Genomic DNA, 57,200 nt, shown 5'->3' with positions numbered 1-57,200 from the left:
CCTGATGTATAAATAATACAAGCTACATCTTTTCTTGAAATTTCTAATTTTAAAAAATCGATCTCTTCACAGTCATTCCTCAAAAAAATGTCTTTAACGCATATAGTATCAGATTGACTGTCAATTTGATCAAAGGTGATAACCTTTTTTATAAATGGCTTTATAGAAATTATATTTTTAATTTTATTATATTGAACTTGATCTGAGACAATTATTACTGATGGATTGCAATCATCAATTAAATATTCATAATCTCTTTCGGTATAAGTGGTATAGGCTGGCACGGTAATTCCACCTGCTAACATTATCGCTAAATCAGATATCATCCATTCAGGTCTATTTTCTGAAATTAATAAACATCTATCTTTTTTTTGAATTAAAGATTTAAGCTCATTGCTTAATTTTATAATATTCAAATAAGTATCTCTCCAAGAAAATTTATCGTTTGGATTTTTTAAGGATTTTAGAAAAATTTGATCTGCTTTTTCTTTTGTATACTGATTATAAAATAATTCTAAAAGATTATTATAGTTTTTTATATTCATAAACTTTGGTGGGCGAAGAGAGAATCGAACTCTCACTTCTTGCGAAACACGATTTTGAGTCGTGCGCGTCTACCAGTTCCGCCATTCGCCCATTAAATTAAATTATAATTAAATAGTATAAGAACTAAAATTATATTAAAACTAAAAAATGTTCCAAAGTCTTTATAAATATTGTTTAAATTTAGCTGCTCACAAAAGTTCAAATTTGTACTTAGGAATTGTTTCCTTCACTGAAAGTTCATTTTTTCCTATACCTCCAGATGTAATGATTATTCCTATGGTGATTGCTAAAAAAAAAGAATATTTTAAAATATTTTTAATCGCATCTATATTTTCAGTTTTAGGCGGAGTTTTTGGATATTTACTAGGTTATTTGTTTTATGATTTAGCTATTCATGTAATTGAATTTTATGGTTATGAAAATAAAGTAGAAAATTTGAAGACAAGTTTGTCTCAAGGATCAGGTTTTTTTGCCTGGCTAAGTATTCTTTTTCTAGCAGGATTTACTCCTCTTCCCTATAAAGCATTCACTATTGCTAGCGGTGTTGTTGGTTTTAGTTTACCTGTATTTATTGTTGTAAGTTTAATCTCGAGAAGTCTTAGATTTTTTATTGTTGCTTATTTATCTTATAAATTTGGTGACTTATTTACTGAATTCATGGAGAAGCATGGTTCAAAATGGTTCACTATAATTGGAATTTTAATAGTTATAGTATTAGGAATTATATTTTTAATTTTTAAATTTAATGCTTAATAATAAATCATTGTTTCTTAACCTAATTTTATTAGTCAGTTTCGTTGCTTTAATGTCAGCGTTCTTTATTGAATATATTTTGGGTCATCAACCATGCAATCTTTGTATCTTAGAGAGAATTCCATATGTAATTGCAATAGTAATTATACTCTTGAATTATAAATTTTATCAGTTTGAAAAAATATTTTTGGTTTTATTGGTAATAGTTTTTTTAGCAGCTACTATCTTATCAGTTTATCATTTTGGTATTGAACAAGGATTTATCGAAGAGTCTTTAGTTTGTGACCTAAAAAATGGCTCTGAGGCAACTTCCAAAGAAGAAATTTTAAAACAATTGCAAGAACAAAAAGTGAGCTGCAAAGATGTAACATTTAAAATTTTTGGATTATCACTTACAACGTATAATATTGTAATTTCTATTCTAATTACAATCAATGCATTAAAAATTTATTTAAACTATGCCAAAAGTAAGTAAAAAAAAAATTGAAGAATTTATAAGGGTAGATCATGCTGGTGAGCGTGGAGCAGTTAAAATATATGAAGGTCAATTATTAGCTTTAAATACATTTGTCAAAGATGAAAATTTGAAAAAAATCATAGAAGATATGAAAATTCATGAAAAAGAACATAGTGAATTTTTTGAAAATGAAATTAAAAAAAGAAACATTGCTCCTACAAAACTTTTACCACTGTGGGATTTACTAGGTGTTGGTTTAGGATTTGGTTCTACTTTATTAGGGAAAAAGGCAGCCATGCTATGCACAGCATCTGTAGAGGAAGTAATTGATGAACACTACTTAAATCAAATTAATCAATTAGATGAAGATGAAAAATTTCTCAAAAACAAAATTACAAAATTTAGAGAAGATGAGCTTAACCATAAAGATATCGCTTATGAAAAGGGAGCAACTAAAAAGGGACCTTATAGTATTTTAGATAAAATAATTAAAACTGGTTCTAAAATTGCAATTAATATTTCTGAAAAAATTTAAGTTTCTAATTCAACATCCCAATATAAATAATCCATCCAACTTTTGTGTAAAAAGTTAGGAGGAAAGTTCTTACCATTTTTATGTAAATCTTCTGTTGAAGGTCTGAATGGATATTGATTTAATTTCATTCCTGAATGTTTTAATAATTTTCCACCTTTTTTTACATTACAAGCTGAACAAGCTGTAACAACATTGTCCCAATTTGTTTCTCCACCTTTAGATCTTGGAAGCAAATGATCAAAAGTAAGTTCCTCATTACTTCCACAATATTGACAAGAGAATTTATCTCTTAAAAAAACGTTAAATCTAGTAAAACTTGGTTTCGTTTGAGGAACAATATAGTCTTTTAAAGCTATAACACTTGGTAGCTTCATATTAAATGAAGGGCTTCTGATAGTTCTATCGTAATGACTTACAATTATAACTCTATCAAGAAAAACTGATTTCACAGTGTCTTGCCATGACCATAATGATAGTGGGTAATAGCTTAGGGGTCTGTAATCAGCATTAAGAACTAATGCAGGACATTTTTCTAATGATACATCTTGTTCAATAAAGTTGTTCACATTAAAACATTAACTTAGTTTAGCATCATAATCAATATGATCAGATGTTAAATTTTTTTTAAAATATAATTTAATGCTGTACTTGATGCCTCGATAGGAATGTGATGGTCGCAATTTTTTATTAATAACGTTTCAACAGGAATATTATTTCGAATTAAAAAATCTTTAGCTTCAAGTAAATGTGTTGATGGAACAATTTGGTCGACATCACCATGTATTAGTAATGTATCTGTGCTATTTTTGATTCTATCTTTCAAATTAATTTGATCTATTATTTTCCCTGAAAATCCTACGACACATAGAAATTTTTCATTTGAGGTAAGACCAACATTCAAAGACATCATGCAGCCCTGGCTAAAGCCTGATAAACAAATTTGTTGATTTGATAAGTTGTATTCAATTTTAACTTCCTCAATAAATTTTTTAATAACATTTTCAGCTTTAATTGACTCTTCAAGAATATAAGATTGATCTTCTTTGGTTAAATCAAACCATTGATATCCTGATGGATTAATTGCACACTTTTCATGTCCATTAGGACAAATAAAAATAGTGTTTGGCAGATGTCTTTTCCAATTTAAAGTTAACATACTTATGTCTTTTCCATCTCCACCATACCCATGAAGTAAAATTATCGCATTCTTAATTTCTGTTCCTTCTTCTGGTTTGATGATGATTGAATTAAGGCAAAATGTCATAGATGATTTATTATGTTTTTTATTTTTAAAAACACACTACAATAATAATATGTTTACTGGAATATTAGTTAAAATTTTATCTATAGCTCTTTTAATAGCTGTTGGAATAGTTTTGGTTTTGGGTATTGGAACTTTATTTAAAGGTGGAGAAACAAGTAAAAAATATTCAAATAAACTAATGCAGCTTAGAGTACTGCTGCAATTTGTGGCCATACTTGTTTTGGTAGCTTTCGCATATTTTTTTAAAAACTAATTATATTTCTCAATCCACTTTAAAAAATCTTTGTCATTAAAATCTATGTCACCAAGAACCCTAGCAAATTCCTTGCCTTCTTTATTTATAAATATTGATGTTGGAACTCCTCTTAGAGAAAAAGTTTTAGCTAAAGTTACTTCTGGATCAAAAAAAGGTTCCAAATTTTTTAAGTTTAATTTTACAAAAAATTCTTCAACTTTATTCAGTTTTTCTTTCCCAATATTAATAGGAAAAACTTTTAAATTATTAAGTGATGAATTTGCTTGCATATTGTCTAATGAAGGCATCTCTTCTTTGCACGGGGGACACCAAGTAGCCCAAAAATTTAAAACTAACAATTTTCCTTTGAAATCATTAATTTTAATTTTTTCATTTTTCTTATTTAAAAAAAATACATTTTCATACGTTTTTGGAACTTTATGAATAACAATATTTTTAATGTTCGGTAAATCACTGGCTTCTACAGTTGTAATTAAAAAAATAAATAATGCTAAAATTCTCATATTAATTAGGTATAACTAAATATCATGGCAAAAAATAAAAACAACCAAGCAATATGGAACACGCGAATACAAAAAGAGGCATCAAACCTATTTCAAAAAGTTGGTAATTCTATTGATATAGATAAGAGACTTTACAAAGAAGATATACAAGGATCCATTGCACACGTTGAAATGCTTTTTAGACAAAAGATAATTTCCTTTAAAATAAAAAATAAAATTATTTATGGTCTAAATAAAATTTATAAAGAAATAACTTACAAAAAATTTGAATTTAATAAAAAATATGAAGACATTCATATGAATATAGAGAAAAGATTATTTCAAATAATTGGTGATGAAGCTGGATACATTCATACAGCTAGATCAAGAAATGATCAGGTAATAACTGATTTTAAAATTTGGATTAAAACTGCAACAAAAGATATTAATAATAATATAGATAAAGTAATCAAAAGCACAATTAATCTGGCTGAAAAAAATATAGAGACTATCATGCCAGGTTTTACTCATCTTAAAAATGCTCAAGCTATATCATTTGGCCATTATTTAATGGCTTATGTGGAAATGTTTACTAGAGATAAAAAAAGATTTTTAAACAATTTAAATAGTTTAGATGAAAGTCCATTAGGTGTAGCAGCTCTATCAGGCACTTCGTTTAATATAGATAGAAATTTTACATCTAAAAAACTTGGATTTAAAAGACCAACTAATAATTCAATAGATACAGTTTCGGATAGAGACTTTGTGCTAGATTTTCTTTACGCTATTTCAGTATGTTCAATGCATATTTCTAGAATTGCAGAGGAATTAATTATATGGAATTCAGATGGATTTAACTTAATCAACTTATCAGATAAAGTTGTTACAGGCTCTTCGATTATGCCTCAAAAAAAGAATCCTGATCTCTTAGAATATCTAAGAGGAAAAACTGGTACTTCTTACGGAAATTTTTTTTCTATGTTAACGATACTAAAAGGCTTGCCACTATCCTACTTTAAAGATTTACAGGATGATAAGGAATTGGTTTTTAATTCCAATGATACTTTAATAAATTGCTTAAAAATATTTGATGAAGTTTTAAAAAATTGCAGTGCAAATAAAAAGAAAATGCTTGAACTTGCAAATAAGGGTCATATTACAGCAACAGATCTAGCTGATTATTTAGTTAGAGAACACAATATGTCATTTAGAAAGGCATATCAAAAAACAGCTGCTATTGTTAACATGGCTGAAAAAAGAAAGAAAAATTTAAACGAATTAAGTTTAAATGAACTTAAAAAAATTGAGCCAAAATTGACAGAAAAGGTTTTAGAAATTTTCGATTTAAAAAACTCTATAAATTCAAAAAAATCATTTGGGGGAACTTCTTTTGAAAATATAAAAAAAATGATAACTAAATATAAGAAATTAAAATGATAAAAAAAATCACATTTACGTTAGTTATGTTGCTGCTGTTATTTTCATGTGGCAAGAAAGGTGACCCTGTATACCAAGAAGACAAAAAACAAGTTTATTTAAATCTATTCTCTAAAAATAGAGTGTAATGAAATACATAAATAAAAAATTATCTATTGATAAAGTTAACTTTTTAAAAATTGCAAAAAGATATGGTACACCAACATATTGCTATTCTTACTCAAGGTTAAAAGAAAATATTTTAAATTTTAAAAAAAATTTTAAATCAATATCACCATTGATATGTTTCGCAGTTAAATCAAATACCAATGTAAATTTAATAAATGAGATATCAAAATTTGGTTTTGGAGCTGATGTAGTATCTGTTGGTGAAATGATGATGGCTCTTAAAGCAGGTATTAGTCCAAAAAAAATTGTCTTTTCAGGAGTTGGCAAAACTACAAATGAAATAAGTTACGCAATAGATAAAAAAATTTTACTAATAAACGCAGAGTCTAAAAGTGAAGTAGTAGAAATAAATAGAGTGGCTAGACAAAAAAATAAAATTGTAAAAATTGGTTTAAGATTAAATCCTAATACTGATGCAAAAACATTAAGCCAAATTTCGACTGGTAAAAAAGAGAATAAGTTTGGTGTAAATGAAAAAACATTTTATGAAATAATTGAATATTGCAAAAGTTCACAAAATATAGATCTTAATTGCCTAAGTGTTCATATTGGAAGCCAAATTTTAGATCATAAGCCTTATGAAAAGATGCTTAAAGTAGTCGATAATATTTTAAAGAAAACATCTCATACATTTGAATACATCGATTTAGGTGGTGGTATGGGAATTTCTTATGCAGATAAAAATAAAAAACTTAATTATAAAAAATATAATTTAGCTATTAAAAAATTTTTAAAAAATAAAAAATGTAAAATTATATTTGAACCAGGAAGATCTATAATAGGAAATTCTGGAACATTGATTACAAAAGTAATTTATATAAAAGACAGTGAAAGTAAAAAATTCATTATATTAGATGCAGCAATGAATGATTTAATGAGACCAGCATTATATGGTGCAATTCACAAAACTTTACCTGTTATTAAATCTGGAAAAGTTTCCAAAAAAACTTATGAATTTGTAGGACCTATATGTGAAACTACAGACAAGTTTGTAACTATTAAAAACTTTCAGGAACTTCAAGAAAAAGACTATGTTGCAATATGTGATGTTGGTGCCTACGGAATGTCACTAAGTTCGAATTATAACTTAAGAACAAAACCATTAGAAATATTAATTAAAAACAACAAAATAAAAATAATTAGAAAAAGACAAAAGCATAAAGATTTAATTTAGCTTTTGAGACAATGATAAGAAACATTTTATTTTCAATAATTTTTTTTACTGGAATTATTTTTATTTCTATAATTTTTTTACCTTCTTTTTTCCTACCAAGAAAAATAGTTTTAATTGGTGGCAAATTAATGGGCTATTGGACTGGTGTTTGCTTAAGGTTTATCCTTTCAGTAAAAATCCTTATCAAAGGTGAAGAAAATATAATCAAAGAGGATAAATTTTTTATTGCTGCATCTCATCAATCAATGTTTGAAACTTTTTATTTGCAAACTATTTTTAATTCACCAGTTTTTATTTTAAAAAAAGAGCTTCTCCAAATTCCAATATTTGGTTGGTATTTAAAAAAAATAGGATCAATTTCAATAAATAGAAATAAAACAACTAAAGATAATTTGGGTTTTTTTAATGATATTTCAAACACAATATCACAATCAAATCGTCCATTAATTATTTTTCCTCAAGGTACCAGGGTATTACCTGATGATAGAACTCCATTTAAAAAAGGAGCCTCAAGGATATATGAAGAATTAAAAATAAATTGTTTACCAGTAGCCATAAACTCTGGTTACGTATGGCCAAAAAAAGGTGGAAAAAATAGTAATAGAACAATTACTATATCAATATTAAAACCTATTTCAGCTGGGCTAGAAAAAAATGAATTTTTAAAAACTCTAGAAAAAAATATCTATCAAGAATTAGATTTAATAAATTAACCCTTCATTGGCATCACAACATAAATACTGTCGAAATCGCCTGGATCTTTTATTAAAGCTGGTGAACCAGTATCATTAAAGAAGATTTCGACTCTATCACCATCTAATTGTGAAGCTACATCAATCAAATATCTGGAATTAAAACTTATTTCTAAGTCGTGATCAAATTTAACATTTAATGTTTCTTTTCCGTCTCCGCTATTAGTATTATTTACCGAAAGGTTAAGAGTATCATTTGATAAATTAAATTTTACACCATCTTTTTTATCCAGAGATACAGAGGCCACTCTATCAACTGAGTTTAAGAAAAGTTTTAAATCAATTTCTAATTTTTTTTGATTATTTTTAGGTATTACCTGAATGTAATTTGGGAATTTTCCATCGATAAGTTTTGAAATTAAAATACTATTATTCAGTTCAAACTTAATTTTTGACTTTAGATTTGATACTTTTACATCACCATCATAACTATCTAACAGTGAACAAAGTTGAAAAATTGTTTTTTTGGGAAGTATAATAGGGTCAAATTCAATTTTTTCATCTAGCCTGATTTTTGAAATCGACATTCTATGACTGTCAGTAGCAACAGCTGTTAAATAATTTTTATCTTCAACTTCGGTTTGGTGAAAATAAATACCACTTAAATAATGTCGAGTTTCATCATTTGAAACAGAAAACTTACATTTGTTTAGAAGTTTCAATAAATGTTTTGATTTTATAATAAATTCATTTTCATTAAAATTTTCATCAGTCAATGGAAACTCGGTAGCACTAATACAATTCAAATTAAAAATAGATTTTTCCGATTCTACTTGTAATTTACTTACATCGGTAAGAGTAAGATTAATTTTTTTTCCTGATGTTAATTTTCTGATTATGTCATACATAATTGACGAGGTTGTTGTTGTTTTTCCTTCTTCAAGAATTTCAACATTATTTAGCTGGTGTATAAAAATTAAATCAAGATCTGTAGCAGTAATTGTTAATTTAGAATTACTAGCATCTAATAAAATATTAGATAAAATTGGTAACGTGCTTCTCTTTTCAATTACACCCTGACAATAATTTAGTGCTTGCTGAAGGTCTTGTTGGTTGACGTTAAATTTCATTTTCTTTGTTATTGTATAATATCTGATTTTTAAGTTTATTGATATTATCTACCATTTCTGGATCTTTTTCTTTAATTTTCTCAATTGTTTTAACAGAATGGATAATTGTTGTGTGATCTCTATTCGAGAATTCTCTACCTATTTCTGGTAATGATTTTGAAGTTAAAATTTTAGTTAAGTAAATTGCTGTCTGTCGAGGTCTTACAAGATATCTTGATCTTCTTGAAGAAAGCATTTCATTTTTGCTTATCTTAAAAAACTTACACACAATAGTCTGTATTAAGTCAATTGTTACTTTGTTTTCTGAGATATTTAAAAGATCTTTTAATACCACTTTAGTTTCAGGTAAATTTGGAACTTTGTTATAAATTCTTGAAAAGGATACTATTCGATTAACTGCTCCAACTAATTCTCTAACACTTCCTGAGATCTCATTACTGATAAAATCTTGTATATCTTTTGATACTTGAAGCTGATCTGCATATAAATTGTTTAATTCTTCTGTTTTTTTTTGAACTATTTTTTTTCGTAATTCTAAATCAGGTTTTTGAATGTCAACAACCAATCCACCTGAAAATCTAGATTTAATTCTCTCTTGAATACGCATTAATTTATTAGGTGCTCTATCAGCAGATACTATAATTTGCGATCCTTTATCTAACAAAGCATTGAATGTATGAAAAAATTCTTCCTGCATTGCTTCTTTGCCGCTAATAAACTGGATGTCATCTATTAATAAAATATCAGTGTTTCTAAAATATTCTTTAAACTTAACCATATCATTTGATTTAATTGATTTTACAAACTGATACATGAAACGTTCAGCTGAAATGAACATCACTTTATTTTTTTTCTTCATCTCAAAACCAATAGAATTTAATAAGTGAGTTTTCCCCATTCCTACACCACCATAAATATAGAGTGGATTATAATGAGAGATAGTTTCTGTAACCTTTATAGAAGCTTCATATGCAAGTTTATTGCTTGATCCAGTTATAAAGTTATCAAATCGTTTGTTTGGATCTATTCGGTTGTACTGAAGGTACGAGTCTTTTATAAATGAAACATTTTCATTTTGGGTATTTTCAATATTTGTTGTTTCTTTTAAATCCTTATCAACTTTTTGATCAATAATTTTAAATTCAATTCTAATTATATCTTTTTTATACAATTTAATTATTTTCAGAATTTGGTCTAAATACCTTGAAGTAATCCAGTCTCTAATAAATCTAGTTGGAACAGATAAAAGTAAATAATTATTATGCTCCTCAAGAAATGATATTTTTTTTAACCAACTTTCATAAATTTCCAAACCTAATTTATTCTTCATTTCAGATTGAATTTGTTGCCAATCGATCTCTTCTGAAGCAAAATTATTAATATTTTTATTTGTAAAAGATTTATTCATAACTTAAGGGAAGATCTCAGTTAGAACGATTTAAAAAATTTTGCAACAAGTATTAAATTTAAAATTAAAAAAAAATTAAATCTGCAATTGTAGAATTTATTGTCACAATCATTTTTTTTTATGGACACAAATTTTTAAATTAGTTTTAAAATTTTCTTAAAAATAAAATTTTTGATTGAATCAAATACAGATTGAATCAAACATTGATTGTATTGTGTAAGATCAAAGATTTACTAAATCTAAATATAGTAATTTGAAAATATTTAGATCTTATATAATGTGTGTGTGAAATTTATCTTCGAAACAACTTAAGGTTTTTAAATTGCTGCAATCTTTTTAGTTATTCTTGAAACGTTTCTTGATGCATTTTGTTTTTTAATTACACCAGTCTTTGCAATTTTCATCAACTCAGAGTTTAATTTAGGTAAGAATTTTAACGCTTCATCTTTCTTTTTGGTATCAATTAAAGCGTTCATTTTCTTTAATGCATTTCTAAATCTACTTTTTCTAGCTTTATTAACTGCTGTTTGTTTAGAAATACGTCTTATACGTTTGATAGCTGATTTTGTATTTGCCATGCGCAGGGGTATAGCTTGAGAACTGAAAACGGTCAACTAAATATTTGGCTAATTTTGGCAGGAATTACAAAAAAAAGTAGATCTATTTGATACAATTTTTTTCTTTATAGTATCGGTACATCCTATAGTTTTACATCTTAATCCTTCTTGCTGATATACTTTAAACTCTTTTTGATAGTTTCCAGAAGATCCCAACGTATCCTTAAAATCTCTAATACTTGAACCACCTTTTTTAATTGCTCTTAATAAAATTTTTTTTGAATAGTAAATAATTTTTTTACAATCTTCTCTAGTTAACAAACTTGCTTTTTTAAATGGATAAATCTTACTTAGAAATAAAATTTCACTTGCATAAATATTCCCAATTCCAGAAACAAATTTTTGATCTAATAAAAATGTTTTAATATTTTTATTCTTTCCTTTGAAGTAATTAAAAACATAATTCATATTAAAATTTAAATTGAATGGTTCTGGTCCCAAATTTTTAAATCTACTTTCTAATTTTTCACTATTTTCTACTAACTCAAAAAAACCAAATCTTCTTGGGTCATTATAAATTACTTTCAAAGAATTAAATATTAATTCAATATGATTATGTTTTTTTGGTAATATAGGAGAATGATAAAAACTAGCATTAGTAAATTTTAATTTTTTTTTACTATCAATGATGTGTATGGTTCCAGACATACCCAAATGTATCAAACAAAACTCTCCACTTTTAAAATTCAATATTAAATACTTGGAAAATCTATCTACTTTAATAATTTTTTTATTCATTAAAAAAGAACTAAAATTTTTTGGAAGTGGAAACCTAAGATTTTTATTTCTAATAATTACTTTTTTAATACTTTTTTGTTTAATTTTTTTGTCTAAAGATTGTCTAACAATTTCTACTTCTGGTAATTCTGGCATTTCTCACTATATTCAATATATATTTTTTTATGCAACAATATCTTCAAAATAAAAAAGGCCTTGTGGAAGGTGTTTTTGATCAAGTTTATAGTAAATACGACTTGATGAATGATTTCATGTCACTGGGCATTCATAGATTTTGGAAAAAAAGTCTAATCAATATAATGAAACCATCTCCAAATAGAAAGTTAATAGATGTTGCTTGTGGAACTGGAGATATCGGTAAATTATTTTTGAATAGTACAAATCAAATGTCAGAAGTCACTTGTGTAGATCCAAATAAAGGTATGATTAGTCAAGGCAAACAAAAATTATCTAATTATAAAAATATAAAATGGATCAATGCAGCTGCTGAGAAGCTTCCACTTCAAGACAACGAATTTGATTATTACACAATAAGTTTTGGTCTTAGAAATACAAAGAATTTAGATAAAGCTCTATCCGAAGCTTATAGGGTATTAAAACCAGGTGGAAGATTTTTATGTTTAGAATTTTCAAAAATTCAAAACTCTAACCTAGATTTTGTTTATAAAAACTATTCAAAAATAATTCCTCATATTGGTCAATTTATTGTTGGCGATAAAAAACCATATGAATATCTAGTAAAAAGTATTGAAGAATTTATTAATCAGGAAGAATTAATTGACTTAATGAAAAAGCATAATTTTACGAAATGTAATTATAGGAACTTTTCAGGTGGTATAGTTTCTATCCATAGTGGTTGGAAAATATAATGCTAAGAAAATTAATTACTTTATTTAAATTAGGAAGAAAAATTGCAAAATCTGATATTTTAGATATTGCCTCTAAATTTAAAAAACCGCCGGTCGCAATCACAATTTTATTTCAGCTATTAGCAATATCTTTTGAAAAAAAAGAATTGAGTAATCATGCCCAAGATGATGGTGAAAGACTTTCAAAATCATTAGAGTCGATGGGTACAACTTTTATAAAATTAGGTCAATTTTTAGCTACTAGACCTGATATTATAGGAGAAGAACTTTCTACAAAGCTGGAAAAATTACAAGATCGTGTACCACCATTTTCTATTAATCAAGCAAAAGAAATAATTAAAAATGATTTAGGCAATGATGCTTACAATTCTATTATTGATTTAAGTGAGCCAGTTGCTGCTGCATCAATAGCACAAGTTCATAAAGCTAAAATAAATGACAATGGTACAATTAAAGATGTAGCAATAAAAATTATAAGACCAGACATAAAAAAAATATTTAATGAAGAAATTGATGCGATGATGCTATTTGCATTTATCATTGAGTCATTTTTAAAAAAAACTAAAAGATTAAAACTTGTGGAAGTTGTTTTTTTGTTGAAAGAAATAACTAACCTAGAAATGGATTTAAGGTTTGAGGCAGCAGCCGCAAATGAATATGCAGAAAATACAAAAAATGATGCTGGATTTAAGGTTCCTGAAATATATTGGAACTTTACTAGTGAGAATGTAATGACATTAGATTGGATAGATGGAGTATCTATTCGTGAAACAGAAGAGCTGAAAAAAAGAAATTTAAATACTAATAAAATTGCTGAGGATATTATCCAACATTTTTTAAGACATGCAGTAAGGGATGGTTTTTTTCATGCTGATATGCACCAAGGAAATATATTTATTGATGAGAATGGTCTAATAGCTCCAATAGATTTTGGCATAATGGGTAGATTAGACAAAATGAGTAAACGTTTTTTAGCTGAAATTTTATTTGGATTTATACAAAGAGATTATAAAAAAGTTGCTGAGGTTCACTTGGTAGCAGGATTAGTCCCTAAAAATGTGCCAATAGATGATCTTGCACAAGCATTAAGGTCAATAGGAGAGCCAATATTTGGTCAAGAGGTTAAAGATATTTCAGGTGGAAAATTATTAAAACAGCTTTTTGATGTTACAGAAAAATTCAATATGCAAACTCAACCTCAATTGTTGATGTTACAAAAAACAATGGTTGTAGTTGAGGGTGTTGCAAGAAAATTAAATCCTAACACTAATATTTGGACAACCTCTAAACCAGTTCTTGAAAGTTGGTTAAGAGAAACAAAAGATCCCATAAATAATTTTAACGAAACACTTAAAAATAGTACTGAAGTAATTAAAAGATTACCTGAGTTACCTGAAATCATGGACAAAGCAAATCAAGCTCTAACATTTTTAGCTAGCGGACAAATTCCACAAAACTCCAATTCTTATACAGCTTTAAAGGATAAAAAATCTGAAATGATAGCATTTAGAAACCAATCTATTATTGGTTTATTACTTCTTGTAATTTTTGGTCTTATAGTATTTTAATTCTGCAAATGAAAAATCTTAATAACAAAAAAATTCTTTTTATTATTTGTGGTGGTATTTCAGCTTATAAAAGTCTTGAAACGATTAGATTATTAAAAAAAAATGGAGCAGAAATAAAAACTATACTTACTTCTAGTGCTAAAGAATTTGTAACTCCATTATCAGTAGCATCATTATCTCAAGGTAAAGTTTATAGTGATTTGTTTAGCTTAGAAAACGAAACTGAAATGGATCACATTTCACTTTCTAGATGGGCAGACGTAGTTATCGTTGCACCAACTACAGCAAATACAATTTCAAAATTAGCACAAGGTACTACAGATGATTTGGCTTCTACTGTAATACTTGCTTCAAATAAACAAATTTATTTAGCACCAGCGATGAATGTTAGAATGTGGGAACATAAATCTACAAAAACTAATTTAAAAAAATTAAAAGATTTTGGTTATAAGTTTATTGGTCCAGAAATAGGAGATATGGCATGCGGGGAATACGGAGAAGGTAAGATGTCAGAACCATTAAAAATTGCGGATGAGTTAAACCAATTTTTTTTAAACCAAAGTCAAAATAAAAAATTTAAAGCTTTAGTTACTGCGGGTCCAACAAATGAGTATATCGACCCTGTGCGTTTTATAACAAATAAATCAAGTGGCAAACAAGGATATGAACTAGCTAAATGTCTATCGAAAAAAGGTTTTGATACAACACTGATTTCAGGACCAACTAATCTAGAAGTAGAAAAAGATATTAAACTCATTGAAGTTGAAACAGCAGATGAAATGTTTGCTGCTACACAAGAGAATTTACCTGTAGATGTAGCAATTTTTTCAGCAGCAGTATCAGACTTTAAAGTAAAAAATAAATCTCAAACAAAAATAAAAAAAGAAGAAGCATTAAATTTAAATTTAGAAAAAAATATTGATATTTTAAATTACATATCAAATCATAATTCTATGAGGCCTGAAATTGTGATTGGTTTTGCAGCAGAAACAAACGAAGTTTTAAAAAATGCAGAAGAAAAATTAAATAAAAAGAATTGTGATTGGATAATTGCTAATGATGTTTCTAAAAAAAATATTGGATTTAACTCTGATTATAATGAAGTTGTAATCCACTACAAAAATAAATCTTTAAAAAGTGAAGTCCTACCATACAAAAGAAAATCTGAAATTTCTGAAGAAATAGTTGATAGAATAATTGATCAATTAAATTAATGGCAAAAATCCTTGTTAAAAAATTAGATCCTTCAATAGAGCTACCTGCCTACAAAACAGAAGGGGCTTCGGGAATGGATCTTATGGCATTTATAAAAGAACCTATTATACTTAAATCCCAAAATTCTTGTTTAGTTCCAACTGGAATTGCCGTTGCTTTTTCAAATGAATTTGAAATTCAAATACGACCTAGATCAGGTTTAGCAGCAAAAAATAGTATTAGTGTTTTAAATACACCAGGAACAATAGATAGTGATTACAGGGGTGAGATAAAAGTAATACTTTACAATCACGGAAAAGAAGATTTTTTAATAAACAATAAAGACAGAATAGCTCAAATAGTTCTTGCACCAGTGATAAAAATGAATTTTGAAGAAACAGATGAGCTTCCAGAAACAATTAGAGGCGAAGGCGGATTTGGCTCAACAGGAAAATGAGCAAAAAATTAAACAAAAAACAAATCGAACGTTTTTCAAGACAGATCATATTAAAAAATATTGGTATTTTAGGTCAAAATAAAATTACAAATGCAAAAGTATTAATAATAGGCATGGGTGGTCTTGGGTGCCCAGTAGCAGAATTCTTGACTAGGTCAGGGGTTGGTTCATTAGGAATTGTGGATCATGATCGAATAAGCCTTTCAAATATTCATAGGCAGAGTTTATTCAATCAGAAAGATTTAAATCAACTAAAAGTCAAAATAGCTAAAAAAAAATTAAATAACATTAATTCTTTAACAAATATAAAAATTTTTAATTACAAATTAAATAAATCTAATTTTCAAAAAATTATTAAAGATTACGATTATATTGTTGATGGAACTGATAATTTTGAAAGTAAATTTCTAATTAATGATTTAAGTTTAAAGTATAAAAAGTTTTTGGTAACTGGTGCTATAAGTAAATTTGATGGTCATATCTTTACATTTAATTTTAAAAATAAAAAAGATCCATGCCTTCGATGTTTTTATCAAGAGGAAAAAATATCAGATGAAATACTCAATTGTGAATATGAAGGAATCCTGGGAACTGTAGCGGGAATAGTTGGCACAATGCAAGCTAATGAAATTTTAAAAAATATTTTAAATATAGGCCGAAGTTTAAATAATTATATTTTAATTATAGATTTATTAAATTTAAATTTTAGAAAAGCAAAAATTAAAAAAAGAAAAAACTGTCTATGCAATTAATTATAAGAATAATTTTAATTTTTATCTTATCAATTTCAATAAGTTCAGCTGATGAAATATTTGTTTCTTTAAAAAAAAATAAAGTAAACGTTAGGTACGGTCCAAGTTTTGATTCAGATGTAAAATATGTTTACAAAAAAATTAACCTTCCTTTAAAACAAATAGATAAAAAAGAAAACTTTAGAAGAATTATAGACCTTAAAAATAATGGTGGGTGGATACATATATCTCAATTAAAAAAAAATAATTCTGCAATAGCAACAAAAGATAAAATTTTATTTAAAAACCCTACATCTTTTGCAAAACCAATAGCTCTTATTAAGGAAGGTAGGTTATTAATATTAGAAAAGTGTGAACAAGAATGGTGTCAGATAACATCTGGAAAATTTCAAGGTTGGGTTAAAACAGATAATATCTGGGGATTTAATTAACTAAAATCAGCAGCAAGTGACTTTTTGTTCTCTAAAGACAGCTTGGTAGTATGGGAATATTCTTTATGGTCTATTCCTATTTCAACTTCAATTTCTTCAGATTTAAATTTAGCTATTTGGTCATCAGAAAAATTAAAATGAATAAATTGAACTGAAGAAGCTTTTCCTTCAGCTGATGTTCTATCAACATCTTCCTCTGGTATAGCTTTTATTTTTTCTCCATTAATTTTCATAAACACTGTTTCTTCTATTCCACCCACTTTTCCTAGGAAAGCTGCACGTGATATAGGATTGTCTATTTCAAACATCAAAGTAGCTGTTAATTCTTTACCATTTGGTATTAGAGGATTGTATGCTGACAACTCATCTTTAAGTTGTTCATCTCCACCTTTTTCAATATATAACATTTCTTGAACTTGAGCTAACATTGTCTCGTAACTTTCAAAATAAAAAGTTGCATAAGGACCTAATGCAATTCTTCTATTTTTTTTAAAATCAACAATATTTTTTCTCAGTTCTCTTCTATTTTTTGTGTAGACATCCAATGGCATGATGTCTTCTTTTTGTATCTCTCTTTTTTCTCTTGGCATAATCATAATTTATAACTTTTAGCCATCAATTCGATAGGATGTAGTGCCTCATCATTGGAGATGTTAGTATCCACTTCAAGCTGCTTCAAGTGCTTACCTGCTAAAGGACAATCAGAAGCCATGTACTTGTTATTTTTTGTTTTAATTTGTCTTGCAGTTGGTCTTCCTACTTTATTGGCCAGATCATGTGTTTCTTTCATCACACCAAAAGTTCCACCATGCCCAGCACATTTCTCTACAACATCAATTTTAACATTCGGGATAAGTTTAAGCATATCTCTGGCTTTGATACCCATGTTTTGTGCTCTTGCGTGACACGCATGGTGCACTGTCACTCCACCATCTATTTCTTGTAAACCATCTGCTAATCCCTCATTGTTTGCAATATCAACAACATACTCATCAATATCCATAACGTTTGCAGATAATTTTTTTATTTTATCATCATTAGGTAAAAGCAATGGCCATTCAAATTTTAACATTAAACCACAACTAGCGGTTAATGTAACAACTTTGTAACCTTTGTTAATCCATTCAACTAAATCTTTAGAAACTTTTTTAGCCTGTTCCACAACTTTAGGAAGATCAGCTTGCTCTAAGAATGGCATTCCACAACATCCAGGATAGGCTTCTTGAACTTCTACACCATTTTTCTTTAGAACTTTTAAAGCTGCAACACCCGTATTTTTTTTATTAAAGTTAACAAAACATGTAGAATAAATTACAACTTTTCTATCATTAGTTTTTGTCTCGTAGTTTATTTTGTCATTATTTTTCTTAAAAAAGTTAGAAAAAGTTTCTGAATTGTATTTTGGAAGTTGAACCCTTTTATCGATACCAGCAACTACCTCTAATATTTTTCTGAACAAATTATTTTTTATATCTGATGCCCAATTAATTATTTTAGAAAATAAAACCCCAATTTTTGCGTTTCTATCTATTTGGGCTAATTGCATTGGAACACTTGGTAATTTACCTAATTTTTTCTGTGCCGTTCTGTACCTCAACATTAAATGAGGGAAATCAAGATCAAAATCATGAGGAGGTACATAAGGACATTTGGTCATAAAACACATATCACAAAGAGTACAGGCATCAACAACCGGTGCAAATTGCTCACTTTTTAAACTTTCTACGTCTTCATTTTCAGACTCATCAATCATATCGAACAATTTTGGAAAGGAATCACAAAGATTAAAACATCTTCGACATCCATGGCAAATATCAAACACTCTTCGCATTTCTGCATCTAATTTTTCAGTATTTAAAAAATCTGGATGCTCAAAATCAATAGGGTGACGAATTGGGGCGTCTAGACTTCCTTCTTTGCTCATACGAATATATTAGAAATTATAATTAATGATAAAGAAACTAATACCACTGGTTCATTAAACCAATCTTTTATTAATTGTAAAAGTTGCTCTTTCATTTTTTTTGATTTTAGAAATTTTGTTAAATTTAGTGGGCGGTAAACGCCCACTAATGAATATTATTTAGGCAATTGACTCTAAAGTTTTTTGAAATTTACCAGCATGAGATTTTTCAGCTTTTGCTAAAGTCTCAAACCAATCTGCAATTTCCTCAAAACCTTCTTCTCTTGCAGTTTTAGCCATACCTGGGTACATGTCAGTATATTCATGCGTTTCTCCCTCAATTGCTGAAGCTAAATTTGCTTTAGTTTCACCAATTGGTTTCCCAGTAGCTGGATCTCCAACTTGTTCAAGGTATTCTAAGTGACCATGTGCGTGACCAGTTTCACCTTCTGCTGTTGATCTAAATACTGTAGCTACATCATTATAACCTTCGATGTCAGCTTTTTGTGCAAAATAAAGATATCTTCTATTTGCTTGACTCTCACCAGCGAATGCTGCTTTTAAGTTCTCTTCTGTTTTACTTCCTTTTAAAGACATTTTTTTCTCCTTAATTTAACTTTATAGACCATATAGTGTCTAAAACTTTAATGTCAATAGTTTAGAATTATTATAATCTAGATATTATACAATTGATTTAATTGAATTATTTTTGAGTTTGATTATCACTCGCAACTTTAACCAAAACTTCAACTGAATTTATTTTTTTTCCTGTAATATTTTTTTTAATATTTACTGGGTCTATATCATTTTCACCACAATCTATTAGCTGATGAGTATCTTCATCATAAAAATGATGATGAACAGAAGTGTTTGTATCAAAATAACTTTTATCGCTGTTAATCGAAATTTCTTTTAAATAACCTTTTTTCTGAAATGCATGAACAGTGTTGTAAACTGTTGCTAAAGAAATTTTTTCATTCATCTCCTCGGAAATCATTTTTACGAGATCATTGATTGTAAAATGAAAAGTTTTTTCTCTATTAAATAGAACTTCACACATTTTAACCCTTTGTTTAGTGGGTCTAAGTCCTAAATCTCTTAATTTTTCAACAAAATTACAGTTTTTTACCATTGTATTTTATAATTATTCTAATGTATGAATAAAAATATACAGTTTTATTATATTATATTGGCATTAAATCAAGTAATAAGGTTTCTCAAAAAATATGAAAAAAAATTCCTACTCATATGACGATCTAATAAGTTGTGGAAATGGTGATCTTTTTGGACCAGGTAATGCAAAATTACCACTTCCTCCAATGTTGATGTTTGATAGAATAACTGAAATTAACGAGAATAATGGAGCTTTCAATAAAGGCTCTTTAAAGGCTGAATTAGATATAAAAAACGATCTATGGTTTTTTGATTGTCATTTTAAAGAGGATCCAGTCATGCCTGGGTGTCTAGGTTTAGATGCTATGTGGCAACTAGTTGGATTTTTTCTGGGCTGGTTAGGAAATCCTGGCAAAGGTAGAGCTTTAGGAGTTGGTACTGTAAAATTTACTGGTGAAGTTTTACAAAATGTTAAAAATGTAAGGTACGAAATAGATATGAAAAAAATTATGTCGCCAGGTGGAACAACTGTTGGTCTTGCCAATGGAATTGTACTTGCTGATAACAAAAAAATATATTCAGCAGAAAGTTTGAAAGTGGGGTTATTTAAATAATGAGAAGAGTAGTAATTACAGGATTAGGAATTGTCTCTTGTTTGGGAAACAACCAAGAGGAAGTTCATCAATCATTAATTAATTCAAAATCAGGAATTTCTTATGCTGAGGAATATAAAGAACATAATCTTAAAAGTCATGTTCATGGCAAACCAAATATAAAATTAGAAGATCATATCGATCGAAAAACAATTAGATTTATGGGTTCAGGTTCAGCTTATAATTATATTGCAATGAAAGAAGCTATTGAGGATTCTGGATTAGAAGAAAATGAAGTTAGCAATTTTAAAACTGGAATCGTTATGGGTTCTGGTGGTCCATCAATTGAAAATGTTATTTTGGCTGCGGATAAAACGAGGGCAAAAACTCCAAAATTAATGGGACCGTTCATTGTTCCAAGAACAATGGCAAGTACAGCTTCTGCAACACTTGCTGTTCCATTTAAAATTAAAGGAACCAACTACACAATGAGTTCTGCATGCGCAACAAGCGGCCACTGTATTGGTAACTCAATGGAATTAATTCAAATGGGAAAACAAGATGTTGTTTTTGCAGGTGGAAGTGAAGAAGTTCATTGGGCTATGACGGCAATGTTTGATGCGATGACTGCTTTATCATCAAAATATAATGATGCTCCCGAAACAGCATCAAGAGCATATGACAAAACCAGAGATGGTTTTGTAATTGCAGGTGGTGCAGGTGTGTTAGTGCTAGAGGAATATGAACACGCTAAAGCAAGAGGTGCTAAAATATACGCAGAATTAACTGGTTATGGTGCAACTTCAGATGGATACGATATGGTAGCTCCATCAGGAGAAGGTGCTGTCAGATGTATGCAAATGGCAATGTCTACTGCTAAAAATAAAATTGATTATATCAATACTCATGGAACTTCCACTCCAGTTGGAGATATCACGGAACTAAATGCAGTTAAAAATACTTTTGGAGACAATATCCCAAAGATTAGTTCGACAAAATCTTTATCGGGACATCCACTTGGTGCGGCTTCAGTTCATGAAGCAATTTACTGTTTGATAATGATGAAGAATAATTTCATAGCTGGCTCTGCAAACATAAGTGAGATGGATGAAGAAACTAAGAAATTTCCCATAGTTTCAAAAACTGAAACGGGAGCAACTTTAAATACAGTAATGTCAAATAGCTTTGGTTTTGGTGGAACTAATGCAGCTTTAATTTTTGAAAAGGTTTAATTTATGAGTTTAATGAAAGGCAAAAAGGGATTAATCATGGGTGTTGCAAATGAAAGATCTATTGCCTGGGGTATATCTCAAAAACTTGCTGAAGCAGGGGCAGAACTAGCATTTACATATTTAGGCGATGCTTTGAAAAAAAGAGTAGTTCCTTTAGCAGAAAAATTAAATTCAAACGTTACATTTAGTTGTGATGTTGAAAAAAAAGAAGAGGTTGTAAAATTATTTGAAGATATTAAATCCCAATGGGGTGAAATTGATTTTGTAGTTCATGCAGTTGCTTTCTCTGATAAATCAGAGTTATCAGGTGAATATTTAAATACGACTAGAGAAAACTTTTTAAGAAGTATGTTGATTTCATGTTTCTCATTCACTGAAGTTGCAAAAGAAACATCTAAAGTAATGAAAGAAGGTGGAAGTTTAATCACCTTAAGCTATGAAGCAAACAAGGCTATTCCAAATTACAATGTAATGGGTGTATGTAAAGCTGCTTTAGAATCTAGTGTTAAATATTTAGCAAGAGATTTGGGTGCTAAAGGTATAAGAGTTAATGCAATTAGTGCAGGACCTATTAAAACATTAGCAGCCTCTGCTATTGGAGACGCTAAATTCTTATATAAATGGAATGAAGACCATTCATTCCTTAAAAGAAACGTAGATATCCATGATGTTGGAAATTCAGCATTATATCTATTAAGTGAACTTGCAAATGGTGTTACTGGTGAAATTCACTATGTAGATGCTGGATATAACAAAGTAGGGATGCCAGATCCTAAGAATATCTCATGAAATAAAATTGCCTAAAGCTCCATCAAAAAATCAAATCGAAACACTCTTAAAACAATATCAAGCAAATAATTATGTAAAAGCTGAGGAATATGCTTTATATCTTACTAAAAAATTTCCAAACCATGATTTTGCCTGGAAGATTCTTTCTATTGTTCTTAAAAAAGTAGGAAAAATATCTGAGTCATTAACTGCAAGTGAAAAATTAGTAGAGATAACACCTCAAGATGCTTTAGCACACTATAATTTAGGTAATACATATAGAGAGCTAAAAAAATTTTCTAAAGCAGAAGAAAGTTACAAGAAAGCTATATCTTTTAAACCAGACTTATTTCAGGCTTATTACAATTTAGGCATTGTTTCAAAAAATAATTATAAATTAGAAGAAGCTGAGAGGTATTATAGAAAAGCAATACATTTAAAGCCAAATTTTGCAGAAGCATACAATAATCTTGGAACAGTCTTAGATAACTTGAACAAATTAAATGAAGCTGAAATATATTACAAAAAAGCTATAGCTTTGAATCCTGATTTTGAAGAAGCGTATAATAATTTAGGAACTAATCTTGAACAACAGGGAAAATTAAATGACGCACAAACTATGTATGAAAAAGCAATATTAATTAATCCTGGTTTAACTAATGCTCATAGACAACTTTCATTAATAAAAAAATTTGATAGCTATGATCAACACTTTCAACAAATACAAAAAATTTATTTAGATAAAAATATTTTAGGTGAACAGCGTTGTCATATTAATTTTGCTTTAGCTAAAATTTATGAAGATTTAGAAAATTTTGAAAAAGCATTTCAGCATTTCACAGAGGGTAACAAAATTAAAAAAAAACTACTTAAATATAATATTAAAAATGATATAGAATTATTTAATCAAATTAAATTATATTTTAAAAAAAATTCACAAAACACCCCAAAAAATTTTGAAAATAAAAATGCGTTGACACCCATATTTATAATTGGAATGCCTCGCTCGGGAACAACTTTAGTAGAGCAAATTATTTCATCGCATTCAATGGTAACAGGATTGGGAGAATTACCCTTTGTTTTGCAATTTGGCTATCCAGTCACAACCGGTCTATTAGAATCTAGCGAAGAGTCTTTAACAAAATTTAGAAATGACTATCTAGAAAAACTTGAATATCTTAGGGAAAAAAATTTAATAGTTACTGACAAAACGCCACAAAACTTTTTATACACTGGTTTAATTGCAACTTGTTTTCCTGAGGCCAAAATATTACATGTGAAAAGAGACCCAGCAGCAGTATGTTGGGCGAATTATAAGCAATGGTTTAAATCAAAAAATCTTGGGTACAGTTATTCACTTGAGGATATTGTTGTATACTACAAACTCTACAACGAACTAATGGAATTTTGGAACAAGGCGCTTAAAAACAAAATTTACGAAGTTGATTATGAGGCACTGACAATTAATCAAGAAGATGAAATTAAAAAATTAATTAAATATCTAGAACTAAGCTGGGAAGAAAGTTGTCTATCACCAGAAAAAAATGAGAGAAGTGTTTCAACAGCTTCAAATATTCAAATTAGAAATAAAATTTTTAAAGGTAGCTCTCAGAAATGGAAAAAATATAAACCATTCCTAGATGGAGTACTTGATAATTTAGATACAAAATAAAAAAAACCCCCAGAACTTTCATCCTAGGAGTTTTTAAATTTTAATTTAAATTGTTAGTTATTCAGCTGCTTGTTTCATAGAAAGTTTAACTTTACCTCTATCAAAGCCAATCACTTTAACTTTTACCTCATCACCTTCTTTGACAACATCAGTTACTTTAGCAACTCTTTTATCTGCAAGTTCTGAGATATGAACAAGTCCGTCTTGTTTTCCTAAGAAATTAACAAATGCGCCAAATTCCATAATCTTCATTACTTTACCTGAATAAATTTTATTAAGTTCAGCTTTTGCAGTTATGTCTTTAATCATCTGCATTGCGATGTTTCTAGATTCTTCATCTGGAGCAGCAACTGTTACCACACCTTCGTCATTAACATCTACTTTCGCACCTGATTTTTCAACTATCTCTCTGATTGTTGCACCACCTTTTCCAATGACAGCAGCAATGTCTTTTTTATCAACATTAACTTGTTCCATTTTTGGAGTGTGTTTTCCAACATCAGATCTTGAAGCTGATAATGCTTTATTCATTTCTCCTAAGATATGAACTCTTCCATCTTTAGCTTGGCTTAATGCTTGCTCCATGATTTCAAATGTAATACCTGTAATTTTGATATCCATTTGAAGAGAAGTAATTCCATCTTTAGTTCCAGCAACTTTAAAATCCATATCCCCTAGGTGATCTTCATCACCTAAAATGTCTGATAAGACACTAAAGTCATCACCTTCTTTAATTAAACCCATTGCAATACCTGCAACTGGCTCCTTAATTGGCACTCCCGCGTCCATTAACGCTAAAGACGTTCCGCAAACAGTAGCCATAGAAGAAGAACCATTAGACTCAGTTATTTCTGAAACTACTCTAAAAGTATATGGAAATGCCTCTTTTGTTGGTAATGAAGAGTTAATCGCTCTCCAAGCTAATTTACCATGTCCGATTTCTCTTCTACCAGTTCCAATTCTTCCAGTTTCTCCAACAGAAAAAGGAGGAAAATTATAGTGAAGCATAAATCGTTCTCTCTGAAGCCCATCTAAACTTTCAATTCTTTGTTCGTCATCAGAAGTTCCTAGAGTTGCTACAACAATTGCTTGGGTTTCTCCTCTAGTAAATAATGCAGAACCATGAGCTCTAGGTAAAATACCCACTTCACACTCGATAGGTCTTACATCAGATAAACCTCTTCCATCAATTCTATTTTTATTTTTTAGAATATCAGTTCTAACAATTGATTTTTCTAAGCTTTTTAGCTGACTGTTAACATCAAGATCTGTATAGTTTTCATCTTCCTCATAAAGTTTTTTAGCTTTATCAGTAATTTCGGAAATTTGATTTGATCTATCTTGTTTATCTCTTGTAGCAAAAGCTTTTTTAAGATCTTCAGTAAAAGTTTCCTCAAGTTTTTTCTTAACTTCAGATAAATCTTTTCTCTCAACTGTCCATTCAGGTTTTCTACATTCTTTTGCAAGCTCCTCAATCATTTCAATCACTGGAACAAAGCCTTCATGACCAAATTTAACTGCATTTAACATTTCTTCTTCAGTTAAACCGCTTGCTTCTGATTCAACCATAAGCACAGCATCCTTTGTACCTGCTACAACTAAATCTAATTTCGATTTTTCTAATTCTGCTTTAGATGGGTTTAAAACATATTTTCCATCAATAAATCCAACTCTCGAAGCTCCAACGGGACCCATAAATGGCATTCCTGATATAGCTAATGCTGCCGATGAAGCAGTAATTGATAAAATATCTGGTTCGTTTTCTTTGTCATATGAAATTACAGTTGGTAATAATTGTACTTCATTTTTAAACTCATCAGGAAACAAAGGTCTGATTGGTCTATCAATTAATCTAGAGATTAATGTTTCACTCTCAGTTGGTCTTGCTTCTCTTTTAAAATATCCACCTGGAATTTTTCCAGCTGCATAATATTTCTCTTGGTAATTTACAGATAATGGAAAGTAATCCATATCAGGATTTACTTTTTTTGCTCCTACTACTGTTGCTAGTACGACTGTCTCTCCACATGTTGCGATTATTGCACCGTCTGCCTGTCTTGCTACTTTACCTGTTTCTAAACTTATCTTTTTTCCCGCTACTTCAATTTCCTTCTTGTATACTTTAAACATTTCATTTCCATTTCGTTTCGTTCGTTTCGTTCCATTCCATTCTATCTATCTTGACTTCTATTTTCTTAAATTCAATTTCGACAGTACATTTTTGTAAGAATCCATTTTGTTTTTCTTTAGGTATTCTAACAATTTCTTTCTTCTATTTACCGCTCTCAACAATCCAACAGATGAATGTTTATCCTTCTTGAATTGCTTAATATGCTTAGAGAGAGTTTCAATTTTCTCTGTTAGCAAAGCGATTTGGATTTCTGAAGATCCGGTATCTTTATCATGCATTGCTAATTCTTGTGCCTTTTTATTCATGCCTCTTTCTTCCTATTTATTTGTTTGTTTTATTAAGTTTTCTATTTTTTCCGCATACTCAAAAGACTCGTCTTTTCTAAAAAGTAATTTTGGTAAAAATTTCATAACCACTTTTTGTGATAAAATTTTTCTTATTAAAAATGAGTATTCTTTCAAAACATTAATTGTTTCCTCAGCATCTTTTCCTCCCAATGGAAGAACATATGCTTTAGCAATTTTTAAATCGGGACTCATTCTAACTTCTGTAACTGTTATAGTATTTGTTTCTAAATTCGGCACCTTAGCCTCATTTCTTATAAAAATCATGCTTAAAGACTGCTTAATCATCTCTCCGACCCTAAGCTGTCTTTGCGATACTGGTTTTCCTATTCTATCAGCCATTAAATCGATCTCTCTGTAGATGTAACACTAAATGCCTCTATTGTGTCGTTTTTTTGGAAATCCATATAATCTTTAACAGTAATTCCACATTCTTGACCATCACTAACCTGTTTTACTTGGTTTTTCTCTCTGAAAATTGTTGAAACTTTCCCTGTGTAAATTATTGCGCCGTCTCTAATAATTCTTACATCAGAATTACTATTTATTTCACCTTCTGTAATTTTTGAGCCTGCAACTTTTCCAGCACCTGAAACTTTGAATATCTCAAGAATTTGTGCTGTTCCAGTAATTGTTTCTTGAACATCAGGAGATAATAGTCCAGACATTTTTTGTTTAACATAGTCCAACACCTCATAAATAATATTGTAAGAAGAGATTTTTATTTTTTCATTTTCAGCAAGTTTTTTAGCCTCTTTACTTGGTTTTACATTAAAGGCTATAAGAACAGCATTAGATGCTTTGGCCAATGTAACATCAGTCTCGGTTACCATTCCAATGTCTGCTAAAATTATTTTTGGTTTCACTTCTTCATGTTTAATTTGAGCAATTGCATTTTTGATAGCCTCTGATGATCCTTGTACATCGGATTTAATAATTAAATTTAATTCCTCAGAAGATTTATCCGAAAAAGCAGAATCTTGTGTTGCAAAGGTTAATGGGTTTTTTCCATCTTTGCTCTCTTGAGCTCTATTTTCACTCAAAGTTTTAGCTTCTTTTTCGGTGTCTAAAACAATAAAATCATCTCCAGCTTTAGCGGCACCATTTATACCCAAAACTTCTACAGGAGTTGATGGTGGAGCCTCGCTAATATTTTGACCTTTATCATTAATTATTGCTCTAACTTTCCCCCATTTTAAACCACTTACAAAAAAGTCACCTTTTTTGAGAGTACCTGTTGTTACAATAATATTTGCAACCGGTCCTCTCCCGACATCTATTTTTGATTCTAAAACGATTCCTGTAGCTTTAGATTCATAATCAGTCTTAAGATCTAAAATTTCAGCTTGTAAAATTATAGACTCAACTAACTTATCTAAGTTTTGTTTAGTTTTTGTAGAGACCTCAACCATTAAAGTATCACCAGATAAATCTTCAGCTATTAACTCATGTTCAAGTAATTGATTTTTAATTTTCTGTGGATCAGCTTCAGGAAGATCACACTTATTTATCGCAACTACAATTGGAACATTAGCAGCTTTTGCATGTTTTATAGACTCGACTGTTTGTGGCTTTACTCCATCATCAGCTGCAACAACCAAAACTACTACATCAGTTAATTTTGATCCTCTAGCTCTCATTTCAGTAAAAGCTGCGTGACCAGGAGTGTCTATAAAAGTTAATTTATTATTTTGACTTTCAATTTGATATGCTCCGATATGCTGAGTAATTCCACCAAACTCACCTGAAACTACATTAGCACTTCTTAAAACATCTAAAACAGAAGTTTTACCATGATCAACATGGCCCATAACCGTAACAATAGGTGGTCTATTTTTTAAATTTTCTACTCTAGTAGCCTTTATTTTTTTAATAATTTCTTCTGCTTTTTCTTCTCTTATTGGATTATGTCCAAATTCTTTAACTAAAAATTCAGCTGTGTCAGCAGCTAAAGTTTGATTGATTGTTACAGTTACTCCCATTCCAAATAAATATTTAATTACATTACTAGATTGCTCTGCCATTCTATTAGCTAGCTCTCTAACAGTTATTGCTTCTGGGATATTGATGTCTCTTTTTACTGGTTTCGAATTTTCTTGCGTCTCTTCTTTAGAAGAGTTTTTCATTTCTTTTTGTCTAGCTCTTTTAACTGATGCTAAACTTCTTTCTCTTGCTTCTATTTCATCGCTTAATGCTCTTGAAACAGTTAATTTTAATTCTCTTTTTTTTGTTCCAGCTTTTAATGTTTTTTTATCTTTTTCACTATCTCCCTTAAGTCTTTTAGTGGCTCTTTGCTCTGCCAGTTTTCTTCTTTCAAAATCGCTTGTAATTGGAGGAGATTTTGGTGCAAAAGACGGTTTTAATGGTGCACCTCTATTAAATGAAGTAGTAGATTTTGGTTTTCCCACACCAGGTCTAAACGATCCACCCCTATTAGTGAATTTACCGCCTTGTTTTTCGATTACTCTAGAATTTTTTCCTTGAGTTTTAGCTATCTCAATATTTCTTATAGATTTCTTTGCAGAGCCGGATATTGTTAATTTTGTTTTTTTCTCCATTGCTCATCTCTCAATCTTTATAAATTATATTTCTAGCAGACATAATTAATTCATCTGCCTCTTCTTTAGATAAAGCAAAATCCTCTAGATAACCTTGAATTTTAACCCTCTCTCCTTTAACTACATCGTAGCCGCCAGTAAGTTCATCAGATGCAAGATCTGCAAAATCTTCTAATGTTAATATTTTCTGTTCACCCAATGTAACTAGCATTCCTGGAGTAAGACCTTTAAGGTTTATAAGAGCATCTTGTAAACCAAGCTCTTTAATTCTTTCCGATATATCTTCTTGATCTTTTTGATGAAACTCTTTCGCTCTATCAATTAACGCAATTGCTGTTTCTTCCTCAATTCCTTCTATTTTAGTTAAGTTTTCTGGCAAACTATCTTTAATATCGTCTATTGTTGAAAAACCTTCGGCAACTAATAACTGACCTAAAGTTTCATCTAATTCTAAGTTTTTAACAAAGTTATCTGTCTTTTCTTTAAATTCTAATTGTCTTCTCTCGGAGTCTTCTGCATCAGTCATAATATTAATTTCATAATTTAACAATTTAGTTGCCAATCTTACATTTTGACCCCTTCGACCAATCGCTTTACTCAAATTTTCTTCAGTTAAAATCACATCTAGTTTTTTTCTTTCTGCATCAACATTAACTCTTTGAACTTCTGCAGGCGACAAAGCATTTGATACTAATATTGCAGCATCCTCTGACCAATTCACAATATCAATTTTTTCTCCTTGAAGTTCATTTACAACTGCCTGAACTCTAGAACCTCTCATACCAACACAAGCTCCAACAGGATCTAATGATGTATCTACTGCTTTAACACAAATCTTTGCTCTACTTCCAGGATCTCTTGAAGAAGATTTAATTTCGATTAATCCATCATATATTTCTGGCACTTCTTGAACAAAAAGTTTCTCCATAAATTTTGGATGAGCTCTAGACAAGAAGATTTGTTGGCCTCTTGGCTCTCTTCTTACATCATAACAATAAGCTTTTACTCTATCACCAGCTTTGATATTTTCTCTAGGAATTAATTCATTTTTTTGAATGATTGCTTCTGTTCTACCTAGATCAACAATAACACTTCCAAATTCTAATCTCTTAACAATACCACTTAAAATTGTATCTTTTTTATCAATAAAGTCATTAAATTGTCTTTCTCTCTCTGCTTCTCTAACATTAAAGCTTATTACCTGTTTTGCAGTTTGAGCAGCTATTCTACCGAAATCAAAAGATGGTAATGGCTGAAGAACTTCATCACCGATTGATTTATCTTTATTATTTTCATTAAGATTTATCGCATCCTCTAATTTTATTTCTGTATTTGCATTTTCAGGATTTTCAGAAATAACAAGTTTTCTGAACAATTCTATATCTCCATTATCTCTATTGATTGAAACTTTAATTTCATTTTCTTGACCAAACTTAGATTTAGCTGCTTTAGCTATTCCTGTTTCCATAGAACTAATTATAAGTTCTTTATCTATCGATTTTTCCAAAGCTACTGCTTCAGCAATTCTTAATAATTCTAATTTATCTGCTCTTCTATTTAACATTTTTTATCTGCTCCAAAAAAAAATGGGCCAGAGCCCATTTTGATAATTCAACAATGTAAGGGCAATATAGTAAAGTTTTTTTTTAATTCAACTGAAACTATTTAGAAAAAACGTTGATTTTATCAGTTTTTTCCCACGAAAATGATCCATCATCTCCTGGAGTTCTACCAAAGTGACCATAGGCTGCTGTTTTTTCATATATAGGTCTATTAAGGTTTAACATCTCTCTAATTCCTCTAGGACTGAGATCAAAATTTTCATTAATTTTTTCAACAACAAATTTGTTTTTATCTAAATCATTATCAAATAAATCAACGTAAATTGATAAAGGTTTTGAAACTCCGATTGCATAAGCTAACTGTATCAAACATTTATATGCTATTTTTGAAGCAACAACATTTTTAGCAATATATCTTGCCGCATAAGCAGCAGATCTATCTACTTTTGTAGGATCCTTACCTGAAAATGCTCCTCCTCCATGGGGTGCTGCTCCACCATAGGTATCAACAATAATTTTTCTTCCTGTTAAACCACAATCGCCATCTGGACCACCTATTACAAAATTACCAGTTGGGTTTACATAAAACTCTTCCTCATTAAAATCTTTAAGAAATTTTTCTGGAATTGATTTTAACATATACGGTCTTAATAATTCTCTTACCTGAGCTTGATTAACATCAGAAGAATGTTGAGATGATATGACAACAGATTTTACTTTAGTCGGTTTACCATCAACATATTCGAATGTAACTTGGCTTTTTGAATCTGGTTCGATATTTTTTAATTTACCAGATTTTCTATCCTCAGCCATAAGTCTTAAAATTTTATGCGAATAATGAATTGGTGCGGGCATAAATACATCTGTTTCATTACATGCATAACCAAACATAATACCTTGATCTCCAGCACCTTCATCTTTGTTTCCAGATGAGTCCACACCCATTGCAATATCAGCAGATTGAGAATGCAAATGACTTTCTATTTTTGTTGCTTCTTTCCAGGTAAATCCTTCCTGATCATATCCAATATCTTTTATGCAATTCCTTACTTTTTCGATTAAATCATCTTTTTTAATCTCAGGTCCCCTTACTTCACCTGCAAGTACAACTTTGTTTGTTGTCGTTAAAGTTTCACAAGCAACTCTTGAATAAGGATCTCCAGAAATGTAACTATCAACAACCATATCAGAAATTCTATCTGAAACTTTATCTGGATGTCCCTCTGAAACTGACTCACTTGTAAATAGGAAATTTTTTAAATTACTCATTTTTAATTCTATTAAATGAAAATATTAAAAAAATATACAATAAAATTATTAAACCAAAAATTTTATTTCCATATTTAGAAAAGATTGTTGATTGAATTTTTCTCATTTTCGTAAAATCAATATATCCAACTTCATTAAAGTTAATTTTTTCTTCAACGATACCAAGAGGATTTACTATCGCAGCTATTCCGTTATTAGCTGATCTAATTACATATTTTCCACTTTCGATAGCTCGAAATATACTGTGAACAAAGTGTTGTTCTGGTCCTATTGATTGACCAAACCATCCATCCTCTGAAATATTTACTATTATATCAAAGTCATGATTTTTATATAATTTTCCAGAATAAATTATCTCATAACAAATTAATGGTAAAAATTTTATTGAAAAATTATTTTGATTTAACTCTATAATTTCCCTTTTTTTACCTTTTGAGTAGGATTGATAATTGTTTGTTAAAGATTTGAGGCCTAAATTTTTTAATAAATTTTCCATAGGTAAAAATTCGCCAAACGGTACAAGATTTATTTTATTATAATAATTTAATAAATTAAGATTATGATCATAAACAGATAAAGAATTGTAATACTGAACTTGATCATTAACTTTTGATTTGTTGTTGATGCCTAAAATAATTAAGTGATTTTCATTAAAACTTTCATTAAATAAATAATCATAACTTTGAATTTGATCCTGAGATATTCCAGGCAATATACCCTCTGGCCAAATGAAAATTATTTTCTCTTTCTTATTTGGTGAACTAATATTTATAAGATCTTCTATAGTTGATAAAGGCCCCTCTCCTGAATAAAACCTATCTAAAGAAATATCAGTACCAACTAATCTTATTTTATAATCAAGTTTTTCAAAATCACTATTGTAAAAATCCTGCTTATTTGAATATCCAAAGAAATAAAATAATAAAAATATTGAAGGTAAAATTAAGCTAAAAATTAAATCTTTTTTGTCATTCCGTAAAATGAAGAGTGCAGGACTTAGAAACAAAGTTATGCAAAATAAGTTGAAAGAATATGTGCCTATTAAAGATGTTATGCTTAGAATTTCTAAATGATTTGAAAAACTATATGCAATCAAGTTCCAAGGAAAACCTGATAAAATTGAACCTCTAATGAATTCTAAAAAACCAAAAATTACAGAAAATAATAAAATTGAACTCAAAGTATTATTTGGTTTAAAAAAAATAAACAAATAACAAACAAAACCGTAAAATAACGCAATAAAAAAAGGAACTAAAATTATAGCAAATGGAATTAAAAATTTAAAATTTTCATCAAATGTTAATGAAATAGAGATCCAATATATATTTGTTAGAAAATATCCAAATCCAAATAACCAGCCATAGAAAAAGAATAACTTATGTTTGCTCTCTTTTTTTTTTATCAAAAAAATAAAGAATAAGCTAAAGGATAGAAAATTAATTATTAATAAATTGAAAGGTGGTAAACTTAACGAAGTTACCGCTCCAAGAAACAATAAATAAACTATATCAATATATAAATTTTTTTTCAATTTACTTAATTTTTGAGATAACTGATTTCAATATTTTTTCTTCTTCTTTTAACATTTTTAAATAATCTTTATTTTTTACATGATCAAATCCCAACAAGTGTAAAAAACCATGAATAAACGTTTTAATTATTTTTTCTTTAAATTGTTTATCTGTTTGTGATTTTGGTTTATTCATAAAATTAAAACTAATAATTATATCTCCTAAGTAAGTTTGCTTTGATATTTTGAATATTTTGCTAGATGGGAAAGATAAAATATCGGTAGGTTTATTTTTATTTCTAAATTTTTTATTTAAAATTTTAATTTTTTTATTGTTTGAAAGAAGTAAAGATAAACTTATTTTTTTATTTAAAAATTTATATTTTTTTGGAAAAGCATCGCAAATACTTTTAAAAAAAAAATCTTTTTTTTTAAGTTTTTTAGACCAAGCCTTCTCTTCTGAGAAGACGTTTAAATTAATCATTTTTAGAGTAGGCTTTTACAATTTTAGAAACCAGTGGATGTCTAACTACATCTGAGTGATCAAAGTCTACAACTGAAATTTCATTTAGATGCCCCAATAATTCTTTTGATCTAAATAATCCTGACATACTTTTGTTAGGTAGATCTATCTGAGTAGGATCTCCATTGACTACAATTTTTGAATTTTCACCTATCCTTGTTAAAAACATTTTTATTTGTGTATCTGTTGCATTTTGCGCTTCATCTAATATAGCAAAAGAATTTTTTAGTGTTCTACCTCTCATAAATGCCAAAGGAGCAATTTCGATATCACCAATTTCGATCATTCTTTGTATTTTTTCAAAATCGAATAAGTCGTACAAAGAGTCATATAAAGGTCTTAGATACGGATCTACTTTTTCTTTCATATCACCAGGTAAAAAGCCAAGTCTTTCTCCTGCTTCAACAGCGGGCCTAGATAGAATAATTCTTTCTATTTTTTTTTCTAACAACATAGTCAAACCAACTGCTACAGCTAAAAAAGTTTTTCCTGTTCCAGCTGGACCTGCTGAAATTACAATATCACTTTGTCTTAGAGCTCTGACATAGCTTTTTTGTTTTTCGGATCTGGGAATAATTGATTTTTTTGGTGTTTTTATAATGTCAGTTACATTATTATTTTTAACCTTCTCTTTAATCATAAATTGATCAACTGATGATATAAGATCTTTATTTTCGATTGAACCATTATTTATAAATTGATTAGTTAAAAATTGAATTGCATTTTTTATTAATTCATTTTTTTGTGGATCTGATTTTATCATTATTGAATTTCCCCTAGAGTACAAACTAGAGCTAGTCATCTTTTCTAATTCTTTTAAATTTTTATTATATTCTCCAGCAACACCCATGAGTAATTCATTGTTGTGAAATATTACACTTAATGAATTGTTGTCTGAGTAAACAAATTTTAGTGTGGTATCGATTTTTTTTTTAATTGTATTATTCAAAGATTATGCCACCTTTTGATCTGGGTTGCTTAACAATTCTCCAAACAATGTAGTTCTATTACTATTTGTAATTTTTACTTTCACAATTTTTCCAATATGTTCTCTTTTACCATTAAAAATTACTGATGTCATATATTCAGTTCTACCAAAAGCTTTAGATTTATCTTCAGTTAAATTTTCAACCAACACATCAATTGTTCTATTTTCTAATTTTTTGTTCATTTGGGTTTGATTTTCAGATAATAAATTTTGAATAAATTCTAACCTTTTCATTGAAATTTTTTTATCAATTAAACTTAAACCTTCCGCCTTTGTCCCAGGCCTTGGACTAAAAATAAATGAGTAAGAATTTATAAAATTAACTTTTTTAATTAAATCGACTGTACTTTGGAAATCTTCTTCAGTTTCGTCAGGATAACCAATAATAAAATCACTAGAAAATTCAATTGATTGATTAATTTTTTTCAATTCGTCATAAACTTTTAAATAATGATCTATTTTATGTTTTCTATTCATCAACTTTAAAATCCTATCAGATCCACTCTGAACTGGAAGATGCACTAACGGCATTAACTTTTTAGAGACTTTATATAATTCAATTAAATCATCAGTCATGTCTTTTGGATGCGAAGTTGTGTATCTAATTCTTTTTACATCTTTAATCTTTTCAATTTCTAAAATCAAATCAGATAGTTTTTTACTATTATCATTGTAAGCATTTACATTTTGTCCCAAAAGTATGATTTCTTTTGCTCCATTATCTGACAAGTAATTTGCCTCCTCAATTATTTGATCGAATGGTCTAGAATATTCTGGTCCACGAGTATACGGAACGACACAAAAATGACAAAACTTATCACATCCTTCTTGAATAGTTAAAAAAGACGAAACCTTACCTGCCTCATTCTTTATTTTACTAAAATATTTAAATTTTGAAACAGCATCAAAATCTGTTTGTTCAATTTTTTTTCTTTTTTCAATATGATCCAGAATTGTTTCGTTAATCTTATGATAGGCTTGTGGGCCAATTACTAAATCTATATAAGGCTCACGTTTAAGCATCTCTTGGTTTTCTGCTTGTGCAACACACCCTGCAATTATTACTAATGGTTTTTTTTTGGCTCTAAAGCTTTTTTTAACTCTTCCTATCTCAGAATAAACTTTTTCTTTTGCTTTATCTCTGATGTGACAAGTGTTCAATAAATAACAGTCAGCTTCTTCTAGGTTTTCACTTTTTTGATAACCAATTTTCTTTACTGAGTCAAAAATTCTATTTGAATCATATTCATTCATTTGACAACCAAACGTTTTAATAAAAATTTTTTGCATTTTGATTTAGGATTTTTTTTTTATCCCATAAAGTTCAAGCTTATGATCAACTAAAGTGTAACCATATTTATCTGCTACCTTCTTTTGAAGTTTTTCGATTTCTTCATCAACAAATTCTATTATTTCACCTGACTTCACATCTATTAAATGATCATGATGTCCTTCATTAAGCTCTTCATACCTTGCTTTTCCACCTTTAAACTCATGCTTAGTAAGTATTCCAGTTTCTTCAAATAATTTTACTGTTCTGTAGACGGTAGCAATACTTATTTTATTATCAATCTTTGAAACTCTATTGTAAAGTTCATCAACATCAGGATGATCAGTAGACTCGGACATGACCTGAGCAATTATTTTTCTCTGATCTGTCAATTTCACACCTTTTGCTAAACATTTTTGTTCAATTGTTTCAGACATAATTTAATTTTAACTTATATAAATAGGGTTAATCAAATTTTTTTTAATTTTAAATTTATCACACAAATAAGGGACATTTTCATATTTTACATCTTTTTCACCTTTAAAATCTTCTAAGCTATAGCAATAATAATCGATATTTTTTGCTAATTTGAGAGCCTTCACAACAGAAATAGAATTTCTAATTCCTGCAAAACTTCCTGGGCCTCTGTTAATGTATATTTTATTAATATCCTTCAATTCAAATTTATTTAATTCTAAAAACTCTTTTATTATCAAAGTTAATTTTTCATAATTTATTTTAGTATTCTCATGAGTAATATTGTAAATATGATTATTAGCTATGATCATTAAAAAAATTTTATCTCCAGCTACATCAATTATAAGTTTATTCATTTTATCTTTGTTTTTTAGTTTTAGTTCTAAATCAGATGAAAATAATATCAAATTTTATTCAGAAGATAATGGGATTTTATCAATAATGTATCATCGTTTTAATGAACATAAATACCCGTCAACTAATATTAATATGGGGGTATTTAAGAAGCACTTAGAAATTATTAAAAATTCTAAATATAATTTTTTTAATCCTAATGAATTTGATTCAAAATTTAAAACTTCAAAATCAGAAAAAGAAGTTTTGATAACAATTGATGATGCATTTGAATCATTTTACAATGAAGCTTGGCCACATCTAAGAGATAACAAAATTCCATTTATACTTTTTGTTTCAACAGAACCAGTTGGGAACAAAGGTTATATGACCTGGGATCAAATTAGAGAAATTGATGCAGTGGATTTTTCTTTAATTGGACATCATTCACATAGCCATGAATACCTAATAGAAGAAACTGAAGAAAATTTCATTTTAGACATAGAAACTGCAAACAAGATTTTTAAACAAGAACTTAATTATATTCCTAGTCTATTCTCTTATCCATTTGGCGAATATTCTAAATTTATGAGAGATTATATTTCTCAAAACTTTAAGTACGCATTTGGTCAACATTCGGGGGTTATTGATCTTAACAAAAATAAATTTGAACTGCCAAGATTTCCGATAAACGAAAAATATGGAGAGCTTAAAAGATTTAAATCTATAATTAATTATTATCCTTTAGAATATAAAAGTTTATCTCCAAGTGAAAAACAACTTACAATAAATAACAATCCACCAAATTTTAAAGTTGAATTTTTTAAAGAACAAAAAAATTTAAGCAATATTACATGTTATTCCAACGAAGGAGACAAGTGGGATAAATCTAAAACTAATTTATCTAATCAAATCTTAACTATTGAATTTAGAGAACCTTTTAAACCTAGAAGAGGCAGAATAAACTGTTCTTTAAACGATAATGGCAAATGGAGATGGTTTGGAGTTCAATTTCCAATCAAGAAAAATTAAATTAAACTTTCTAGATCCTTACTAGATGGCAATAATCTTGCCTCATCAAAATCTTTCAATTTATTTTGATTTATTATTTTTTGGAGAACTTCGATATACTGATTTCCTGTTTCAGCATATTTATCTAAATGTTTAGATAAAATTATACTATCAAGTGGTTTATCATTACTTCTCAACTCACTCCTGGCTTTTCTTAAATTTATGTAAGATTTATGAGTATTTAAATTTCTTAAATATGCTCTCACAGATAGTTGTAAACTATTAAATTTCATGACTTTATGAGTCTCACCTTTCTCAGCTTCTTTAGGTTTTAAACCTTCGCCAGACCACGTCCATTGACCAAATAAAGCATTTCCTTTTCTTGCAAATCTTGAGGTTCCCCAACCTGTTTCTTTTGCTGCTTGTGCAATTGCTAAAGATACTGGAATTTCATCCATTCTTACCTTTAATGATGAAAAATCATTTTGCCTAACACCATATTGCTTAAATTTTTTCTCAAGCCATTTTTTTTCGATATCAGTATTGCTACTTTTATTTAAAATCGTAAAGAGTCTTTTTCTATCTAATCTAATTTTAGTGTTTTCTTTAACAATCAATGGAAGGATTATTTTAATAAACATCTCTTTTTTTTTCTTTGAACTAGAGATGTCATTTATTTCGTTTGGAAGAAGTCCTATATCGATAGGTTTTACAAGTTTATTTTCCCTCACATCTTTTAAGCTGTAGTTTACTTCTTTAAATAAGGAATTAATTTCTGAGGTGGTATACCTTACAAGATTAATTTCTGAATTATTTTCCTCCAAAATATCATAAAGTAAATCCATCTCATCTACTTCACCTGTAATATCTTCTTCTATTAAATTGTTTGTATTAAGTTTTTTCAATAAAAGATTTTTAGAATTATTGGTAAATTCTTTATGATTAAAATTTTTTTCAGCAAAGTTAATAAACATAGGAGTTATATAAAAAAATGAAATTAAAAAAATTCCACTCAACATAAATCTAGAAATAGAATTAATGCTTTTATTTTTACTAAATTGAAATTTGATTAAATTTTTTTTCATAAAGTTTTAAATCGCGACAACTTCTTTTACCTCTGGAAGATAGTGACATAGAAGATTTTGCACCCCTTGCTTTAAAGTCATTGTTGAACTTGGACAGCCTGAACAACTTCCTTGTAGTTGCACTTTTACTATTCCATCTTTAAATTCTTTAAATTTTATATCACCACCATCTCTTGCAACTGCAGGTCTAATTTTTTGATCTAAAATTTTTACAATTTTTTCCTCAATTTCACTTAGATTGTTATTGTTCTCTTCTCCATTTTCATCAATGACGTATTCTTTACCATCTAAATAAAAATCGTTTATTAATGAAATAACAATATGTTTGATTTCGTCCCATTTGATTTGGTCACTTTTATTAACTGAGATAAAATTCTGTCCTAAAAAAATACTCTCAACCCCATTGACTGATAAGATATTTCTGACCAAATCATTATTTATTTGATCCTTATTTGTAATTTCATAAGGACCACTATTTGATACTTTCTTCCCGGGAAGAAATTTCAAAGAGTTAGGATTTGGCGTTATTTCTGTTTGTACGAACATGTTGTAAATATATATAGAGCTTATTTTTAAAATTTAAACTTGATATTTAAATTATATTAAAATCCTAGTATTTCTTTTATTCTATCAATCTTTTTTGATGCAATTAAGTTTGCTTTTTCAACTCCTTCTAGAAGGATTTTATCTAAATAAGGTTGATCATTTAAAAGTTTTTTTATTTCTAAAGATATAGGTTCAATCTTTTTAACCAATAAATCAGAAAGTTGATTTTTAAATTCAGAAAAATTTTTACCTGAAAAATTTTCGACTGTATTTTGTAAAGTTGAATTATTTAAACTAGAATATATGCCAAGAAGGTTTCTTGCCTCTAACCTCTCATTTAATTCTTCGATACTATTTGGCATTGGTAACGGATCAGTTTTTGCTTTTTTTATTTTATTTACAATTGCATCTCTGTCATCTGTTAAATTAATTCTGCTTAAATCTGATAATTCAGATTTACTCATCTTTTTTGATCCATCTTTTAAACTCATAATTCTAGAAAATTCTTTTTGAATTAAAGGTTCAGGTACTTGCAAAAAGTTATCTTGATCAAAATCGTTATTAAACTTTTGAGCAATATCTCTACATAACTCGAGATGTTGTTTTTGATCATCACCAACAGGTACATGAGTCGCATCGTACAAAAGAATATCTGCTGCCATTAAAACAGGATATGAGTACAGTCCAACGCTTGCTTTTTCTTTATCTTTACCTGCTTTTTCCTTGAATTGCGTCATTCTATTTAACCAACCCATTCGAGCAACACAGCTCAAAATCCAAGCTCCCTCTGAATGAGCTGCTACACCAGATTGATTAAAAATAATACTTTTTTTAGGATCAATTCCACTTGCTATAAAAGTAGCTACGGTCTCTCGAATATTATTTTTTAGCTCTTTTGGATCTTGTTTAACTGTAATTGCGTGCAGATCAACCACGCAGAAGATACAATCATTATCAACGTCATTATTAAGATCTACAAAGTTTTTGATTGCACCCAAATAATTACCAAGGTGAAGATTGCCTGTTGGCTGAACACCAGAAAATATTTTTTTACCCATATTTTTAATAGTTTATTTTAATATCACTAATTTTAAAAGCTTTGATGAAATAACAAATAAATATGTAAAAGAACAGTGCAAATAATACGCTTAAGATTAAATAAATTGATTTAAAACTATAATAAAATGAAAGTTGATTTTCAAAAAAGTTTAATAGAAAATTAAAGGATAATCCCATTAAAATTGATGCAAAAATTATTTTAAAGAAATTTAAAAAAAAGTTATTTTGAAAATAAAATAAATTATTATTTTTTAAGTATATAAATAATAGTGTTGCATTAAACCACGATGAAATTGAAGTTGCGATTGGAATTATAATAAAACCTATCTTGTTAAAATAATAAATACTAATCAAAATATTTAAAAGGACAGAAATTAACGAAATATAAAATGGTATTTTTGTATTATGATTAGCAAATAAAAAACTTGAAAAAACTTTTATCAAAGCAAAAGCAGGTAAACCTAAAGCAAAATAAAATAAAGCAAGACTTGAGTTAACAACAGATTCTTTATTAAAGTTACCATAACCAAACAACGCTGAAATTATTTCCTCTGAAGCGATCACTAAAGCTATCGTTGCTGGAATACTTAAAAATAAACTTAACTCTAAAGCTTTGTTTTGTATAAGAGAAATTTTTTCATCATTTTTAGAGTCTATAAACCTTGAAAGTTGTGGCAGAATCACAACTCCAATGGCAATACCAGCTATCGCTAGATTGATCTGATAAATTCTGTCAGCGTAATAAAGATAAGAAACTGCGCTAGCTTGAAAAGAAGCAATAATTGTTCCAACCAAAATATTAATTTGCGTTACGCCAGATGAAAAAATACTCGGTAGTAGTTTTCTAAAAAAAAACTTTACCTTTTCATCACTTGCTAACTTAAAATTAAATTTAAATGAAAAAAATCTTTTAACAAAATAATATAAAAAAATTAATTGTAAGATTCCTGCTAAAGATACACCATAAGATAAATAGTAAACAAGCTCATCTCCTAAAGCTTTAGAAAATAATAAAACAATAATTAAAATAACATTTAATAGAATTGGTGCTGCTGAAGCTGCAGCAAATTTATTATGAGAATTTAATATTGCAGAAAAAAAAGATGCTAAACTAATAAATAATAAAAAAGGAAAAGTGATCCTTGTTAAACTGATAGCTAAATCCATTTTTTCTAAATCATTTACAAAACCTGGGGCAATAATTGATACAAATCCAGGCATAAAAATCTGAACGACTATTGTTAAAATTAAGAGACCTAAAAACAAAAGATTAAAAATATTATTTGCAAAATTGTTCGCAGATTTTTTTCCTTTGTTCATTTCAGAGGTATAACTAGGTACAAAAGCTGCATTGAAAGTTCCTTCTGAGAACAATCTTCTAAATGTATTTGGAATTCGAAATGCTACAAAAAAAGCATCTGCCAACAAACCTGTTCCAAGAAATATTGCAATTAATATATCTCTAATATATCCAAGCAATCTGCTAATGATGGTATAAAAGCCAAATGTGCCTGTTGACTTAATTAAGTTCATAAATCATATTAGTCTTAATTTTACCCTAATTGTATACTTATTATCAGAATATATAGATCAAATATTCCAAATAATAAAAAATATAAAATAGATAAAGTTTGTATTCAGTTTAATAAAAATGAAAAAAACAAAGATTGATCATTACACAGATAAAGAAGCTTTAGATTTTCATAAGGATAAGAAACCTGGCAAGATCGAAATAATTTCTTCAAAGAACATGACTACTAAAAGAGACCTTGCTCTTGCTTATTCTCCAGGGGTTGCTGCCCCAGTTAAAAAAATAAGTGAGGATCCAGAAGCCGTTTATGATTATACGAGTAAAGGAAATTTAGTAGCCGTAATTAGTAATGGTTCTGCAATTTTAGGATTGGGCAACTTAGGGGCATTAGCCTCTAAACCAGTTATGGAAGGAAAAGCAGTACTATTTAAAAGGTTTGCAGATATAGATTCAATTGATTTAGAAATAGACTGTAAAAACACTGATGAAATTATCAATTCAATTAAAAATTTTGCCCCAAGTTTTGGAGGAATAAATTTAGAAGATATAGCTGCGCCAGATTGTTTTATTATTGAACAAAAGCTCAAAGAAATATTAGATATTCCAGTATTTCATGATGATCAACATGGAACAGCAATTATCACAACTGCTGCTTTGCTTAATGCACTCGACATAAGTGGAAAATCTATTAAGGATATAAAAGTCGTTGTTAATGGTGCTGGTGCATCTGCTCAGGCATGTACAGAGTTATTTATTAACTCAGGTGTAAAATCTGAAAATGTAATAATGCTAGATCGAAAAGGTGTGATTTATAAAGGAAGAGCGGAAGGTATAGATCAATGGAAATCAAGATTTGCAATTAATACAGATTTAAGAACATTGAGTGATGCAATTAAAGGAGCGGATGTATTCTTAGGATTATCTTCTAAAGGTGTTTTGAAAAAAGATATGGTTAAAAGCATGTCTAAAAATCCAATTATATTTGCATGTGCAAATCCTGATCCAGAGATTACACCAGAGGAAATAAATGAAGTAAGAAATGATGCGATTATTGCAACTGGAAGATCAGATTATCCCAATCAAGTAAATAATTTAATTGGATTTCCTTACATATTTAGAGGTGCACTAGATGTAAGATCGAAAACAATCAATGAGGAAATGAAAGTTGCTGCTGCCGAAGCTATAGCAAAACTTGCTAGAGAAGATGTGCCAGATGAGGTTGTAGCAGCTATGGGTGGAGAAAGACCTCATTATGGGAAAGATTATATAATCCCATCAACCTTTGATCCAAGATTAATTAGTGTTATTCCAGCTGCTGTAGCAAGAGCAGCAATTGAAAGTGGAGTTGCTAGAAAAAAAATTGATGATTTTGAAAGCTATAAAGAGCAACTAAAACAAAGATTAGACCCAACAGTTACAATTATGCAAGGTATAAACTCTTTCATTAAAAAAAATCCAAAAAGAATTGTTTTTGCAGATGGAGAAGATGAAAATACTTTAAAAGCCGCAATAGCATTTAAAAATTCAAAACTTGGTATTCCAATTTTAGTTGGTAAAGAAAGTAAAATTAAAGAGCAAATTAAAAATATCGGTTACAGTGAAAATTTTGATATTGAAATTACCAACTCAAAAGATGAAGAAAAAAGAAAAAAATATGTAAATCATCTATTCAAGAAGCTTCAAAGAGAACAAGGTTTGTTAGAAAGAGATTGTGATCGAATGGTCAGAAACGATAGAGTAGTCTGGGCTACTAGTATGGTCGCTTGTGGAGATGCAGATGGTGCTGTTACTGGAAACACTAGACGTTTTGGAGCATCCCTTGAAAAAATAAAACAAGTTGTTGATGTAAGAAAAGGTGAAATAATGTTTGGACTAAACATGGTTGTTAATAAAGGAAAAACAATTTTTATTGCAGATACAAGCGTTCATGAATATCCCACATCAGAAGAAATGGCAGAAATAGCAATTTCAGCAGCTAGAGTAGTGAGACTCTTTGGAATTGATCCAAAAATTGCATTTGTTTCTCACTCCACATTCGGACAACCTTTGACAAGCAGAACAAAACACATTCGTACAGCTGTAGATATTTTAAAAGACAAACAAGTTAATTTTGAATTTGATGGTGATATGCAGCCTGATGTTGCTTTAAATCCTGATTATGAAGAACTTTATCCTTTCGCAAAAATAGTAGGTAAAGCAAATATCTTGATAATGCCTGGACAACATAGTGCAGCAATATCTTATAAACTAATGAAAACTTTAGGTGATACTAAAGTTATAGGACCATTATTGATTGGACTTGGTTTGCCAATTGAAATTGCTCCACTTAGATCTTCAACATCTGAAATTATTAATTTAGCTTCGATTGCTGCTTATTCATCTGAAGTAATTGAATATAAAATTGATTAATTTTTTTGAATTCTCAAATCCTCAAGTAATAAAATACTTGCCACAACATCTTCAACATCTAGAATTTCTTTTGCTTCACTGATAACCATTTCTTTTTCTTCATCAGTTAAAGCTATTCCATAAACATAAATTTTCTTTTTATAAGTATCTATTTGATAGTTGGTTGCTTTGATATTTTTGTTAACTATCAAAGCTGTTCTTAATTGAGAGGTGATAAGCAAATCTTTTGCTGATTGCTTAAAATTAAATTCTTCTTTTATTTTAATATCATTTCTAACAGATCTAGCTCCTTTTGTTTCCCAAGCAATTTTAGTGATTTTTAATTTTTCCTCTGGTTCATCTACTTTTCCAGTTATAAAAATTCTGCCATCTAAAACTTTTGTTTTAACTTGTAAGAAATGTTTTTTGTCCAAAGCAAGTATTTTAGTTGAAATAGTTTTTTGCATAATAGAATCATCTATTTGAGTTCCAACTGTTCTTGGATCCATTGCAACTGATACACCGGTTCCAAAAAAACCAGATGAACCAACTCCGGCAGCACACCCAGTCAAAACAATTGATAAAAGAATAATTATTAAATTTTTATTTCTCATTTTTTAATTTTAAGCAAAAATTATAAACTACTTTTTTTGATATATTATTATTACTGGTAATTAAATCTGTAATTTCTTTCGTACTTAATTTGTTGATCATTTTCTTAATCAAATTAATATCTGATTCACTTAGCTTTTGTGAAGTATTTTCTTCTTTTTTTTCAGAAATTACTATTGTTAATTCGCCTTTTAATTCATTATTAAATAATTCTAATTCATCAATATTCTTTCTAATATACTCCTCGTATAATTTTGATATCTCCCTACAAAACACGACTTTTCTTCCAGCAAAAAAATTTTTAAATCCTGGAATAATTTTGTTTAATTTTTTTGATGATGAAAAAAAAACTAAACTGTGATTAAAGTTTGATAGTTTTTTTAATTCATCCTCTATTTGATTTTTTTTTTCGGGTAAGAAACCGTAAAAAAAATATTTGTCAGAAAATCCACTTGCTGCAACAGCAGTTGTAACTGCTGATGGTCCAGGTATTGAAAATATATTAAGATTATTTTTTATACATTCATTTACTAGAATTAAACCTGGATCAGAGATACCCGGTGTTCCTGCGTCAGATATAAGTGAAATTAATTTACCTGATTTTAAATATTCAATTATCTGTAATGTATTTTTTTTTTCATTAAATTTATGATTTGAAATCAATTTTGATTTAATTTTATACTTATCTAATAAATTCTTAGAAACGCGGGTATCTTCACAAAGTATATAATCTGATTTTTCCAGAACCTCTAATGATCTAAATGATATATCTTTTAAATTGCCTATTGGTGTTGCTACTAAATAAAGCCCATTTTTATAATCATTTGATTTAAATTGTGGTTTTGAGATCATAATTCAGCTTAAAAATTATATAATAACATCAAAATGAAAAAGATTATCAAAATTATTTCTATTTCTTTACTTATCTTATTCTTAAACTTCTTAAGTTTAGTTAATGCAAATGAAAAAATAAAAATTGGACTGTTGGTTCCGATGACTGGAGAAAATAAAGATCTAGGGTCATCTATTATTAAGGCCGTAAGTTTAGCTGTCAAAGATATTAATAATGATTTAATTGAAATTTATCCAAAAGATACCTCAACAAAAGCTAACCAAACTCTTAGGTCTGCTTTTGAATTAAAACAAATGGGAATAAAAATTATTATTGGACCAATATTTCATGAAAGTTTAACTTATTTAGATGAGATGAAAGATTTAACTTTTTTATCATTAACAAATAAAACTTTAGATTTACCTGAAAACGTAATTTCTGCTGGAATTAATTCCACATCACAGTTTAATACTATAAAGAAATTTTTAGATAATAATAATTTACAAAAAACTCTTTTTTTAACACCAATTCAGAATTTTGAGTTTGACGTCAAAGATGGTGTTAAAAATTCCAAAATAAAAGTTTTTAAAAATTTTGAATATAATACTGAACCGACAAGACTTACAAAACAAATCGAGGAAATAACTAAATACAAAATTAGAAAACAAAATCTAGCGGATGAAATAAGAAGAATAAAAGAATCAAATGAACCTAATAAAGAAAGAAAAATTAAAAGCTTGGAAAAAAGATACACGATTGGAAATGTAAATTTTGATGCAGTTGTTATATCTGATTTTGATGAAAGCCTTAAAAGTGTTGCAACCTCTTTACTCTACACTGATGTGTCTCCAAAAAATAAATACTTTATAACCCTTAACCAATGGTTTGATGAAAGTTTAATGGAAGAGACAAATATTCAACCAATTTATTATCCATCAATTAATAAAAAAAATTTTGATGATTATAAAATTAAATATTTTAATGCTTTTAATCAAAACCCATCCCATCTCTCACTTTTAAGTTATGATTTGGTTGGTTTGGTATATTACCTTTCATTGAAATCAGATCTTTCGAAAATGGACAAACTATTTAAGAAAAAAAATTCATTTAAAGGTAAGATTGGAATTTTTGATATTAAGGATAACAAAATTAATCACAGATTAAATTTTTATAAAATAGAAGATAAAAAACTTACAGAAATCTTTTAAGCTTTTTGAAAGCTTGATAGCGATGGTCTATTTTATATTTTTGAGATGGTTTCATTTCACCAAATGTTTTAGATTTTTTTAGTGGGATAAAAATTGGATCATAACCAAATCCATTTTCCCCTTTTTGCTCATTTGATATTCGGCCCTCAACTTTGCCTACTACACAAGCAATTTTTTTATTCAAATACGAGATTGATAGAGCACAAACAAATCTTGCTTTAATTTTTTTATTTTTCCAATTCTTATCTTTTTTATCCAACTCTCTAAATACTTTTTTAATAGCTTTATTAAAATCCCCCGATTTTCCTCCCCATCGTGCAGAATAAATTCCAGGTCTTTTGTCTAAACAATCTATCTCCAAGCCAGAGTCATCTGCCAAACATATCAGGCCGGTCTTTCTAGAGAAATGTTTTGATTTAATAAAAGAGTTTTCCTCAAAAGTTTTACCATTTTCAGCAGGACTTATAAGTTTAAAGTTAGAGGTAGAGTAAATTTTGATATAATTTGGTAATAAACTCTTAATTTCTCTTAATTTACCCTTATTGTTAGTACCTATTAGTAATTCTTTAATTTTTTGCTTAGACATCTAGAAATATTTAAAATCCTTACCATATATGGGTTTATGGAAAAAGAAGAAAACCAAAACAATACTCCAACAGAAGAAAATCAGAATTTAGATAAAGAAACAGAAAAACCCGAGGAAAGCTCAGCAGGTGAAAATAAACAAGAAACACCTCAAGAAACCAAAGAAGAGGTTGAAGAACCAACTCCAGAGAAAAAAATTGCTGAACTAGAGGATAAGCTGGCAAGAACTTTTGCTGAAATGGAAAATCAAAGAAGAAGATTTGAAAAAGAAAAAGAGGATGCCTTTGAGTATGGGGGTTTTAGCTTTGCTAAAGAAGCATTAAATTTAATTGATAACTTAGATCGATCTAAACATGTTTTAGAAAGCGATGACAAGTTAAAAGAAACAGACGCTTTAAAGAAGACACTGGAGCATTTAGAAATAATAAAGAAAGATTTAATTTCTATTTTTGAAAAAAATAATATTAAACCAATTGATTGTATTAACAAAAAATTAGATCCTAACTTTCATCAAGCAATGATGGAGATTGAAGATGACGCTAAAGAAGCTGGAACAATTGTTCAAGAAATTCAAAAAGGCTTCACCATTAAAGATAGACTTCTAAGACCTTCATTAGTCGGCGTCTCAAAAAAAGTTGCTAAAAAAGAAGAAAAAACTGAACAAAATCAAGAAAATTCAGGAGATAAATAATAATGAGATCAACTTGTAGTTTCAAATTTAAACCCTATATGACGAAAGAGAGACAATAATATTATGAGCAAAATAATTGGAATAGACTTAGGAACAACAAATTCTTGTGTTGCGGTAATGGAAGGTACACAAGCTAAAGTTTTAGAAAATGCAGAAGGAGCAAGAACTACACCATCAGTAGTTGCATTTACTGATGAAAATGAAAAACTAATAGGTCAACCTGCAAAAAGACAGGCAGTAACAAATCCTGAAAACACAATTTTTGCAGTTAAAAGATTAATTGGAAGAAATTTTGATGATCCAACAGTAAAAAAAGATGTTGAAGCTGCACCATTTAAGATAGTTAACTCTGAAAAAGGAGATGCTTGGATTGAAGCTAAAGGAGAAAAGTATTCTCCCTCACAAATTTCTGCTTTCATTTTACAAAAAATGAAAGAGACAGCTGAAAAATATTTAGGATCAGAAGTAACAAAAGCCGTAATTACTGTACCCGCATATTTTAACGATGCTCAAAGACAAGCTACAAAAGATGCTGGTAAAATTGCAGGACTAGAAGTTTTGAGAATTATCAATGAACCAACTGCTGCATCGCTAGCTTATGGTTTAGATAAAAAACAAAATAAAAAAATTGCTGTATACGATCTAGGTGGAGGAACATTTGATGTTTCTATACTTGAGCTAGGTGATGGTGTATTTGAAGTTAAATCAACTAATGGTGATACTTTTTTAGGTGGTGAAGATTTTGATAATGCTATCGTTGATTATTTAATTTCTGAATTTAAGAAAGACAATGGTATTGATCTTAAATCAGATAAACTTGCTTTACAAAGATTAAAAGAAGCAGCTGAAAAAGCAAAAATAGAACTATCATCTGCAGAACAAACAGACATAAACCTACCATTTATAACTGCAGACAAAACGGGTCCAAAACACATTAATTTAAAGATGACTAGAGCAAAACTTGAGGCTTTAGTTGAAGACTTAATTGCTAGAACAATGCCTCCATGTCAGACTGCTTTAAAAGACGCAGGAATTACTGCAAGTGAGATAGATGAAGTGGTTATGGTTGGTGGTATGACTAGAATGCCAAAAGTTATAGCGGAAGTTAAAAACTTTTTTGGAAAAGACCCTAATAAGAGTGTAAACCCTGATGAAGTAGTTGCAATGGGTGCTGCTATTCAAGCAGGAGTGTTACAAGGAGATGTTAAAGACGTTCTATTATTAGACGTTACACCGTTATCATTAGGTATTGAAACGCTTGGTGGTGTTTCAACAAAACTAATTGATAAAAATACTACAATTCCAACAAAAAAAAGCCAAGTTTTCTCAACCGCTGAGGATAATCAGCCAGCTGTTTCTATTAGAGTTTTACAAGGTGAAAGAGAGATGGCTTCTGATAACAAGTTATTAGGTAATTTTGAATTGGTAGGTATTGCGCCAGCTCCGAGAGGAGTTCCTCAAATTGAAGTTACATTTGATATTGATGCTAACGGTATCGTAAATGTTTCAGCAAAAGATAAAGGAACTGGTAAAGAGCAAAAGATACAAATTCAAGCTTCTGGTGGATTAAGTGATGAGGAGATTGAAAAAATGGTCAAAGATGCTGAGGCTAATAAAGAAGCTGATAAAAAGAAAAGAGAGTCAGTTGATGTTAGAAACCAAGCAGACACCTTAATTCATTCTACAGAAAAAAACTTAAATGAACATGGATCAAAAATTTCAGATGCAGAGAAAAAAGCAATTGAAGATGCATCCTCTGCTGTAAAAGAAGCTCTAAAAGGTGAAGATATTGAAGATATCAAGAAAAAAACAGAAGCTTTAGTACAAGCTTCAATGAAACTTGGAGAGGCAATCTACAAATCACAACAAAGTGCTAAACCAGAGTCAGGAAAAGATGATGGTGGAGATAATACAGGTAAAAAAGACGAAAATGTTGTTGATGCTGATTTCGAAGAAGTAAAAGACGAGAATAAAGAAAAAAGCGCATAAACTGACATTTAATTGTCTGGGGTAATTTGATGGCTAAAAGAGACTATTATGATGTCCTAGGCGTTAATAAGAGCGCAAGTCCTGATGAACTAAAATCTGCCTATAGAAAACTAGCAGTTAAATACCATCCAGATAAAAATCCAGGTGATGCAAAAGCTGAAGAAAAATTTAAAGAAGCAAGTGAAGCCTACGGAATACTTTCAGACAAAGAAAAAAAACAAAACTACGATAACTTTGGACATGCAGCTTTTGAAAATGGTGGCGGCAGACCAGGTGGTGGTTTTGGTGGTTTTAGCGGAGCAGATTTTTCAGATATTTTTGAAGATTTTTTTGGAGATTTTGGAGGTGGTGGAAGATCAAGAAATAGAAGATCAAATAATAGAGGTTCTGACTTAAGATATGATTTATCAATTTCTCTTGAAGAAGCTTACCACGGAAAAAAACAAGATATTAAATTTGCAACCACTGAACAATGTGGAACTTGCAAAGGTAATGGTTCAGAACCAGGTTATTCTCCAGACAGGTGTTCTTATTGTGGAGGAAATGGAAGAATAAGATCTAACCAGGGTTTCTTCACTGTTCAACAAACATGTCCACAATGTAATGGTAATGGTGAAGAAATCACCAATCCATGCAATGATTGTAATGGTCAGGGCAAAAAACAAGCGTCCAAAAAAATATCTGTAACAATTCCTAAAGGAGTAGACGATGGAACAAGAATAAGATTAGCTGGAAAAGGTGAGGCTGGAAGCAGAGGTGGCGCTACAGGTGATTTGTATTTATTTATAAATGTTCATTCTCATGAATTATTTAAAAGATCGGATGAGAACCTATTTTTTGAGTTCCCCCTATCTCTTGCTGATGCGGCTCTTGGAACTACAATTGAAATTCCAACAATTGATGGTGGACGAGCAAAAATAAAAATTCCAGATGGAACTCAAGACGGTAAACAATTTAGATTAAAAGGCAAAGGAATGCCGTTTATGAGAAGAGGTGATTTTGGTGATCTATATGTTCAAGTAAAAACAGAAGTACCAGTATATTTAAACAAAAAACAGAAAGAATTATTAGAACAATTTAGAGAAATAGAAAACGACAAGTCAAATCCAAGTATTAAAAAGTTTTTCCAAAAAGCAAAAGATTTTTGGAAAAATTAAATTATGGCAATAGAGAAAATAATTCCATCAATAGCTTTAATATTAATACTAACTCTAATTTTACCTAGTTTCATAAAATCAAACTTTAAGAAAAAAGTATTTTTTTAAAAATTTAAGTATTTAGGGTGTCATTATAATTATTCTTATGATAATTCTATATTTTATCACTTAATGAAAAAAATTAATTTAGCTATTTCAGGATGTATGGGAAGAATGGGTCAACAACTCATTAGGTCTTCTAAGAAAAATAAAAATTTCAAATTAATTACACTTACAGAAAATAGATTGATAAATAAGAAATTTGATGGAATTAAACCTGAATTAAATTCTGATAAAGCATTTAAAAAAACAGATGTAATTATTGATTTTACAGTACCGAATTGTACGCTTGAAATATTAAAAATAGCATCAAAATTAAAAAAGAAAGTAGTAATTGGAACTACTGGGTTTACTAGAGCCCAAGAAAATCAAATTAAAAAATATTCAAAAAAAATTCCTATTTTAAAAGCTGGTAATATGAGTTTAGGTGTAAATTTATTGATGTATTTAACTGAGATTGCTTCGAAGTCACTTAATGATCAATTTTTAAGTAAAATATTTGAAGTACATCACAAACATAAAAAAGATTATCCGTCTGGTACTGCGTTAATGCTTGGTAAAGGAATTGCAGATGGTAAAAATAAAAATTTATATGATTTGATTGGTAAAAAATTCTTAAATAAAAAATCTTTTCCATATGGAAAAAAAATAAATTTTAACTCAATCAGAAAAGGTGAAATAATTGGTGAACATGAAGTAAAATTTTCAAGTGGAAAAGAAATAATTACATTAAACCATGAGGCTTTTGATAGAGCACTTTATTCAGATGGTGCTTTAGCTGCATCTAGATGGTTAATGAAAAAAAAACCAGGTTTGTATTCTATGAGAGATTTGCTTAACTTTTCATAATGAATGAAAAACAAAAAGCAAAATTTATAATTAAAACACTAAATGGAATTTATCCCAAAGCCCCTATTCCTTTAAAAAGCAAAAATACTTTTACACTATTAATTTCCGTACTACTTTCTGCACAATGTACAGACGTAAACGTTAATAATGTAACAAAAAATATATATCCACAATACAATAAGCCTGAGCATTTTGTAAAATTAGGAAGAAAAAAAATTGAAAAATTAATAAAAAAAATTGGGATTTATAGAATTAAAGCCAAAAGCATTTATTTAATGTCAAAACAAGTGTTGGAAAAACACAAAGGCAAAGTACCTAAAAGTTTTGAAGAACTCGAAAAATTACCTGGTGTGGGCCATAAAACAGCAAGCGTAGTGATGTCTCAAGGTTTTGGATACCCGGCTTTTGCTGTTGATACTCATATTCACAGACTTGCGCAACGTTGGGGTTTAACAAATGGGAAAAATGTAATCCAAACTGAAAAAGATCTAAAAAGAATATTTCCTAAAAAAACTTGGTCTAAACTTCATCTCCAAATAATCTTTTATGGCAGAGAATATTGTAAAGCAAGAGATTGTCATGGAATGAAGTGCAAAATATGTACTACTTGCTACCCAAATAGAAAAAAACCTGTTATTACCAAAAAGGCTTAATATGAAAATTTTAGGAATAGGAAATGCTATTGTGGATGTTATCTGTAAAGTTGAAGACAGTTTTATTAACCAAAACAACCTTACCAAAAGCACGATGAAATTATTCTCTAATGAAAATGAATTCAGAAACTTATTAACAAATCTAAAGATTGAAAAAACAGTTTCTGGCGGATCAGTTGCAAACTCAATCGTTGGTATATCTCAGCTTGGTAATGAATCTGGCTTTATAGGAAAAATTTCAGATGATGAATTTGGTAGTAATTATGAGGTAGGATTAAAAAAAGAAAATGTAGAGTATTTTTATTCAAAAAAGAGAGAAAAATTACCAACGGGGACTTGCTTAATACTAGTAACTCCAGACTCAGAAAGGACAATGTGCACATTCTTGGGTACAGCGGGAAAAATTAATGAAAATGATGTTAGTTCTGATGCTATTAAAAAAAGTGAAATAATATTTTTAGAAGGTTATTTGTGGGATGAAGGAGAACCAAAAAAAGCATTTGATAAAGCTATAAATAATGCAAATAAAGTTGCAATGTCACTATCAGATCTATTTTGTGTAGATAGACACAAACCTCATTTTTTAAACTTAGTTAAAAACAAACTCGATATAACTTTTGCCAACGAACAAGAAATTACATCATTAATCGAGGCAAAAAACTTTAAAGAAGTAATAAATTTTTCAAAAAAACTTAACAAATTAATTATTGTAACAAGAGGTGAAAAAGGTGCAGTTGCAATTAATGGTAATGAAGTTTTTGAAAGTAATATACAAAAAAATTTGAAAGTTATTGATCTTACAGGTGCAGGTGATCTTTTTGCTGCTGGGTTTTTACATGGGTACATCAATAAATTATCTACAAAAGAGTGCCTTGAAAAAGGTACGGAGATGTCATCAAGAGTAATCCAGCAAATTGGAGCTAGATTATGATTTATTTATCAAAAGAAAAAAAACTAAATTAAATTATGACACAAAATGAAATTTTAAAGTTATTCCCAGAACCAATATTTAAATACAAAGTAGATAATTATGAAGAATTTAACAAAGATTTAAAAACTTATATCTATAAACTTTATGAAAATGATAGTAGAGGAATAGAAAGATCAAATAGAGGTGGATGGCATTCAACACATTTTAGAATTAATGAGATTAATTCAATTCAGAACAGGTTTGCTCAACATATGCAAAAATATATCATAAACAGTTTTCAAAATATGGGTTGGAGAGTTAAAGACAAAAATATTCGGATAAAAGAAATGTGGGCAATTATAAATAAAAGAAACGATTTTAATGTAATTCATACTCATCCAAATTGTTATTTAAGCTCAGCTTATTACGTCAAAGCACCAAAAAACTGTGGTAAATTTATTGTTGAAAACCCTAACATAGCAAAAAGACATTCTTTTCCTGAAATTACAAATAAAAATGAGTTAAATGGTGATATTGCTGGAATTGAAATAAGTGAGGGTGATTTAATACTTTTTCCCAGTTATCTACCTCACAAAGTAGGTAAAAACGAGTCTGATGATGAACGGATAGTAATTAGTTTTAACGTTGATATAAAAAATTAAATTAAGTTTTTTAAACGCTTAAAACTTCCTTTACCTTTTTTTAAGTATCAAAATCTTTGACTAAAATTTTTTAGAAAACAATTTTTGAATTAATTGATTTTTTTAAACAATTTTATAACCATTTTTTGTACTTATAATAAATTTATCATCTTTAAAATTATTATATATTTTTTTTCTAAGTCTATAAATATGTGTTTCTACTGTATGAGTTTCTATTGCAGATTGATATTTCCATACATGCTCCTCTAATTCACGAATCAAAACAGACTTATTTGCATTAAAAATGAAAATAATAGAACCTATTTCCTTTTCAGTTAATTTAATTTTTTTTTTATTTCTGATTAACTCTCTTGAATTTAAATCAACAAAATAATCATTAATTCTAATTTTAGACTGATGGTTGTAATTATTTTTTAAAAATTCAATGTTTATTTTTTCAATTAAATTAAAAATTTTTATCGGAACTAAACTCAACTTTAATTGAAATTTTATATCTAAATTATTGTTGTTAGAAATAACTAAGTAATTACTTAAGTTTTTCATACTATCTCTCAAAGTTTCTACACTCTCTATTTCAATCACTTTAAAATTGCATTGATTTTCTAATTCCTTCAATATTTGATACAGTATATTTAAACGATAAATAATTATATTTTGAGTTTTCATAAAATAACAATATGACAATTATCTTAAAAAATAAATACTCTCTTCAAATTGAAGATTTCTTTTTTAAATGCTGTGTTGGTAAAAATGGTATTTCCATGAAGAAAAAAGAAGGAGACAACAAAACTCCAAAAGGAATATTTGGTATTGAGCACTTGTACTATAGGAAGGACCGATTAAAAAAACCTCCTGAAACCAAACTTAAATGCATTGAGATTAAAAATAATATGGGATGGTGTAACGATCCAAAATCACCAAAAAATTATAATAAATTAATTAAAATAAATAAAAAAATAAGACATGAAGTGCTCAAAAGAAATGATTATAAATATAATTTATTTGTTCCGATTAAATATAATTATAAAAATCCTAAGGCCGGAAGAGGAAGTTGCATTTTCTTACATTTAACAAAAAATTACAAGCCTACTGCTGGTTGCATAGGTTTAAAAGAGAAAGACTTTAGAATTGTGCTTAAATTATTAAAAAATAATTCTAAAATAATAATTAATTAAATTCTTGAACCAAAAATTTTTGAACCAATTCTTATATAAGTAGCTGAGTTTTCTAAGGCCTTTAAATAATCTGATGACATACCCATACTCAGATCTTTAAAACCATAATATTCATTTAATTTTTTCATCTCTTTAAAAAAATAATCTGAGTCTAAATTTAATGGAGGTATACACATTAATCCATTGACTATTAAATCAATTTCTTTACAAAATTTAACTAAATCATCTAATTCATTTTTATTTATTCCAGACTTTTGATCCTCATTACCTATATTGACTTGAATAAATGTATTAATTTTTTTTTTAATTTTAATCTGTTCATCAGCAATTTTTTTAGCAAGTTTTTTGCTGTCTACAGAATGAATATAATCAAATAGTTTTACAGCAAACTTAACTTTGTTTGTTTGTAACTTGCCGATTAAATGTATTTTTATGTCAGGTTTATTTTTTTTTATATCAGACCATTTATTTAAAGCCTCTTGTACTTTATTTTCTCCAAAATGAAGGTGTCCATGTTCTATTAATGGGAGAATTTCCTCAATTGGGAAAGTTTTTGATACTGCAATTATATTTGGAGTATTTTTGTAATTTAACGAATTTAAAATTGATTTAATTTTCTTTTCTATATTTATTAAATTTTTAATAGTATCATGCATAATTATATTACAGAAAAATACTACTTTACTGATAAATTCAATAAAAAAATTATTGATAAAATAGACAGAAAGACCAGTATTATTTACCGAAACTATAGCGATGAAAATAATATTTTAAACATAATTAAATTAAAAAACTATTGTAAAATAATAAATAAAAAAATTTATTTATCTAATAATATAAAATTAGCTTTAAATTTGGACTTTGATGGAGCTTATATTCCATCATTTAACAATAAAATGGATCACTTAAGCTTTTCTTTAAAGAGAAATTTTAAGTTAATTGGATCAGCTCATAATCTCAAAGAAATAAGAATTAAAGAAAAAC

61 protein-coding genes, 1 tRNA gene and 1 pseudogene (1 of these 63 running past the window's edge) are annotated in these 57,200 nt (G+C 28.6%); 29 read left to right on the top strand and 34 right to left on the bottom strand.

Features of this window, described 5'->3' with window-relative positions:
• Positions 1-545, bottom strand: the start of a protein-coding gene (locus ACTTAY_RS00550; protein ID WP_440671977.1) for an AMP-dependent synthetase/ligase. Its footprint begins 1,153 nt before the window's first position; 545 of the gene's 1,698 nt are visible here — the first part of the coding sequence; it begins with the start codon at positions 543-545; its stop codon lies off the left edge, out of view.
• Positions 546-551: 6 nt separating this feature from the next.
• Positions 552-636, bottom strand: a tRNA-Leu gene (locus tag ACTTAY_RS00545).
• Between the two features lie 57 nt (positions 637-693).
• Between ACTTAY_RS00545 and ACTTAY_RS00540 the strand changes: the two genes are divergently transcribed.
• The 3 genes from ACTTAY_RS00540 to ACTTAY_RS00530 are packed head-to-tail and all read left to right on the top strand — an operon-like array spanning position 694 to position 2,291.
• Positions 694-1,299 (top strand): YqaA family protein, encoded by a 606-nt coding sequence (locus tag ACTTAY_RS00540; RefSeq protein ID WP_440671975.1) that lies wholly within the window; start codon positions 694-696, stop codon positions 1,297-1,299.
• The gene (locus tag ACTTAY_RS00535) at positions 1,292-1,774 is read left to right on the top strand and encodes a disulfide bond formation protein B (RefSeq protein WP_440671974.1); all 483 of its coding nucleotides are present in this window, start codon (positions 1,292-1,294) and stop codon (positions 1,772-1,774) included. Before ACTTAY_RS00540 ends, ACTTAY_RS00535 begins: the two co-directional genes overlap by 8 nt.
• Positions 1,758-2,291, top strand: coding sequence for a demethoxyubiquinone hydroxylase family protein (locus ACTTAY_RS00530; protein WP_262590095.1), 534 nt, complete (start codon positions 1,758-1,760; stop codon positions 2,289-2,291). The genes ACTTAY_RS00535 and ACTTAY_RS00530 overlap by 17 nt, the downstream gene beginning before the upstream one ends.
• Here the strand turns inward: ACTTAY_RS00530 and ACTTAY_RS00525 are convergent.
• Positions 2,288-2,857 carry an HNH endonuclease gene (locus ACTTAY_RS00525; RefSeq protein ID WP_262590094.1) on the bottom strand — a complete coding sequence of 190 codons (570 nt, stop codon included), beginning with the start codon at positions 2,855-2,857 and terminating at the stop codon, positions 2,288-2,290. The two genes, ACTTAY_RS00530 and ACTTAY_RS00525, sit on opposite strands and share 4 nt — an antisense overlap.
• A 47-nt stretch (positions 2,858-2,904) precedes the next feature.
• Complete coding sequence (locus ACTTAY_RS00520; RefSeq protein WP_440655733.1) at positions 2,905-3,555, bottom strand: alpha/beta hydrolase; 651 nt, start codon at positions 3,553-3,555, stop codon at positions 2,905-2,907.
• 49 nt (positions 3,556-3,604) lie between these two features.
• On the opposite strand from ACTTAY_RS00520, the gene ACTTAY_RS00515 reads away from it, so the two are divergent.
• Positions 3,605-3,808, top strand: coding sequence for a twin transmembrane helix small protein (locus ACTTAY_RS00515; protein ID WP_440671973.1), 204 nt, complete (start codon positions 3,605-3,607; stop codon positions 3,806-3,808).
• Here the strand turns inward: ACTTAY_RS00515 and ACTTAY_RS00510 are convergent.
• Complete coding sequence (locus tag ACTTAY_RS00510) at positions 3,805-4,314, bottom strand: TlpA family protein disulfide reductase (protein ID WP_440648225.1); 510 nt, start codon at positions 4,312-4,314, stop codon at positions 3,805-3,807. The two genes, ACTTAY_RS00515 and ACTTAY_RS00510, sit on opposite strands and share 4 nt — an antisense overlap.
• 24 nt (positions 4,315-4,338) lie before the next feature.
• On the opposite strand from ACTTAY_RS00510, the gene argH reads away from it, so the two are divergent.
• The 3 genes from argH (at position 4,339) to ACTTAY_RS00495 (ending at position 7,785) form a co-directional block, all read left to right on the top strand.
• The gene (gene argH / locus ACTTAY_RS00505) at positions 4,339-5,730 is read left to right on the top strand and encodes an argininosuccinate lyase (protein ID WP_440671972.1); all 1,392 of its coding nucleotides are present in this window, start codon (positions 4,339-4,341) and stop codon (positions 5,728-5,730) included.
• A gap of 127 nt (positions 5,731-5,857) precedes the next feature.
• Positions 5,858-7,072 (top strand): diaminopimelate decarboxylase, encoded by a 1,215-nt coding sequence (gene lysA / locus ACTTAY_RS00500; protein ID WP_440648221.1) that lies wholly within the window; start codon positions 5,858-5,860, stop codon positions 7,070-7,072.
• An 11-nt stretch (positions 7,073-7,083) separates the two neighbouring features.
• Positions 7,084-7,785, top strand: a complete 702-nt coding sequence (locus ACTTAY_RS00495; protein ID WP_440648219.1) for a lysophospholipid acyltransferase family protein — start codon at positions 7,084-7,086, stop codon at positions 7,783-7,785.
• Here the strand turns inward: ACTTAY_RS00495 and dnaN are convergent.
• The 4 genes from dnaN to mutM form a co-directional block, all read right to left on the bottom strand.
• On the bottom strand, positions 7,782-8,894 hold the full coding sequence (dnaN, locus tag ACTTAY_RS00490; RefSeq protein ID WP_440671971.1) for a DNA polymerase III subunit beta: 1,113 nt from the start codon (positions 8,892-8,894) through the stop codon (positions 7,782-7,784). The genes ACTTAY_RS00495 and dnaN overlap by 4 nt on opposite strands.
• Positions 8,884-10,302 (bottom strand): chromosomal replication initiator protein DnaA, encoded by a 1,419-nt coding sequence (gene dnaA / locus ACTTAY_RS00485; protein ID WP_440671970.1) that lies wholly within the window; start codon positions 10,300-10,302, stop codon positions 8,884-8,886. The genes dnaN and dnaA overlap by 11 nt, the downstream gene beginning before the upstream one ends.
• Positions 10,303-10,619: 317 nt before the next feature.
• A complete protein-coding gene (rpsT, locus tag ACTTAY_RS00480) occupies positions 10,620-10,880 on the bottom strand; it encodes a 30S ribosomal protein S20 (RefSeq protein WP_262590084.1) in 261 nt (86 codons plus the stop codon).
• Positions 10,881-10,928: 48 nt separating this feature from the next.
• Positions 10,929-11,792, bottom strand: a complete 864-nt coding sequence (gene mutM / locus ACTTAY_RS00475) for a bifunctional DNA-formamidopyrimidine glycosylase/DNA-(apurinic or apyrimidinic site) lyase (RefSeq protein WP_440671969.1) — start codon at positions 11,790-11,792, stop codon at positions 10,929-10,931.
• 29 nt (positions 11,793-11,821) lie between these two features.
• On the opposite strand from mutM, the gene ubiE reads away from it, so the two are divergent.
• From ubiE to ACTTAY_RS00445, 6 genes are read left to right on the top strand one after another with little or no spacing between them, the layout of a single operon-like run.
• Positions 11,822-12,526 carry a bifunctional demethylmenaquinone methyltransferase/2-methoxy-6-polyprenyl-1,4-benzoquinol methylase UbiE gene (gene ubiE, locus ACTTAY_RS00470; RefSeq protein WP_440635127.1) on the top strand — a complete coding sequence of 235 codons (705 nt, stop codon included), beginning with the start codon at positions 11,822-11,824 and terminating at the stop codon, positions 12,524-12,526.
• Complete coding sequence (ubiB, locus tag ACTTAY_RS00465) at positions 12,526-14,094, top strand: 2-polyprenylphenol 6-hydroxylase (RefSeq protein WP_440635126.1); 1,569 nt, start codon at positions 12,526-12,528, stop codon at positions 14,092-14,094. Before ubiE ends, ubiB begins: the two co-directional genes overlap by 1 nt.
• Before the next feature lie 8 nt (positions 14,095-14,102).
• Complete coding sequence (coaBC, locus tag ACTTAY_RS00460; protein WP_440671968.1) at positions 14,103-15,308, top strand: bifunctional phosphopantothenoylcysteine decarboxylase/phosphopantothenate--cysteine ligase CoaBC; 1,206 nt, start codon at positions 14,103-14,105, stop codon at positions 15,306-15,308.
• A complete protein-coding gene (gene dut, locus ACTTAY_RS00455) occupies positions 15,308-15,745 on the top strand; it encodes a dUTP diphosphatase (protein WP_440671967.1) in 438 nt (145 codons plus the stop codon). Before coaBC ends, dut begins: the two co-directional genes overlap by 1 nt.
• Positions 15,742-16,497, top strand: a complete 756-nt coding sequence (locus ACTTAY_RS00450; RefSeq protein WP_440671966.1) for a HesA/MoeB/ThiF family protein — start codon at positions 15,742-15,744, stop codon at positions 16,495-16,497. The genes dut and ACTTAY_RS00450 overlap by 4 nt, the downstream gene beginning before the upstream one ends.
• Positions 16,488-16,928 carry an SH3 domain-containing protein gene (locus ACTTAY_RS00445; RefSeq protein WP_440613543.1) on the top strand — a complete coding sequence of 147 codons (441 nt, stop codon included), beginning with the start codon at positions 16,488-16,490 and terminating at the stop codon, positions 16,926-16,928. Before ACTTAY_RS00450 ends, ACTTAY_RS00445 begins: the two co-directional genes overlap by 10 nt.
• On the opposite strand, the gene ACTTAY_RS00440 is transcribed toward ACTTAY_RS00445, so the two are convergent.
• The 4 genes from ACTTAY_RS00440 to ACTTAY_RS00425 all read right to left on the bottom strand — a co-directional run bounded on the left by ACTTAY_RS00440 (position 16,925) and on the right by ACTTAY_RS00425 (position 19,963).
• Positions 16,925-17,518: a DUF3501 family protein gene (locus ACTTAY_RS00440; RefSeq protein ID WP_440613544.1), complete on the bottom strand. Its 594-nt coding sequence runs from the start codon at positions 17,516-17,518 to the stop codon at positions 16,925-16,927. The genes ACTTAY_RS00445 and ACTTAY_RS00440 overlap by 4 nt on opposite strands.
• A 2-nt stretch (positions 17,519-17,520) precedes the next feature.
• Positions 17,521-18,852: a (Fe-S)-binding protein gene (locus ACTTAY_RS00435; RefSeq protein ID WP_440671965.1), complete on the bottom strand. Its 1,332-nt coding sequence runs from the start codon at positions 18,850-18,852 to the stop codon at positions 17,521-17,523.
• A gap of 159 nt (positions 18,853-19,011) precedes the next feature.
• Positions 19,012-19,428 carry a rubrerythrin family protein gene (locus ACTTAY_RS00430; RefSeq protein WP_262590070.1) on the bottom strand — a complete coding sequence of 139 codons (417 nt, stop codon included), beginning with the start codon at positions 19,426-19,428 and terminating at the stop codon, positions 19,012-19,014.
• Between the two features lie 106 nt (positions 19,429-19,534).
• A complete protein-coding gene (locus tag ACTTAY_RS00425; protein WP_440671964.1) occupies positions 19,535-19,963 on the bottom strand; it encodes a Fur family transcriptional regulator in 429 nt (142 codons plus the stop codon).
• A gap of 94 nt (positions 19,964-20,057) precedes the next feature.
• Between ACTTAY_RS00425 and fabA the strand changes: the two genes are divergently transcribed.
• Genes fabA through ACTTAY_RS00405 form a run of 4 tightly spaced genes read left to right on the top strand, consistent with a single transcriptional unit; the run spans position 20,058 to position 24,209 of the window.
• Positions 20,058-20,558 carry a bifunctional 3-hydroxydecanoyl-ACP dehydratase/trans-2-decenoyl-ACP isomerase gene (gene fabA, locus ACTTAY_RS00420; RefSeq protein WP_440671963.1) on the top strand — a complete coding sequence of 167 codons (501 nt, stop codon included), beginning with the start codon at positions 20,058-20,060 and terminating at the stop codon, positions 20,556-20,558.
• Positions 20,558-21,769, top strand: a complete 1,212-nt coding sequence (gene fabB / locus ACTTAY_RS00415; RefSeq protein ID WP_440671962.1) for a beta-ketoacyl-ACP synthase I — start codon at positions 20,558-20,560, stop codon at positions 21,767-21,769. Before fabA ends, fabB begins: the two co-directional genes overlap by 1 nt.
• A gap of 3 nt (positions 21,770-21,772) precedes the next feature.
• Complete coding sequence (locus tag ACTTAY_RS00410) at positions 21,773-22,558, top strand: enoyl-ACP reductase FabI (protein WP_440671961.1); 786 nt, start codon at positions 21,773-21,775, stop codon at positions 22,556-22,558.
• A 7-nt stretch (positions 22,559-22,565) separates the two neighbouring features.
• Positions 22,566-24,209 carry a tetratricopeptide repeat-containing sulfotransferase family protein gene (locus tag ACTTAY_RS00405; protein WP_440671960.1) on the top strand — a complete coding sequence of 548 codons (1,644 nt, stop codon included), beginning with the start codon at positions 22,566-22,568 and terminating at the stop codon, positions 24,207-24,209.
• A 57-nt stretch (positions 24,210-24,266) separates the two neighbouring features.
• Here the strand turns inward: ACTTAY_RS00405 and pnp are convergent, their stop codons facing one another.
• The 12 genes from pnp to ACTTAY_RS00345 form a co-directional block, all read right to left on the bottom strand.
• On the bottom strand, positions 24,267-26,339 hold the full coding sequence (gene pnp / locus ACTTAY_RS00400) for a polyribonucleotide nucleotidyltransferase (RefSeq protein ID WP_440671959.1): 2,073 nt from the start codon (positions 26,337-26,339) through the stop codon (positions 24,267-24,269).
• Between the two features lie 57 nt (positions 26,340-26,396).
• On the bottom strand, positions 26,397-26,645 hold the full coding sequence (gene rpsO, locus ACTTAY_RS00395; protein ID WP_075485648.1) for a 30S ribosomal protein S15: 249 nt from the start codon (positions 26,643-26,645) through the stop codon (positions 26,397-26,399).
• A 12-nt stretch (positions 26,646-26,657) separates the two neighbouring features.
• The gene (gene rbfA, locus ACTTAY_RS00390; RefSeq protein ID WP_075485631.1) at positions 26,658-27,026 is read right to left on the bottom strand and encodes a 30S ribosome-binding factor RbfA; all 369 of its coding nucleotides are present in this window, start codon (positions 27,024-27,026) and stop codon (positions 26,658-26,660) included.
• Entirely contained in the window at positions 27,026-29,242 is a 2,217-nt protein-coding gene (infB, locus tag ACTTAY_RS00385; protein ID WP_440671958.1) for a translation initiation factor IF-2, read from the bottom strand. Before infB ends, rbfA begins: the two co-directional genes overlap by 1 nt.
• A gap of 10 nt (positions 29,243-29,252) precedes the next feature.
• Positions 29,253-30,806 (bottom strand): transcription termination factor NusA, encoded by a 1,554-nt coding sequence (nusA, locus tag ACTTAY_RS00380; RefSeq protein WP_440671957.1) that lies wholly within the window; start codon positions 30,804-30,806, stop codon positions 29,253-29,255.
• Positions 30,807-30,903: 97 nt separating this feature from the next.
• On the bottom strand, positions 30,904-32,073 hold the full coding sequence (gene metK, locus ACTTAY_RS00375) for a methionine adenosyltransferase (RefSeq protein ID WP_440671956.1): 1,170 nt from the start codon (positions 32,071-32,073) through the stop codon (positions 30,904-30,906).
• Positions 32,066-33,604, bottom strand: a complete 1,539-nt coding sequence (gene lnt / locus ACTTAY_RS00370) for an apolipoprotein N-acyltransferase (RefSeq protein WP_440671955.1) — start codon at positions 33,602-33,604, stop codon at positions 32,066-32,068. The genes metK and lnt overlap by 8 nt, the downstream gene beginning before the upstream one ends.
• A gap of 1 nt (position 33,605) precedes the next feature.
• Positions 33,606-34,067: an rRNA maturation RNase YbeY gene (gene ybeY, locus ACTTAY_RS00365; protein WP_440671954.1), complete on the bottom strand. Its 462-nt coding sequence runs from the start codon at positions 34,065-34,067 to the stop codon at positions 33,606-33,608.
• The gene (locus tag ACTTAY_RS00360) at positions 34,060-35,055 is read right to left on the bottom strand and encodes a PhoH family protein (protein WP_440671953.1); all 996 of its coding nucleotides are present in this window, start codon (positions 35,053-35,055) and stop codon (positions 34,060-34,062) included. The genes ybeY and ACTTAY_RS00360 overlap by 8 nt, the downstream gene beginning before the upstream one ends.
• A 3-nt stretch (positions 35,056-35,058) precedes the next feature.
• Positions 35,059-36,384, bottom strand: coding sequence for a tRNA (N6-isopentenyl adenosine(37)-C2)-methylthiotransferase MiaB (miaB, locus tag ACTTAY_RS00355; protein WP_440671952.1), 1,326 nt, complete (start codon positions 36,382-36,384; stop codon positions 35,059-35,061).
• 6 nt (positions 36,385-36,390) lie between these two features.
• Positions 36,391-36,801, bottom strand: a complete 411-nt coding sequence (locus tag ACTTAY_RS00350) for a Fur family transcriptional regulator (protein ID WP_440653331.1) — start codon at positions 36,799-36,801, stop codon at positions 36,391-36,393.
• Between the two features lie 9 nt (positions 36,802-36,810).
• Positions 36,811-37,197 (bottom strand): peptidase M22, encoded by a 387-nt coding sequence (locus ACTTAY_RS00345; protein WP_440671951.1) that lies wholly within the window; start codon positions 37,195-37,197, stop codon positions 36,811-36,813.
• A gap of 7 nt (positions 37,198-37,204) precedes the next feature.
• Here ACTTAY_RS00345 and ACTTAY_RS00340 point away from each other — a divergent pair, with 7 nt between their 5' ends.
• Positions 37,205-38,206, top strand: a complete 1,002-nt coding sequence (locus ACTTAY_RS00340; RefSeq protein ID WP_440671950.1) for a polysaccharide deacetylase family protein — start codon at positions 37,205-37,207, stop codon at positions 38,204-38,206.
• On the opposite strand, the gene ACTTAY_RS00335 is transcribed toward ACTTAY_RS00340, so the two are convergent.
• Genes ACTTAY_RS00335 through murJ form a run of 4 tightly spaced genes read right to left on the bottom strand, consistent with a single transcriptional unit; the run spans position 38,203 to position 42,408 of the window.
• Positions 38,203-39,270: a glucosaminidase domain-containing protein gene (locus tag ACTTAY_RS00335; protein WP_440671949.1), complete on the bottom strand. Its 1,068-nt coding sequence runs from the start codon at positions 39,268-39,270 to the stop codon at positions 38,203-38,205. The genes ACTTAY_RS00340 and ACTTAY_RS00335 overlap by 4 nt on opposite strands.
• Positions 39,271-39,276: 6 nt before the next feature.
• A complete protein-coding gene (locus ACTTAY_RS00330; protein WP_440671948.1) occupies positions 39,277-39,816 on the bottom strand; it encodes a NifU family protein in 540 nt (179 codons plus the stop codon).
• A gap of 56 nt (positions 39,817-39,872) precedes the next feature.
• Positions 39,873-40,874 carry a tryptophan--tRNA ligase gene (gene trpS, locus ACTTAY_RS00325; protein ID WP_440671947.1) on the bottom strand — a complete coding sequence of 334 codons (1,002 nt, stop codon included), beginning with the start codon at positions 40,872-40,874 and terminating at the stop codon, positions 39,873-39,875.
• A 4-nt stretch (positions 40,875-40,878) separates the two neighbouring features.
• Positions 40,879-42,408, bottom strand: coding sequence for a murein biosynthesis integral membrane protein MurJ (gene murJ / locus ACTTAY_RS00320; protein ID WP_440671946.1), 1,530 nt, complete (start codon positions 42,406-42,408; stop codon positions 40,879-40,881).
• Positions 42,409-42,526: 118 nt separating this feature from the next.
• Here murJ and ACTTAY_RS00315 point away from each other — a divergent pair, with 118 nt between their 5' ends.
• A complete protein-coding gene (locus ACTTAY_RS00315; RefSeq protein ID WP_440671945.1) occupies positions 42,527-44,815 on the top strand; it encodes an NADP-dependent malic enzyme in 2,289 nt (762 codons plus the stop codon).
• Here ACTTAY_RS00315 and ACTTAY_RS00310 read toward each other — a convergent pair.
• Entirely contained in the window at positions 44,812-45,408 is a 597-nt protein-coding gene (locus tag ACTTAY_RS00310; RefSeq protein ID WP_440671944.1) for a BON domain-containing protein, read from the bottom strand. The two genes, ACTTAY_RS00315 and ACTTAY_RS00310, sit on opposite strands and share 4 nt — an antisense overlap.
• Complete coding sequence (gene rsmI, locus ACTTAY_RS00305) at positions 45,398-46,258, bottom strand: 16S rRNA (cytidine(1402)-2'-O)-methyltransferase (protein WP_440671943.1); 861 nt, start codon at positions 46,256-46,258, stop codon at positions 45,398-45,400. The genes ACTTAY_RS00310 and rsmI overlap by 11 nt, the downstream gene beginning before the upstream one ends.
• Before the next feature lie 33 nt (positions 46,259-46,291).
• On the opposite strand from rsmI, the gene ACTTAY_RS00300 reads away from it, so the two are divergent.
• The gene (locus tag ACTTAY_RS00300) at positions 46,292-47,446 is read left to right on the top strand and encodes an ABC transporter substrate-binding protein (protein WP_440671942.1); all 1,155 of its coding nucleotides are present in this window, start codon (positions 46,292-46,294) and stop codon (positions 47,444-47,446) included.
• On the opposite strand, the gene rdgB is transcribed toward ACTTAY_RS00300, so the two are convergent.
• Positions 47,430-48,032, bottom strand: a complete 603-nt coding sequence (rdgB, locus tag ACTTAY_RS00295) for an RdgB/HAM1 family non-canonical purine NTP pyrophosphatase (protein ID WP_440671941.1) — start codon at positions 48,030-48,032, stop codon at positions 47,430-47,432. The two genes, ACTTAY_RS00300 and rdgB, sit on opposite strands and share 17 nt — an antisense overlap.
• A 36-nt stretch (positions 48,033-48,068) precedes the next feature.
• Here rdgB and ACTTAY_RS00290 point away from each other — a divergent pair, with 36 nt between their 5' ends.
• The 7 genes from ACTTAY_RS00290 (at position 48,069) to ACTTAY_RS00260 (ending at position 55,041) form a co-directional block, all read left to right on the top strand.
• The gene (locus ACTTAY_RS00290; RefSeq protein ID WP_440671940.1) at positions 48,069-48,722 is read left to right on the top strand and encodes a nucleotide exchange factor GrpE; all 654 of its coding nucleotides are present in this window, start codon (positions 48,069-48,071) and stop codon (positions 48,720-48,722) included.
• A 63-nt stretch (positions 48,723-48,785) separates the two neighbouring features.
• Positions 48,786-50,711 carry a molecular chaperone DnaK gene (gene dnaK / locus ACTTAY_RS00285; protein WP_440671939.1) on the top strand — a complete coding sequence of 642 codons (1,926 nt, stop codon included), beginning with the start codon at positions 48,786-48,788 and terminating at the stop codon, positions 50,709-50,711.
• A gap of 29 nt (positions 50,712-50,740) precedes the next feature.
• The gene (gene dnaJ, locus ACTTAY_RS00280; RefSeq protein ID WP_440671938.1) at positions 50,741-51,868 is read left to right on the top strand and encodes a molecular chaperone DnaJ; all 1,128 of its coding nucleotides are present in this window, start codon (positions 50,741-50,743) and stop codon (positions 51,866-51,868) included.
• 171 nt (positions 51,869-52,039) lie between these two features.
• The gene (gene dapB, locus ACTTAY_RS00275) at positions 52,040-52,816 is read left to right on the top strand and encodes a 4-hydroxy-tetrahydrodipicolinate reductase (RefSeq protein WP_440671937.1); all 777 of its coding nucleotides are present in this window, start codon (positions 52,040-52,042) and stop codon (positions 52,814-52,816) included.
• Positions 52,816-53,469: an endonuclease III gene (nth, locus tag ACTTAY_RS00270; protein WP_440671936.1), complete on the top strand. Its 654-nt coding sequence runs from the start codon at positions 52,816-52,818 to the stop codon at positions 53,467-53,469. Before dapB ends, nth begins: the two co-directional genes overlap by 1 nt.
• Before the next feature lies 1 nt (position 53,470).
• Entirely contained in the window at positions 53,471-54,400 is a 930-nt protein-coding gene (locus ACTTAY_RS00265; protein WP_440671935.1) for an adenosine kinase, read from the top strand.
• Positions 54,401-54,435: 35 nt separating this feature from the next.
• Positions 54,436-55,041, top strand: a complete 606-nt coding sequence (locus ACTTAY_RS00260; RefSeq protein WP_440671934.1) for a TIGR02466 family protein — start codon at positions 54,436-54,438, stop codon at positions 55,039-55,041.
• 102 nt (positions 55,042-55,143) lie between these two features.
• Here ACTTAY_RS00260 and ACTTAY_RS00255 read toward each other — a convergent pair whose 3' ends face one another.
• Positions 55,144-55,707 (bottom strand): winged helix-turn-helix domain-containing protein, encoded by a 564-nt coding sequence (locus ACTTAY_RS00255; RefSeq protein ID WP_440671933.1) that lies wholly within the window; start codon positions 55,705-55,707, stop codon positions 55,144-55,146.
• An 11-nt stretch (positions 55,708-55,718) separates the two neighbouring features.
• On the opposite strand from ACTTAY_RS00255, the gene ACTTAY_RS00250 reads away from it, so the two are divergent.
• The gene (locus ACTTAY_RS00250; protein WP_440671932.1) at positions 55,719-56,216 is read left to right on the top strand and encodes a L,D-transpeptidase family protein; all 498 of its coding nucleotides are present in this window, start codon (positions 55,719-55,721) and stop codon (positions 56,214-56,216) included.
• Here ACTTAY_RS00250 and ACTTAY_RS00245 read toward each other — a convergent pair.
• Positions 56,213-56,872 (bottom strand): YggS family pyridoxal phosphate-dependent enzyme, encoded by a 660-nt coding sequence (locus tag ACTTAY_RS00245; protein WP_440671931.1) that lies wholly within the window; start codon positions 56,870-56,872, stop codon positions 56,213-56,215. The genes ACTTAY_RS00250 and ACTTAY_RS00245 overlap by 4 nt on opposite strands.
• Between ACTTAY_RS00245 and ACTTAY_RS00240 the strand changes: the two are divergent.
• Positions 56,867-57,200 (top strand): annotated as a pseudogene (locus ACTTAY_RS00240) (thiamine phosphate synthase); the annotation flags it as partial. The gene ACTTAY_RS00245 and the pseudogene ACTTAY_RS00240 sit on opposite strands and share 6 nt — an antisense overlap.

Source organism: Candidatus Pelagibacter sp. HIMB1715 (assembly GCF_052047595.1).
Classification (GTDB): Bacteria; Pseudomonadota; Alphaproteobacteria; order Pelagibacterales; family Pelagibacteraceae; genus Pelagibacter.
The sequence above is the reverse complement of the archived record's forward strand: the minus strand, read 5'-3'. Positions and strand labels throughout refer to the sequence as shown.

Bases quoted from the DNA above. Each gene is read 5' to 3' on its own strand.
- nusA (WP_440671957.1), bottom strand. From the start codon at position 30,806: ATGTTAAATAGAAGAGCAGATAAATTAGAATTATTAAGAATTGCTGAA.
- ACTTAY_RS00515 (WP_440671973.1), top strand. From the start codon at position 3,605: ATGTTTACTGGAATATTAGTTAAAATTTTATCTATAGCTCTTTTAATA.
- ACTTAY_RS00430 (WP_262590070.1), bottom strand. From the start codon at position 19,428: ATGTCTTTAAAAGGAAGTAAAACAGAAGAGAACTTAAAAGCAGCATTC.
- nth (WP_440671936.1), top strand. From the start codon at position 52,816: ATGAATGAAAAACAAAAAGCAAAATTTATAATTAAAACACTAAATGGA.
- ACTTAY_RS00410 (WP_440671961.1), top strand. From the start codon at position 21,773: ATGAGTTTAATGAAAGGCAAAAAGGGATTAATCATGGGTGTTGCAAAT.
- ACTTAY_RS00535 (WP_440671974.1), top strand. From the start codon at position 1,292: ATGCTTAATAATAAATCATTGTTTCTTAACCTAATTTTATTAGTCAGT.
- ACTTAY_RS00300 (WP_440671942.1), top strand. From the start codon at position 46,292: ATGAAAAAGATTATCAAAATTATTTCTATTTCTTTACTTATCTTATTC.
- ACTTAY_RS00530 (WP_262590095.1), top strand. From the start codon at position 1,758: ATGCCAAAAGTAAGTAAAAAAAAAATTGAAGAATTTATAAGGGTAGAT.
- mutM (WP_440671969.1), bottom strand. From the start codon at position 11,792: ATGCCAGAATTACCAGAAGTAGAAATTGTTAGACAATCTTTAGACAAA.
- ACTTAY_RS00450 (WP_440671966.1), top strand. From the start codon at position 15,742: ATGAGCAAAAAATTAAACAAAAAACAAATCGAACGTTTTTCAAGACAG.
- ACTTAY_RS00350 (WP_440653331.1), bottom strand. From the start codon at position 36,801: ATGTCTGAAACAATTGAACAAAAATGTTTAGCAAAAGGTGTGAAATTG.
- dnaJ (WP_440671938.1), top strand. From the start codon at position 50,741: ATGGCTAAAAGAGACTATTATGATGTCCTAGGCGTTAATAAGAGCGCA.
- ACTTAY_RS00250 (WP_440671932.1), top strand. From the start codon at position 55,719: ATGACAATTATCTTAAAAAATAAATACTCTCTTCAAATTGAAGATTTC.
- ACTTAY_RS00440 (WP_440613544.1), bottom strand. From the start codon at position 17,518: ATGCCAAGAGAAAAAAGAGAGATACAAAAAGAAGACATCATGCCATTG.
- ACTTAY_RS00245 (WP_440671931.1), bottom strand. From the start codon at position 56,872: ATGCATGATACTATTAAAAATTTAATAAATATAGAAAAGAAAATTAAA.
- ACTTAY_RS00520 (WP_440655733.1), bottom strand. From the start codon at position 3,555: ATGACATTTTGCCTTAATTCAATCATCATCAAACCAGAAGAAGGAACA.
- ACTTAY_RS00445 (WP_440613543.1), top strand. From the start codon at position 16,488: ATGCAATTAATTATAAGAATAATTTTAATTTTTATCTTATCAATTTCA.
- ACTTAY_RS00435 (WP_440671965.1), bottom strand. From the start codon at position 18,852: ATGAGCAAAGAAGGAAGTCTAGACGCCCCAATTCGTCACCCTATTGAT.
- dnaK (WP_440671939.1), top strand. From the start codon at position 48,786: ATGAGCAAAATAATTGGAATAGACTTAGGAACAACAAATTCTTGTGTT.
- metK (WP_440671956.1), bottom strand. From the start codon at position 32,073: ATGAGTAATTTAAAAAATTTCCTATTTACAAGTGAGTCAGTTTCAGAG.
- dnaA (WP_440671970.1), bottom strand. From the start codon at position 10,302: ATGAATAAATCTTTTACAAATAAAAATATTAATAATTTTGCTTCAGAA.
- coaBC (WP_440671968.1), top strand. From the start codon at position 14,103: ATGAAAAATCTTAATAACAAAAAAATTCTTTTTATTATTTGTGGTGGT.
- ubiE (WP_440635127.1), top strand. From the start codon at position 11,822: ATGCAACAATATCTTCAAAATAAAAAAGGCCTTGTGGAAGGTGTTTTT.
- ACTTAY_RS00290 (WP_440671940.1), top strand. From the start codon at position 48,069: ATGGAAAAAGAAGAAAACCAAAACAATACTCCAACAGAAGAAAATCAG.
- rpsT (WP_262590084.1), bottom strand. From the start codon at position 10,880: ATGGCAAATACAAAATCAGCTATCAAACGTATAAGACGTATTTCTAAA.
- ACTTAY_RS00425 (WP_440671964.1), bottom strand. From the start codon at position 19,963: ATGGTAAAAAACTGTAATTTTGTTGAAAAATTAAGAGATTTAGGACTT.
- ACTTAY_RS00310 (WP_440671944.1), bottom strand. From the start codon at position 45,408: ATGAGAAATAAAAATTTAATAATTATTCTTTTATCAATTGTTTTGACT.
- ubiB (WP_440635126.1), top strand. From the start codon at position 12,526: ATGCTAAGAAAATTAATTACTTTATTTAAATTAGGAAGAAAAATTGCA.
- ACTTAY_RS00495 (WP_440648219.1), top strand. From the start codon at position 7,084: ATGATAAGAAACATTTTATTTTCAATAATTTTTTTTACTGGAATTATT.
- pnp (WP_440671959.1), bottom strand. From the start codon at position 26,339: ATGTTTAAAGTATACAAGAAGGAAATTGAAGTAGCGGGAAAAAAGATA.
- ACTTAY_RS00315 (WP_440671945.1), top strand. From the start codon at position 42,527: ATGAAAAAAACAAAGATTGATCATTACACAGATAAAGAAGCTTTAGAT.
- dut (WP_440671967.1), top strand. From the start codon at position 15,308: ATGGCAAAAATCCTTGTTAAAAAATTAGATCCTTCAATAGAGCTACCT.
- ACTTAY_RS00265 (WP_440671935.1), top strand. From the start codon at position 53,471: ATGAAAATTTTAGGAATAGGAAATGCTATTGTGGATGTTATCTGTAAA.
- ACTTAY_RS00510 (WP_440648225.1), bottom strand. From the start codon at position 4,314: ATGAGAATTTTAGCATTATTTATTTTTTTAATTACAACTGTAGAAGCC.
- ACTTAY_RS00335 (WP_440671949.1), bottom strand. From the start codon at position 39,270: ATGAAAAAAAATTTAATCAAATTTCAATTTAGTAAAAATAAAAGCATT.
- rpsO (WP_075485648.1), bottom strand. From the start codon at position 26,645: ATGAATAAAAAGGCACAAGAATTAGCAATGCATGATAAAGATACCGGA.
- fabB (WP_440671962.1), top strand. From the start codon at position 20,558: ATGAGAAGAGTAGTAATTACAGGATTAGGAATTGTCTCTTGTTTGGGA.
- dnaN (WP_440671971.1), bottom strand. From the start codon at position 8,894: ATGAAATTTAACGTCAACCAACAAGACCTTCAGCAAGCACTAAATTAT.
- ACTTAY_RS00330 (WP_440671948.1), bottom strand. From the start codon at position 39,816: ATGTTCGTACAAACAGAAATAACGCCAAATCCTAACTCTTTGAAATTT.
- rsmI (WP_440671943.1), bottom strand. From the start codon at position 46,258: ATGATCTCAAAACCACAATTTAAATCAAATGATTATAAAAATGGGCTT.
- miaB (WP_440671952.1), bottom strand. From the start codon at position 36,384: ATGCAAAAAATTTTTATTAAAACGTTTGGTTGTCAAATGAATGAATAT.
- rdgB (WP_440671941.1), bottom strand. From the start codon at position 48,032: ATGTCTAAGCAAAAAATTAAAGAATTACTAATAGGTACTAACAATAAG.
- ybeY (WP_440671954.1), bottom strand. From the start codon at position 34,067: ATGATTAATTTAAACGTCTTCTCAGAAGAGAAGGCTTGGTCTAAAAAA.
- lysA (WP_440648221.1), top strand. From the start codon at position 5,858: ATGAAATACATAAATAAAAAATTATCTATTGATAAAGTTAACTTTTTA.
- rbfA (WP_075485631.1), bottom strand. From the start codon at position 27,026: ATGGCTGATAGAATAGGAAAACCAGTATCGCAAAGACAGCTTAGGGTC.
- infB (WP_440671958.1), bottom strand. From the start codon at position 29,242: ATGGAGAAAAAAACAAAATTAACAATATCCGGCTCTGCAAAGAAATCT.
- fabA (WP_440671963.1), top strand. From the start codon at position 20,058: ATGAAAAAAAATTCCTACTCATATGACGATCTAATAAGTTGTGGAAAT.
- ACTTAY_RS00345 (WP_440671951.1), bottom strand. From the start codon at position 37,197: ATGAATAAACTTATAATTGATGTAGCTGGAGATAAAATTTTTTTAATG.
- argH (WP_440671972.1), top strand. From the start codon at position 4,339: ATGGCAAAAAATAAAAACAACCAAGCAATATGGAACACGCGAATACAA.
- dapB (WP_440671937.1), top strand. From the start codon at position 52,040: ATGAAAAAAATTAATTTAGCTATTTCAGGATGTATGGGAAGAATGGGT.
- ACTTAY_RS00260 (WP_440671934.1), top strand. From the start codon at position 54,436: ATGACACAAAATGAAATTTTAAAGTTATTCCCAGAACCAATATTTAAA.
- trpS (WP_440671947.1), bottom strand. From the start codon at position 40,874: ATGGGTAAAAAAATATTTTCTGGTGTTCAGCCAACAGGCAATCTTCAC.
- ACTTAY_RS00255 (WP_440671933.1), bottom strand. From the start codon at position 55,707: ATGAAAACTCAAAATATAATTATTTATCGTTTAAATATACTGTATCAA.
- murJ (WP_440671946.1), bottom strand. From the start codon at position 42,408: ATGAACTTAATTAAGTCAACAGGCACATTTGGCTTTTATACCATCATT.
- ACTTAY_RS00540 (WP_440671975.1), top strand. From the start codon at position 694: ATGTTCCAAAGTCTTTATAAATATTGTTTAAATTTAGCTGCTCACAAA.